At 41.7% G+C, this 57,671-nt stretch carries 47 protein-coding genes and 1 pseudogene; 23 read left to right on the top strand and 25 right to left on the bottom strand.

Translation table 11 applies throughout. The annotated features are described in order from the left end of the window. Positions 1-139 precede the first annotated feature (139 nt). A complete protein-coding gene (locus UYC_RS0129565) occupies positions 140-2,509 on the top strand; it encodes an acyl-CoA dehydrogenase (RefSeq protein ID WP_016877756.1) in 2,370 nt (789 codons plus the stop codon). A 57-nt stretch (positions 2,510-2,566) separates the two neighbouring features. Here UYC_RS0129565 and UYC_RS38310 read toward each other — a convergent pair whose 3' ends face one another. Further along, positions 2,567-2,746: a hypothetical protein gene (locus UYC_RS38310; protein WP_127011402.1), complete on the bottom strand. Its 180-nt coding sequence runs from the start codon at positions 2,744-2,746 to the stop codon at positions 2,567-2,569. Between UYC_RS38310 and UYC_RS0129560 the strand changes: the two genes are divergently transcribed. After that, positions 2,740-3,381, top strand: a complete 642-nt coding sequence (locus UYC_RS0129560) for a type I restriction endonuclease (RefSeq protein ID WP_016879775.1) — start codon at positions 2,740-2,742, stop codon at positions 3,379-3,381. The two genes, UYC_RS38310 and UYC_RS0129560, sit on opposite strands and share 7 nt — an antisense overlap. A gap of 20 nt (positions 3,382-3,401) precedes the next feature. On the opposite strand, the gene UYC_RS0129555 is transcribed toward UYC_RS0129560, so the two are convergent. Further along, positions 3,402-3,974, bottom strand: coding sequence for a GNAT family N-acetyltransferase (locus UYC_RS0129555; RefSeq protein WP_016877753.1), 573 nt, complete (start codon positions 3,972-3,974; stop codon positions 3,402-3,404). A gap of 153 nt (positions 3,975-4,127) precedes the next feature. Beyond that, positions 4,128-4,322, bottom strand: a complete 195-nt coding sequence (locus UYC_RS39660) for a hypothetical protein (RefSeq protein WP_321164286.1) — start codon at positions 4,320-4,322, stop codon at positions 4,128-4,130. Between the two features lie 269 nt (positions 4,323-4,591). Between UYC_RS39660 and UYC_RS0129550 the strand changes: the two genes are divergently transcribed. The 3 genes from UYC_RS0129550 (at position 4,592) to UYC_RS0129540 (ending at position 9,385) form a co-directional block, all read left to right on the top strand. Further along, a complete protein-coding gene (locus UYC_RS0129550) occupies positions 4,592-7,111 on the top strand; it encodes a dynamin family protein (RefSeq protein WP_016877752.1) in 2,520 nt (839 codons plus the stop codon). A gap of 64 nt (positions 7,112-7,175) precedes the next feature. Continuing rightward, positions 7,176-8,081: a hypothetical protein gene (locus tag UYC_RS0129545; protein WP_016877751.1), complete on the top strand. Its 906-nt coding sequence runs from the start codon at positions 7,176-7,178 to the stop codon at positions 8,079-8,081. 14 nt (positions 8,082-8,095) lie between these two features. After that, positions 8,096-9,385 (top strand): hypothetical protein, encoded by a 1,290-nt coding sequence (locus UYC_RS0129540; RefSeq protein WP_016877750.1) that lies wholly within the window; start codon positions 8,096-8,098, stop codon positions 9,383-9,385. 294 nt (positions 9,386-9,679) lie between these two features. Here the strand turns inward: UYC_RS0129540 and UYC_RS0129535 are convergent, their stop codons facing one another. Then, positions 9,680-11,038, bottom strand: coding sequence for a UDP-N-acetylmuramoyl-tripeptide--D-alanyl-D-alanine ligase (locus UYC_RS0129535; protein WP_016877749.1), 1,359 nt, complete (start codon positions 11,036-11,038; stop codon positions 9,680-9,682). A 428-nt stretch (positions 11,039-11,466) separates the two neighbouring features. On the opposite strand from UYC_RS0129535, the gene UYC_RS0129530 reads away from it, so the two are divergent. Continuing rightward, positions 11,467-13,953, top strand: a complete 2,487-nt coding sequence (locus tag UYC_RS0129530) for an O-linked N-acetylglucosamine transferase family protein (protein ID WP_016877748.1) — start codon at positions 11,467-11,469, stop codon at positions 13,951-13,953. Positions 13,954-14,030: 77 nt separating this feature from the next. Here the strand turns inward: UYC_RS0129530 and UYC_RS0129525 are convergent, their stop codons facing one another. The 3 genes from UYC_RS0129525 to UYC_RS0129515 all read right to left on the bottom strand — a co-directional run bounded on the left by UYC_RS0129525 (position 14,031) and on the right by UYC_RS0129515 (position 17,502). Then, the gene (locus UYC_RS0129525; RefSeq protein WP_016877747.1) at positions 14,031-16,439 is read right to left on the bottom strand and encodes a tetratricopeptide repeat protein; all 2,409 of its coding nucleotides are present in this window, start codon (positions 16,437-16,439) and stop codon (positions 14,031-14,033) included. 186 nt (positions 16,440-16,625) lie between these two features. Then, a complete protein-coding gene (locus UYC_RS0129520) occupies positions 16,626-17,000 on the bottom strand; it encodes a hypothetical protein (RefSeq protein WP_016877746.1) in 375 nt (124 codons plus the stop codon). 7 nt (positions 17,001-17,007) lie between these two features. Then, a complete protein-coding gene (locus UYC_RS0129515; RefSeq protein WP_016877745.1) occupies positions 17,008-17,502 on the bottom strand; it encodes a hypothetical protein in 495 nt (164 codons plus the stop codon). A 533-nt stretch (positions 17,503-18,035) separates the two neighbouring features. Between UYC_RS0129515 and UYC_RS0129510 the strand changes: the two genes are divergently transcribed. Next, on the top strand, positions 18,036-18,992 hold the full coding sequence (locus UYC_RS0129510) for a hypothetical protein (protein WP_016877744.1): 957 nt from the start codon (positions 18,036-18,038) through the stop codon (positions 18,990-18,992). Here UYC_RS0129510 and UYC_RS39145 read toward each other — a convergent pair. Further along, the gene (locus UYC_RS39145) at positions 18,978-19,202 is read right to left on the bottom strand and encodes a hypothetical protein (RefSeq protein ID WP_200862406.1); all 225 of its coding nucleotides are present in this window, start codon (positions 19,200-19,202) and stop codon (positions 18,978-18,980) included. The genes UYC_RS0129510 and UYC_RS39145 overlap by 15 nt on opposite strands. A gap of 198 nt (positions 19,203-19,400) precedes the next feature. On the opposite strand from UYC_RS39145, the gene UYC_RS0129500 reads away from it, so the two are divergent. After that, on the top strand, positions 19,401-20,162 hold the full coding sequence (locus UYC_RS0129500) for an isoprenyl transferase (RefSeq protein ID WP_016877742.1): 762 nt from the start codon (positions 19,401-19,403) through the stop codon (positions 20,160-20,162). Positions 20,163-20,199: 37 nt separating this feature from the next. On the opposite strand, the gene UYC_RS0129495 is transcribed toward UYC_RS0129500, so the two are convergent. Then, on the bottom strand, positions 20,200-21,549 hold the full coding sequence (locus UYC_RS0129495) for a glutamine synthetase family protein (protein ID WP_016877741.1): 1,350 nt from the start codon (positions 21,547-21,549) through the stop codon (positions 20,200-20,202). A 230-nt stretch (positions 21,550-21,779) separates the two neighbouring features. On the opposite strand from UYC_RS0129495, the gene UYC_RS0129490 reads away from it, so the two are divergent. The 3 genes from UYC_RS0129490 to UYC_RS0129480 all read left to right on the top strand — a co-directional run bounded on the left by UYC_RS0129490 (position 21,780) and on the right by UYC_RS0129480 (position 27,402). Continuing rightward, entirely contained in the window at positions 21,780-24,575 is a 2,796-nt protein-coding gene (locus UYC_RS0129490) for a hybrid sensor histidine kinase/response regulator (protein ID WP_016877740.1), read from the top strand. Between the two features lie 6 nt (positions 24,576-24,581). Continuing rightward, complete coding sequence (locus tag UYC_RS0129485) at positions 24,582-26,069, top strand: hybrid sensor histidine kinase/response regulator (RefSeq protein ID WP_016877739.1); 1,488 nt, start codon at positions 24,582-24,584, stop codon at positions 26,067-26,069. A gap of 109 nt (positions 26,070-26,178) precedes the next feature. Next, positions 26,179-27,402 carry a damage-control phosphatase ARMT1 family protein gene (locus UYC_RS0129480; protein ID WP_016877738.1) on the top strand — a complete coding sequence of 408 codons (1,224 nt, stop codon included), beginning with the start codon at positions 26,179-26,181 and terminating at the stop codon, positions 27,400-27,402. A 61-nt stretch (positions 27,403-27,463) separates the two neighbouring features. On the opposite strand, the gene UYC_RS0129475 is transcribed toward UYC_RS0129480, so the two are convergent. Both UYC_RS0129475 and UYC_RS0129470 read right to left on the bottom strand, forming a co-directional pair. Next, the gene (locus tag UYC_RS0129475) at positions 27,464-28,411 is read right to left on the bottom strand and encodes a zinc-binding dehydrogenase (RefSeq protein ID WP_016877737.1); all 948 of its coding nucleotides are present in this window, start codon (positions 28,409-28,411) and stop codon (positions 27,464-27,466) included. Between the two features lie 55 nt (positions 28,412-28,466). Further along, a complete protein-coding gene (locus tag UYC_RS0129470; protein WP_235083065.1) occupies positions 28,467-29,771 on the bottom strand; it encodes an RNA-guided endonuclease InsQ/TnpB family protein in 1,305 nt (434 codons plus the stop codon). Between UYC_RS0129470 and tnpA the strand changes: the two genes are divergently transcribed. The 3 genes from tnpA (at position 29,751) to UYC_RS0129460 (ending at position 31,221) form a co-directional block, all read left to right on the top strand. Then, positions 29,751-30,158, top strand: a complete 408-nt coding sequence (gene tnpA, locus UYC_RS0129465) for an IS200/IS605 family transposase (RefSeq protein WP_016877735.1) — start codon at positions 29,751-29,753, stop codon at positions 30,156-30,158. The two genes, UYC_RS0129470 and tnpA, sit on opposite strands and share 21 nt — an antisense overlap. Continuing rightward, positions 30,151-30,294: a hypothetical protein gene (locus tag UYC_RS38300; protein WP_158630203.1), complete on the top strand. Its 144-nt coding sequence runs from the start codon at positions 30,151-30,153 to the stop codon at positions 30,292-30,294. The genes tnpA and UYC_RS38300 overlap by 8 nt, the downstream gene beginning before the upstream one ends. A gap of 96 nt (positions 30,295-30,390) precedes the next feature. After that, on the top strand, positions 30,391-31,221 hold the full coding sequence (locus tag UYC_RS0129460) for a dienelactone hydrolase family protein (RefSeq protein WP_016877734.1): 831 nt from the start codon (positions 30,391-30,393) through the stop codon (positions 31,219-31,221). Between the two features lie 371 nt (positions 31,222-31,592). Here UYC_RS0129460 and UYC_RS0129455 read toward each other — a convergent pair whose 3' ends face one another. Next, positions 31,593-31,946, bottom strand: coding sequence for an MGMT family protein (locus UYC_RS0129455; protein ID WP_016877733.1), 354 nt, complete (start codon positions 31,944-31,946; stop codon positions 31,593-31,595). Between the two features lie 75 nt (positions 31,947-32,021). Between UYC_RS0129455 and UYC_RS0129450 the strand changes: the two genes are divergently transcribed. The 4 genes and pseudogenes from UYC_RS0129450 to UYC_RS35825 all read left to right on the top strand — a co-directional run. Continuing rightward, on the top strand, positions 32,022-33,896 hold the full coding sequence (locus UYC_RS0129450; RefSeq protein WP_016877732.1) for a tetratricopeptide repeat protein: 1,875 nt from the start codon (positions 32,022-32,024) through the stop codon (positions 33,894-33,896). A 60-nt stretch (positions 33,897-33,956) separates the two neighbouring features. Continuing rightward, entirely contained in the window at positions 33,957-34,232 is a 276-nt protein-coding gene (locus tag UYC_RS0129445; RefSeq protein WP_016877731.1) for a hypothetical protein, read from the top strand. Continuing rightward, positions 34,229-34,681, top strand: a complete 453-nt coding sequence (locus UYC_RS0129440; RefSeq protein ID WP_016877730.1) for a type II toxin-antitoxin system VapC family toxin — start codon at positions 34,229-34,231, stop codon at positions 34,679-34,681. The genes UYC_RS0129445 and UYC_RS0129440 overlap by 4 nt, the downstream gene beginning before the upstream one ends. Before the next feature lie 45 nt (positions 34,682-34,726). After that, positions 34,727-34,963, top strand: a pseudogene (locus UYC_RS35825) (Uma2 family endonuclease); the annotation flags it as partial. 73 nt (positions 34,964-35,036) lie between these two features. On the opposite strand, the gene UYC_RS0129430 reads toward UYC_RS35825, so the two are convergent. Both UYC_RS0129430 and msrB read right to left on the bottom strand, forming a co-directional pair. After that, on the bottom strand, positions 35,037-35,687 hold the full coding sequence (locus tag UYC_RS0129430; RefSeq protein WP_016877728.1) for a hypothetical protein: 651 nt from the start codon (positions 35,685-35,687) through the stop codon (positions 35,037-35,039). A 395-nt stretch (positions 35,688-36,082) separates the two neighbouring features. Then, a complete protein-coding gene (gene msrB, locus UYC_RS0129425) occupies positions 36,083-36,583 on the bottom strand; it encodes a peptide-methionine (R)-S-oxide reductase MsrB (protein ID WP_272898086.1) in 501 nt (166 codons plus the stop codon). 227 nt (positions 36,584-36,810) lie between these two features. Between msrB and UYC_RS0129420 the strand changes: the two genes are divergently transcribed. The 4 genes from UYC_RS0129420 (at position 36,811) to UYC_RS0129405 (ending at position 39,962) form a co-directional block, all read left to right on the top strand. After that, a complete protein-coding gene (locus tag UYC_RS0129420; protein WP_016877726.1) occupies positions 36,811-37,557 on the top strand; it encodes an ATP-binding cassette domain-containing protein in 747 nt (248 codons plus the stop codon). Beyond that, positions 37,554-38,189, top strand: a complete 636-nt coding sequence (locus UYC_RS0129415) for an ABC transporter permease (protein ID WP_016879772.1) — start codon at positions 37,554-37,556, stop codon at positions 38,187-38,189. The genes UYC_RS0129420 and UYC_RS0129415 overlap by 4 nt, the downstream gene beginning before the upstream one ends. Before the next feature lie 104 nt (positions 38,190-38,293). Then, on the top strand, positions 38,294-39,193 hold the full coding sequence (locus UYC_RS0129410) for a glycine betaine ABC transporter substrate-binding protein (protein ID WP_016877724.1): 900 nt from the start codon (positions 38,294-38,296) through the stop codon (positions 39,191-39,193). A gap of 31 nt (positions 39,194-39,224) precedes the next feature. Continuing rightward, positions 39,225-39,962, top strand: a complete 738-nt coding sequence (locus UYC_RS0129405; RefSeq protein ID WP_016877723.1) for a phytochelatin synthase family protein — start codon at positions 39,225-39,227, stop codon at positions 39,960-39,962. A 245-nt stretch (positions 39,963-40,207) separates the two neighbouring features. On the opposite strand, the gene UYC_RS0129400 is transcribed toward UYC_RS0129405, so the two are convergent. From UYC_RS0129400 to UYC_RS0129375, 6 genes are all read right to left on the bottom strand, one after another. After that, positions 40,208-41,614 carry a pyridoxal phosphate-dependent decarboxylase family protein gene (locus UYC_RS0129400; RefSeq protein WP_016877722.1) on the bottom strand — a complete coding sequence of 469 codons (1,407 nt, stop codon included), beginning with the start codon at positions 41,612-41,614 and terminating at the stop codon, positions 40,208-40,210. A 315-nt stretch (positions 41,615-41,929) separates the two neighbouring features. After that, positions 41,930-42,391 (bottom strand): SET domain-containing protein-lysine N-methyltransferase, encoded by a 462-nt coding sequence (locus tag UYC_RS0129395; protein WP_016877721.1) that lies wholly within the window; start codon positions 42,389-42,391, stop codon positions 41,930-41,932. Positions 42,392-42,484: 93 nt separating this feature from the next. Beyond that, on the bottom strand, positions 42,485-43,447 hold the full coding sequence (locus UYC_RS0129390; RefSeq protein ID WP_016877720.1) for a fatty acid desaturase: 963 nt from the start codon (positions 43,445-43,447) through the stop codon (positions 42,485-42,487). Between the two features lie 1,171 nt (positions 43,448-44,618). Beyond that, positions 44,619-47,273 (bottom strand): family 10 glycosylhydrolase, encoded by a 2,655-nt coding sequence (locus UYC_RS0129385; RefSeq protein WP_016877719.1) that lies wholly within the window; start codon positions 47,271-47,273, stop codon positions 44,619-44,621. A gap of 100 nt (positions 47,274-47,373) precedes the next feature. Next, positions 47,374-48,702 carry a TIGR03279 family radical SAM protein gene (locus UYC_RS0129380; protein ID WP_016877718.1) on the bottom strand — a complete coding sequence of 443 codons (1,329 nt, stop codon included), beginning with the start codon at positions 48,700-48,702 and terminating at the stop codon, positions 47,374-47,376. A gap of 106 nt (positions 48,703-48,808) precedes the next feature. Beyond that, the gene (locus tag UYC_RS0129375; protein WP_016877717.1) at positions 48,809-49,759 is read right to left on the bottom strand and encodes an undecaprenyl-diphosphate phosphatase; all 951 of its coding nucleotides are present in this window, start codon (positions 49,757-49,759) and stop codon (positions 48,809-48,811) included. 551 nt (positions 49,760-50,310) lie between these two features. Here UYC_RS0129375 and UYC_RS0129370 point away from each other — a divergent pair. Further along, positions 50,311-51,096 carry a DUF3120 domain-containing protein gene (locus tag UYC_RS0129370; protein ID WP_016877716.1) on the top strand — a complete coding sequence of 262 codons (786 nt, stop codon included), beginning with the start codon at positions 50,311-50,313 and terminating at the stop codon, positions 51,094-51,096. A 130-nt stretch (positions 51,097-51,226) separates the two neighbouring features. On the opposite strand, the gene fahA is transcribed toward UYC_RS0129370, so the two are convergent. From fahA to UYC_RS0129345, 5 genes are all read right to left on the bottom strand, one after another. Then, positions 51,227-52,543 carry a fumarylacetoacetase gene (gene fahA / locus UYC_RS0129365; RefSeq protein WP_016877715.1) on the bottom strand — a complete coding sequence of 439 codons (1,317 nt, stop codon included), beginning with the start codon at positions 52,541-52,543 and terminating at the stop codon, positions 51,227-51,229. A gap of 30 nt (positions 52,544-52,573) precedes the next feature. Next, on the bottom strand, positions 52,574-53,452 hold the full coding sequence (locus tag UYC_RS0129360) for a hypothetical protein (RefSeq protein WP_016877714.1): 879 nt from the start codon (positions 53,450-53,452) through the stop codon (positions 52,574-52,576). Between the two features lie 137 nt (positions 53,453-53,589). After that, on the bottom strand, positions 53,590-53,793 hold the full coding sequence (locus tag UYC_RS0129355; RefSeq protein ID WP_016877713.1) for a hypothetical protein: 204 nt from the start codon (positions 53,791-53,793) through the stop codon (positions 53,590-53,592). Positions 53,794-53,941: 148 nt separating this feature from the next. Further along, positions 53,942-55,729, bottom strand: coding sequence for an ABC transporter ATP-binding protein (locus UYC_RS0129350; RefSeq protein WP_016877712.1), 1,788 nt, complete (start codon positions 55,727-55,729; stop codon positions 53,942-53,944). Beyond that, a complete protein-coding gene (locus UYC_RS0129345; protein ID WP_016877711.1) occupies positions 55,726-57,504 on the bottom strand; it encodes an ABC transporter ATP-binding protein in 1,779 nt (592 codons plus the stop codon). Before UYC_RS0129345 ends, UYC_RS0129350 begins: the two co-directional genes overlap by 4 nt. Positions 57,505-57,671 lie beyond the last annotated feature (167 nt).

Below are 57,671 nucleotides of genomic sequence, written 5' to 3'. Positions count from 1 at the left end.
CGAAACGAGTTGGGATAAAGCTATGATTCTTCTTTTCCTTGTACCAGATTACCTACAATCCTTCCCCGCGTCTTTGTTTCTCCGCGTCACCGCGTCTATTTTATTACTTTTACTGGGCTACATCGGTGTTCCGTTGTGGATGTGGTCGCTCTATTTTGCGGTAGTGTTGGCAGCATGGCAAGCACCTGTTTGGGTTTGGGTATTGTTTGGTGTAGTAATTGCGATTTTGAATGTGCCAATTCTGAGGCGATCGCTCCTCACATCTCCATTAATTCAAGGTATAAAAGCATTCAATATATTACCGAAAATTTCTGATACTGAGCGGGCAGCAATTGAAGCGGGAAATGTTTGGGTGGATGGCGAGTTCTTTTCTGGTAAGCCTGATTTCCAAAGAATTAGAAGCGAACCCTATCCTCAAATTACACCAGAATTACAAGCATTTCTGGATGGGCCGGTTGAACAAGTTTGTCAGATGGTAAGCGATTGGGAAATTTATCGCCGCAAGGATTTACCACCTGAAGTTTGGGACTATCTCAAACAAGAGCGCTTCTTGGGAATGATGATTCCGAAAGAGTACGGTGGTTTGGGCTTTTCCAACTTCGCCTACAGTAATGTGATGACAAAGTTGGCATCCCGTTCTTTTACTCATATCGCTACCGTTGGTGTAACAAACTCCTTGGGGCCTGCTAAATTATTATTGCGTTACGGTACACCCGAACAGAAAAATCATTATTTGCCACGCCTAGCTAGGGGAGAAGAAATTCCCTGTTTTGCCTTGACTGAACCGAATGCGGGTTCGGATGCGGCAAGTATCAAGTCTGAAGGGGTGGTGTTTAAGAGTGAAGATGGCAAGCTTTATCTGCGATTGAACTGGAAAAAAAGATACATTACTTTGGGTGCGATCGCTACTCTGTTGGGGCTGGCTTTTAGACTGCGAGATCCCAACAATCTTTTAGGTAAGGGGGAAGATGTAGGTATTACCTGCGCCTTAATTCATACTGATACGCCTGGTGTTGTTCTCGGAAAGCGTCACGATCCGATGGGTGTGCCTTTTTACAATTCACCTACAGAAGGACATGATGTAGTCATTCCTATAGACCAAATTATTGGCGGTGTGGAACAGGCAGGACAGGGCTGGAAGATGCTCATGCAATCCTTGGCAGCAGGTCGAGGCATCAGCTTCCCGGCTAGCTGTGCAGGAGTTGCCAAACTAGTAGCAAGGGTGACAGGCGCTCATTCAGTAGTGCGGCAACAGTTTGGTTTACCGATTGGTCGTTTTGAAGGCGTAGAAGAACCTTTAGCGCGGATTGGCGGTTTAACATATCTGATGGAAGCGGCTCGCACCTATACCTGTGGTGCGGTAGACAAAGGCGAACAGCCAGCAGTAATTTCGGCGATCGCCAAGTATAACCTAACAGAACTGTCTCGCAAAATTATCAATGACGGCATGGACATTCAAGGAGGCGCGGGAATTTGTCGCGGGCCGAGAAATCTATTGGCAAATATTTATACAGCAACACCAATTTCTATTACCGTCGAAGGAGCAAATATCCTCACCCGCACAATGATGATTTTCGGTCAGGGAGCGATTCGCTGTCACCCCTATGTATATTCAGAAATTACCGCTCTCAATCAGTCTGATGTAAATGCTTTTGACCAAGTATTCTGGAATCACATCGGGCTAACTATACGTAATGCTTTTCGTGCTGTTCTCCTCAGTATTTCCCGTGGATATTTGGCTAGTTCTCCCGTCAAAGGAGCGACAGCTAAATATTACCGCAAACTAGAGTGGGCATCTGCTACCTTTGCTTTCCTCACTGATGTTGCCTTGTTCTGTTTTGGTGGCACGCTGAAGCGGCGAGAAAAGCTGACTGGAAGGTTTGCTGATATTCTGTCGTGGATGTATTTAGGAACAGCAACCCTGCGTCGGTTCGAGGCGGAAGGTTCGTTATCAGAAGACTTGCCCTTTGTTGACTGGGCAATGCAATATACCTTTGCTCAAATTCAGCAGGGATTCGAGGGTATTTTCAATAATATGCCCATACCTGTACTCGGTAGCTTATTCCAAGGGCCGATTAGTTGGTGGTGGCGACTAAATCCCATTGGCACCATGCCCTCCGATCAACTTGGCAGTGAAGTTGCCCGCAGCCTTCAGACTATAGGGCAGCGCCGCGATAGGCTCACCGCAGGTATATATATTCCTACCTCTGTGGATGAAGCATTGGGACGTTTGGAACACGCTTTTATGTTGTCATCCCAAGCCGAGTCAATTCTCAAAACCATCAAAGCAGCCAGCCATGCTGGTAAGCTACCGCAGCAAAAACCCGAACGCCTAATTGCAGCAGCACTAGAGGCGGGAGTAATTAGTTCCCAAGAGGCTGAACTTTTGCGTGAGGCAGAGATTGCTCGCAATGATGCTATTCAGGTAGATGCGTTTACGCTGGAGGAATATCAGCAAGGAAAATCGGATATTTCCGCACAAGAGATGCTTAAACCTGTGTTGGTTTAGAGAGTTGTGTGATTTACATCGTTACAATTTTTGGGGAGAAAAGTTATTCTGCCTATCTTAAACCTTAGATGCGATCGCCTCACCCGCGATCGCTTGGTTGTCTGGTAAAACTACGATCGCCCCTTGCAGTTGTGTCATGATTATATTGACCTCGTAAGAGGTTGACGTTAGCCGTTGCGATTCTTCCTGAAAAAGTAACGGGCAAAAAGAAACAGGAAGGTAAAGACGCGATGACACAGGCAGCAGCAATTACAGAAGCGATTACCAGTTTAACGGATGCCGAAACCCGATTTGGTCTAGTTCGGATTGAAGACGAGCAATTTTTTACAGAATGGTTTGAAGATTTACCGGAAATTACGGAAGCTGAAAAAGCTTCTTTAGATGTTCTGCGGCGCAGGTATCTCTATCACCGTGGCGAAGGTGATTTATTAGAAGGGACTGTGATGTTGTTAGTAGTATCTCCCTTGCTAGCACTGGCAGGATTTTACGATCCTCCTTTTAGAATCAAGGCGGAATCATCGGTAGATCTGGTGCTGAATGATGGAGAGGAGGTACTGCGCGGACGGATTGACGTATTGGTGCTGCAAAATCAGTTTTGGGTTATGGTATTGGAGTCCAAAAAAACGACGCTTTCAGTTTGGACGGCTTTACCACAAGCACTAGCTTATTTGATGGCTAACCCTAACTCCGATAAACCTGTGTTTGGCATGGTGACTAATGGCGATGATGTTTTATTTATTAAATTGACACAAACAGAAACTCCTCAATACGACTTGTCAAGGGTTTTTGCACTGTTTACATCAAAAAGAGAACTATACGAAATTTTACAAATTCTGAAGCGTATTGGTCAGGCGATCGCACCTACTAATTAAACTACTTTTCTGCAACCAACTTACGCAATACTAAGAAATTGTATCTGCATCAATTCCCGCTCCAAAATGGCAAATAATAAAGCATCTCGCCATTGACCTTTAATTAATTCATACTCTCGCAGATATCCTTCTTGACGCATACAAATTTTTATTAAAACTCTCATCGAGGCTTTGTTTTGCGGATCGCAGATTGCAAAAATTCGATGTAAATTTAATTGCTTAAAGCCAAATTCTAGAAGCTTGCTTCCCAATTCGGTTGCATATCCTTTTCCCCAGAATTCCTTAGCCAAGCAGAATCCGATCGAGGCTTCTCGCTTGTCTAGGTTGGTGATGGAAATGCGACAGGAGCCAATGACTTGTTTGTTTGCTTTTAAAGTAACTGCAAAAGCAAAATGCTGACGCAATTTTTTTCGTCGCATTTTTACCTCTGCTTGCAAAAAATTTTTGGTATCTTCTTCTGTATTGGGGCCAAATGGTAGATAACGTACAACAGCTGGATCGGAGGCGTAGATATGCACTGCCTGCCAATCTGACTCTACAAACTCTCGGAGAATGAGACGTTCGGTTTCTAAGGGTGGATAAATACTGCTCATAAATTTAGTTTAAAAGTTAGGAGTTACAAGTTACAAATAAAACCCATCACTTCTAACTGATACCCCAAAATTTTCTTTTATTATTAAAATTCGCATATAAATGGCTGATAGCTCAATATCCTTTTGGCGATCGCCCGTTTGGAGAAATGGTTGCTATGACAAGGGCATACATGGGGCAGTCTGAATCAGCTGAATCAGATGCGATCGCATTTTCTCATCTGAAACGGTGTCTGCTTGGTAATTGATGACAATAGATGCAGATCTGGGGTTAACGCGGACATTTGTGATGTTAGGAGTGGATTTAAGCATTAATTTGAGTTTCTCGGCATACTCAGAATCTCTAGTCAGCCGAGGAATACGAAAGCGGATGCGCCCAGGAGTTGCATGGACAATGCGTCTCTATCACTGATGCAGCATTGTGTTTAGTTAGCAGAAGACAGGTTAAATACGAAATAATACGCAACCTGTTTAGTAAAATTTAGTCTATTTTATAACAATAGCATTGCCAACAAAGTAAAAATATTTGTGTGGTTATCGCCTTATTTACTACACCCAAAATTGTAGTGAGGTTTCCTAGCAACCTTATATAAAAAATTTGCAATTATAGAGCCAACTAAATGGAACTCAATATTGATTCTAAGTTAAATAACACACGTAAACTCTTACAAGAATTAGGTAACTCCGTCTCTAGCTTAATTAATTCATCTCCTGATATTTTTGAAGATCCAGGTATTAAATCTTGTTTAAAAGGATTTTTAACTGTTTATCAAGAAGCAACGCAACGATTAGAAAACCCTAGTTTTCGCATTGCTACCATTGGCACAACCTCCTCTGGAAAGTCAACAATTGTTAATGCGCTAATCGGTCGAAAAATTGCGCCTATTGAAGCAGGAGAAATGAGCGGTGGAGTTTTAAGTCTAAAACACTCTCAGGAACAAAAATTATTCATTGCAGAAACAGAGGATGCTGTTTGGGATACTGGTGAATGGACAGGATTAAGTGATGAAGACTTATATCAACGCATTCGCACAGTGATGCACTCATATCACGATGCACGTAAAAAGCGAGAATATGTTGCACCACAAGTAACAGCTTATGTTCCTCTTTTACCTGCTTGTGATTCTTCCTTACTAGGCTTACCTCAAGGGATAGGGATAGAATTAATTGATTTACCTGGACTTAAATCAGTTCAAGATAGAACTAATTTGGCAACTATTCAACAGCAAGTTAATAAAGCCTTTAGTTTAGTTGCTTTAGATTATATGCAAGTGGATGATGACCACAGGAAACGCCTATTAGAAGAATTAAAGAAAGTTGTTGAATATCTACAGGGACGCACAGATTCAATGATTTTTATCTTGAATCGGGTTGATCAGAGAGGAACAGATGATTTACCCCTAGAAGTGCGAATTAATAAGTTAAGAGAAGAAATTAAAGACGTTTTATCACTTCCAGAACTTCCTGATGTTTTGCCTTTTAATGCTCGTCTTTTATATTATGCCCAATGTGCTTGGGGATCAGGAGCTTTTAACGAATTATCAAAAGTTGCTCAAAAGACACGGTTAAAATTTATCCAAGCAATGTTTCAAGATTGTGCTGGGGTAATTAAATTAAATACTAAAGAAAACCGACATTTAAAAAATTGGTTTCGTAATATTGAAGATGATATAGAAGATAATAAGCCCCTTGATGATGAAACTATGCGGCAAATTCTCCGCTATTGTTTAGAATGGAGCGGTGGTAGAGAACTTTGGGAACTCTTTCGGGTGCGGGTTCAAGAATCATTTGCCGAACTGGTAATACTTCCGGCTTTAGTGGATGTATTTGATAGCTACTCGACTTTATCACAATTTCTAGATGTCCTGATTCAAACAAGACAAATTTATCATCAAAAACAAGTTGAAGAAGAAAGAGAAAAATTAGATAAAATCACGCAGATTTTGCATAAAAATATTAAGAAAATAGGCAGAGAATTTAAAACGGAAATTGAGGATTTGATTGGAGGATTAAAAACTGATAATCCTCAAATTCGACTTAAGATTAAAAAAAATGCTGAAAAAAAAGGTCGTAATGGCTTTTCTCTAATTTTTGATGCTGTCAGCGAGGTAGAAGGAGACTTAACGGATGTTTTAATTGTTCCAGTTCGTGATGCTCTTAAAAATAATCAAGGAGCTTTTGAATTAAGAGATAAGCTACGGGAAGTTATATCACCTTCTTTAGCTGATGACATTGCTAAAACCTATGATAACGTGAGCCGAAGAATAAACCAATTTTCTCGTGAATCAGAATATTTAGTTAAGCGTGTACGTGTTGATGATGAGAAAGGGCAGAAAGAGCTTGAGCATGATGAACGCTATGTCCGTCTCTTATATCACACTATGAGAGCAGCTATATCAGCTAGAGCAGAGTTCTTTCTCCAAGGAAAAGCGAAACAATTTGAACAAGCTTTAGAATCATTAGTTGATGAACAAATTGAAAGATTGAAAATTTGTTTATCTGAAGACAACTTTGATTCTTCAATTGATTTTGAAAAAGCAGCAATAAGCGATCTACGCAAAAAAATATCTCAAAATTTGCCAGCTTTACCTGATAAATTTTTTGAACTTTCAGATACTATTAAGCAAAATCGTTCTAAAAAGACAGAAGTAATTGGTCAGAAAACTGAAAACGTAACACGTACAAAAACAGAAGATGAAACCTATATAGAATATTATCAAAGTGGTTCGTGTTTTCAAAGTACAAAAAGTAGAACTAAAACAAGACCTGTCACTCGTAGTTATACAGAATCGGTAACTCGTGATATTAAGGCAGATGTAGAGTATATTGAACTTTTCCTTCCATACCCAGATTTAATGGCAAAACAATGGTCAAGTGGAATTAAGAAAGGAAAAGAAAGTTTATGGGATATTCTACTAGACTGGATTCTCAAACGCTTAGATTATGTTAGTTGTATCTTTGAAGATTCTGTTAATGACCTCACTAATCTAGCTGAACGTGCTTTGGAAAAACAATTAAATATTATCGAGGATAATTTTGAACAGGAAAAACAGTTTTGGAAGGATTTTGAAATGAAAAAAAATAATGCAACAGCCATTTGCCAGATGTTAGAAGAAAACTCCCGCCAAACTTATATCTAATTTAATTATGGTTATTACTGTCTGATTTACAATGCAAAAAAATATTATTAAATGATAAAGCGTCATGAGTTTTGTTGAAATTGTAGAAAGAATTTCTTACAAAGTTGGCTATGAACTTGAAAGGAAATATGCTCGTCCATCTGGAAATATTTCTTTTCCTATAAAGCTACGTTATGCTATTGAATTATGGTGTAGTGAATTAGAAATTTCTAACAATATAAGCAGCTATATTCTTCAAGGGTGCCAACTATCTGCTGTAACAGAATTGACAGAATTTATCTGGCAAGAAGCCATACAGGAGAATAAAACCTGCAAAATAACAACACCAGTTAGTGAATTTCCAACATTATTTACAACTAAAAATCCATTCTCTCAATGCATAAAATTTTTTTTAAATAGAATGAACATAAAGAGTGAAAATATGAGACTTATAGCAATGATTGCCTTCAGTGTGACAGCAGTTGGTTATTGGCTTTATAAAACCAATTACCAAAAACAACCTCAACAAACAAAACAAACTACTTTTAAACAAGAATCTGGACAAAATGAATGTGTTTATAATTATCCATCACCTCTAGTACACACAATTAATAAGCAGTTTTTAGTTCTAGTAATTTCTGCCTCACAAGCAGATTTTCTTGAATCATTGAAAGCTAAGAGATCCATTGATATTAATGACGCAGAAAAACTTTATAAATTTACAAAATATTTATGGTTAGGTTCTGAAAGTGGCTTTACTCAAAAACAAGCCAATCTCAAAAATTATTCAGTGACAGCAAGAGAATCAGAATATGATATTAACTTAATTTATATTGAGCTAAAACAAAGTGAAGAAGGATTTAAATCTAATGTTAATCAACTTGATAGATATGACGCTTTTCGTAAATTACCTGAGTTAATTATTAATTTCACTATATCCAATAGGCTGCAAATGGAAGCATACGAAAATTTTGATGTTTATAATCGCTAGAAGTGAGAATATAAATGCTAATAGATACTACTCTTTTAGTGAATAATCCAGAAATTATTAAAGGTTTATTAGATGGCTCAATGAAACGCTATGGTAGCGTTATTCGCTGGGCTGCTGGTACAGAAAATGCAGGTCAAATTGTCCGCCATTTAGTAGAAGCACCCGGAGTGACTAATACACTAATTAACGGAGCTAAGGTTATTGGTGAAGGTGCTAATTATTATAAATTATTAGGTATTGAAAGAACTTTATCCTCTGTAATGGGTTTAACTCAAATAGCTGCTGGTGCAAGTGTTTTAAATCTTGGTGTCAGTATTGCTGGTTTCGCCTATATGGGCTATAAATTGCACCAAATTCAAAAGCAATTAGGTCATCTTCAACAGTCTATGGAAGAAGGTTTTGACCGAATTGAAGCTGGTTTATATCGTATTGACAGTAGCATAAAAGAAGGTTTTAGCCAAGTTGGAGCTAGTTTAAATCGTGTTGAAAATCGTTTAGATATTATCTCTGGGCAACTTGGCTATCTTTATTTATTAGTAGAAGATAACCGACAAAAACAACAAAGTTTTGCAAAAGCAATCTCTCATCTTCATCAAGCAATGCTAATTAAAGAGATTGCTGCTTTAAATGCTGAACTTAACGATCGCAAACGCTTTCCTAATGAATCATCTAGAGAATCTCTAAAGGTTGCTGCTAGAGTTCGTTTATTTTTAGCTAACCAAGCTTTACAAGTTACTCCAGAATTAGATGCAGAATTAATGCTTAATGCTGATGTGTCTATTCAAGGTTGGGCGGTGGCTACAGCAACAGAAGTGCATCTTCTATTAGAAATTGGTCAATATCAAGAAGCAAGAGAATTACTAGCTCTCGAAGTACCAAAATTTAAACAAGTAGCGCAAAATTGGGGCAATGAATTAATCATTGATGAAAACTCTTATTTATCTACAGCTTATCGCTTTACTCATCCTCGCTTTCAAGAATATATTTCTCAAGAAAGAGTAGAAAGAATTATAGAAATTTCTCCAAGCGATCGCATCTTATCTCCTGAGCAAATTAGCCGCAAGAAAACCGATGTGGATGTAGAGTTTGAAATGTCCTATAGCTCTAAGTTTGATGAAGTATGGACACATCGCCAAATTGCCATAGCTGAATATTTAGATGCTCACAGCGAACTTTCCGCAAGATTAGATAGTTTACAATCTTTTGCGGCTTTATGCGAAAGCAGAAATGTTAGGAGCAGCCGAGATATCTTACCTGACGCTGATACTGAAACAGGCTTGTATCTTTTACCTCCAAATGAGTAATCACTGTCATTGATATAAATAAAGGATAAATAAAGGCGAATAAACCTCTTGTACACATGATGTATAAACCTAAGCCAGTCAACACAAAAGGCACTGCTATCTTATCGTCGCGACTTCAGATATAGGCTTCTGTATTGACTTAATATTTAGTCAGCGCTTCAGCTAAGACAGCCCTAACTGCGAACTAATAGGGGTGTTAACTCTGACTCAGTACTATGCGATCGCGGAAATACTGGCAATCGCAGCCACCATAAAGATATTTCAGACAATTGTGGGGGTAAACCTTTCCAACTTCTAAGAGTTGGCAAATTCCGCACGCAACTGACTGACAACCCGATCGAGTCCCACGGAATGGGCTGCTTTGAAAAGAATACGATCGCCTTCTCTCATAAAACTCTTCAACCTTGCAGCCAAATCTGCATGAGTCGTAAAACACTCTGAGGGAATACCTTGGGCACTTTGAGCTATTACTTCGGCGTCTTGTCCGTCTACCAAAACCAACAAAGCATCCAGGTTCAATTTTCGTACTGTTTCACCAACTCGCTGATGTAACTGGTGCGATCGCTCTCCCAATTCTTTCATTGCACCTAATACAGCAATTCGTCGTTTTCCTGGTGTGTCTGCCAGCAAATTTAACGCCGCTAGCATAGCTTCTGGTGCAGCATTGTAAGTCTCATCTAATATTACTACATCATTGGGCAATTCTAACCGCTGCGATCGCCCTTTTGGCATATCCACCTCAATGCCAGATTTCAAAGCTGACCAATCAATGCCCAAAACCTGCGCTACTGCCAAAGCTGCCATGTAATTAGCACCAATGTGACGCCCTGGCATGGGTAGGGGTAATTGCATACCTGCTACTTCTAAAGTTTCGCTATCTATCAACTTGCCCTGAATATCTCCGCCATCAAAGCCAAAAGACACTACTTTGCCTTGCCAAACCTTCGCTGCCATCTCCATTAATAGGGGATTGTCGTGGTTGAGAATCGCCACACCATCCTTGGGCATCTCTGCTAATAACTCACACTTAGCAGAGGCGATCGCTATCTCAGAACCAAGTAACTCTATATGTGCTGTCCCGACATTAGTAATGACGCCAATTGTCGGACGGGCTATTTGCGTGAGTTCGGCAATTTGTCCCTTACCCCGCATCGCCATTTCAATCACAGCAAAATCCTGTTCTGCACTTAGTTCTAGGAGAGTTTTTGGAACGCCAATTTCGTTATTAAAGTTGGCATGAGTTTTGTGAACGCTTCCCTGGGTTGCTAAAACGGCGGCGATTAATTCTTTGGTAGTGGTTTTACCCACAGAACCGGTTACCCCAATCACTGGGATCTCAAAGCGATCGCGCCACCATCTGCCGATTTTTTGATATGCCTTGAGGGTGTCTTCTACCTGCAACACGGGAAATTGAGGATTTTGGTATTCAAAATCCACAATTGCTGCTAAGGCTCCTTTGGCGATCGCGGTTTGTACAAAGTCATGCCCATCAAACTTTTCGCCACGTAAAGCCAAAAAAACTTCACCTGGTTGGAGGATACGCGTGTCAGTTTGTATACCGCTACTTAATTGTGCTAATGCTGCATCTGATAAATTTGCAGGTTTGGCAACGAGAATGTCAATCAGTTGATTTAGGGTGGCAGAACAAGCCATAATTCGAGATTTGGGATTCTAAAAAAGTTGTTTGTGAAAAGCAAAAGCTGCAAGGACAAAAGCCTTTAAATCCTATAATTATTTTGTGGATACTATAAAGTATCGAAGCTAACATTTTTACAAATAACTGTCAAAAAAGAGGCAGAGGGGCAGGGGGAAAGAATTAAAGACTAATCATTTGTATCAGGTATATTCCTTCACTGTTCCAGCGAGCGGCAATTGCAAGTTTCACTATCATCGGTGTTAACCGGGATACCACAGCTTGGAGCAATGTTAGCGATCGCTTCAGCATCGCTTCAGCTTGCTCTACTAAAATAGTCTAAATTTATTGTGCTTCTTAAGGTGTAGAATGAGCTTCATGAGCACACTTGTACAATAACCAAAGGCTCAGGGGAAAAGGGGTTAGGTGCTATAAGGAGTTTTAAACTATGGTAGCTAGTGAATTCTCTCCTAAAAAAGTCTCTGAGTCAAGCCAAGAGAGTTCGCGACGTTCAGCTAGAGAAATTATTCCTCTACTTCTAGAGTTAATCTTGCCGCATAGTGTGGTTGATGTGGGTTGTGGTACAGGAATTTGGCTATCTGTTTTCAAAGAATTTGGGATTGAGGATTGCTTAGGAATAGATGGCGATTATATAGACACAGAAAATTTACAAATTTCTCTAACAGAATTTTTGTCATTTGACCTCCAAAAACCGCTGCAAATAAATAGAAAGTTTGATTTAGTTATATCCCTAGAATTTGCTCAAAATTTCCCTATTGACTGTGCCAAGTTGTTTATCGATTCTCTCACAAATCTTGGAGATGTTATTCTTTTTTCGGCGGCTATACCTTCTCAAGGAGGAACATATAGCTTAAACGAACAATGGCCAGATTATTGGGTGCAACACTTTCAAAAAAATGGGTATGTAGTAATTGACTACCTAAGAAAGAAGATATGGAATCATGAAAATGTAGAACCTTGCTACGCTCAAAATCTCTTACTTTTTGTTAATTATAATTGTATAGAAAAATATCCTTCACTCCACCGGGAATTCAAAAATAACAGTATTTCTCAATTGGCGATCGTTCATCCACAGATTTATTTAAAAAGCTTTTCCATAGCAGAAAAAAAACTCCAAAGTATCAACCTTAGCTCTTTCATTTCATTAATTCCTAAGAAGCTAGTTGAGCAAGCACCATCAGTAGTTCCTACTATCCGCGAAATTAGACAACAACTCGCTGAATTTTTACTTACAATACCAACAGAAAGTATTGAAAGCATCTACTTAAGTAGTGTGGGTAAAGCACATCAAATGCTACTAGATAGCGGCATTAAGGGTGAACAGCTAATAGAAGCAGAGCAGCAGTTTGTAGATTCGCTGGTGGCAAACATTGCTAGAGGATTTGATGAGCCAAGGGCAATTCAATATCTACTAGTAGCTATGCTCTATCGTCAGGCTTACCACTTACCATTGACGTATGATTTTACTCGCGTTCCGCTTTGGTTTCTAAAAGAATATCTAAATTTTATCCTTTACTATCCAGGTTATTTTCAAGAGATAAAAGAGGTAGAGCAGTACTACCACCATATCCAAAAACTAGTCAATTACGTCAACGTTAGCCTCTTCAACAATCAAAACTCAAAATTTTGGCAAAATGTTGCTTCATTTGTTGTCAAAAGTATTAATGTCACACCTCTATATTTTAGTACTGAAAATCTGCGGGTTATTTTTACGAAAGGTGCTGAACTTGCAGAGTTAGTATTGACAGCTAAAGACTATAAGATTGATTATACTTTTCCGGAACGACCTGCGAACCTCAAAAAAATTCGCCTGGGAGTGCTTAAAAATCATTTTCTTCCGCACCCCGAAACTTACAACACGCTTCCTGTTTTTGAGTATTTAGATAGAGATAAATTTGAAATTATTTTATATGTTATCGAAGTACACGACCACCCTTTGGAGCAGTATTGTCAGAGCCGTGCAGATCGGTTAACTAAATTACCTAATGACACACATAGTCAAGTGCAAATTATCCGTGCTGATAATTTAGATATCTTATTTATCGCCACAACCTTCTTGGGTTCATTAGTTTTACATCGACTGGCACGTATACAGACTACCTATTTCGTTTCTCCTGCAACAACAGGAACGCGAAATATTGACTATTATATTTCTGGGAATTTGACAGAGCCTTTGGAAGCGCAAGCCCACTATCGCGAGCAGTTAGTGACTATTAATGGCACTGGCTTTTGTTTCGATTTTACTAAAGAAGTAGACGCTCCTACAATTCAACTTAACAGACAAATACTAGGGATACCAGATGAATCTGTTGTGTTCATTTCTGGCGCTAGCTTTTTCAAGATTATTCCGGAGTTAAGGGTAACTTGGGCAAAAATTATGGCTGCTGTGCCTAAAGCTGTCTTAGTTTTATATCCATTCAGCCCTATTTGGGACACACAGTATTCTAAACAATTTCTTTATAGTAATATAACTACTTTTTTTGCCAAGTATGGCATCGAAAAAAATCGTCTAATTCTTTTAGATATTCAAGGTCGCTCTAATGTGAAAGAATGTTTAAAACTAGGTGACATCTATTTGGATTCCTACCCCTACTCCGGAGCTACTACAACTGTTGAGGCATTGGAAGTTGGGCTACCCTCTGTTGTTATGGAAGGTAATGCTCTACGCTCTAGAACAGCAGCAGCCCTGCTACGAGAACTCCAAATGCCTGATTTAATTGCTAACAGTGAAGAGGCTTACGTGCAGTTAGCGATCGCACTTGCTCAAGATTCAAATCTGCGCCAACAAAAGAGTGCCGAAATCAAGCAAAAAATGCAGCAACCCCCCAGATTTATGGATAGTCGTTCCTACTCCAAGCAAATGGAATCGCTATTTCAAGAACTTTGCAGGCAGAAGTTTAACTCAGGGAAATGAGATTATAGATCCCCGACTTTTTAAAAAAGTCGGGGAGCTGAACACCTGCGACTTATCAAAATCAATGGGGTGGAGTACTAGCTTACTCTTCTCGAATACCCTACTACTTTTTCTATTTGTTTTGTTGCCTTCATTTCAGTAAAAAGCTGAATAGCTTGCTCAAAATTAACTTTACTTTTTATGGGTTTTTCCATCTCTTGATAAGTTAAAGCCAAATTAAAATAAGCAATAGCTAAGTCACATTTAGCGCCTATCTTATCCAAAAGTTTAATTGCTTCTGCATGATTGGCAAGAGCTAATTCAAAATTTTTTTGCTGCCGATAAATTTCTGCTAAACCATTCAACGTTTTTGCTTTGACTTGCATATAATGACTTTCTTCAGCAAAGGCTAAAGCTTTTTGGAACATTTCTTTAGCTTTGGTAAAATCTCCTAAATTAACGTATGTTTGACCTAGTATTTGAATGAAATAAGCAAATCTCCCAGCTTGTTCTACGATTTGCTCTGTAATAATATTGTGATAGATTACATCTGCTAACGCGCAAGATGCCTCACACAAACCTAAATGGGAATTGACTAAGGCTAAACACACAGAAGCTTTTTCTGCCCAGCGATGGTGTTCGGTATTTTGAGCCAGGTAAATAACTTGCTGAAATAATTGGGCAGCTGCTTCTAGTTCCCACAAATCAATATTGTAAAGTCCAATACTTAAGAGAGAATCTACCTCCAGCATTCGCAAATAATATACTGTATGTTTATTTTCTTGCTTGGGAATGAGTGATTTTAGTGCTTGAGTAGCAAGATGAATTGTTTTTTCTTGGCATTCAACTGCTAGATAAATTTTGCCTGTAATCCAGTACAAATCACCTAAAATATTATATAGTTCGCTGATATTTTGATTATCATTAACATTGTTAAGAACTTGAGTAATGGCAGCGATTAAAGGCTGAAGCCATCCCATGCGATACAGTGTGCTACCCAGTGGTAAAAACTGCCGCCATTGATTATCTCTACTTTTAAGTATGACTTTTCCTGCGAATTCAAATTCATTTATTTCTATGTAGTGATAATAGGCTTCCAGGGCTTGCAAAGCATCTTGAAAGGTGGCAATCTGTTGTATGTTGTTTGTCCAGAATTCTGCCGCTTTGTGATTGGTAGTTTCCCACTCATCACTGTTACGCAAACGAGCGATCGCTTCGGTACGAATTACCGGATGCAGCCAGTATTCGCCCTGATGAGACTCCACTAAAGAGCGATTTCTCAAAGAGACTATAATTTGGCGATGTTGCGAAGCCGGGACATCCCACAGTAAATTTAATAACCCTTGAGTTGGAATTCGGGATACATCTTGATAGCGATAACAACCCAGACGGCAAAGCAGGCGATAAGCTTGAGGATCGAGGGCTTGCAGGCGATTAATTTGACTAACTGCCAAATTTTTTAAATCTGTTGCAGACAGAGGATCGGCATGATTTTCTTGCCAATAAACAGCCATATCACCGTCAAAATCCTCCTGAATTGAACCGCACAAAATCCCCATTGCTTTGGCATTACCTCCGTAGGCACGGTGCATATTTTGCAGGGTGATTAAATCAATTGCTAATCCTCGATTGATAAAAAACTGCTGCCATGTAGTTATATCCAAACCAGGAAGACGATAGTGGGATGCATTTACACCAGGTTCGCAGAGGCGATCGCGACTCGTAATCAGAGTCACAGACTGCACCCTTGCATCAGCCAAAACGCACAATAGTTCTACATAATTGCGGTGGGGAGTAATAAATCTGCCTTGCCCATCGAGTGCAGGTTCTAGGTTATCAATCAAAATACCAATTCTGCGAGTGTGCAGTTGTCGCTTCAACCGCCCCAGCGTTACTCCAAATTCCACCCCAGGTTCTTCATCAAAATCCTGTTTCAACCACTCTTCCACCACGTGTTCCACAGCAGTGATATTTTGAGTTTCCTTAGCCATCAACAGTTCCAAGACTAAATCGAATCCCTGAGTTTGTAGATATTGTTGAGCTAGAGTGGTTTTACCTACGCCGCCTTCACCTTGAATGACGATAACTTTAATACCTTGATTTACTAAGTTGTTGAGGTGGGCGATCGCTTCTGCTCGTCCCAGAAAATTGGCATTTAATCCCTCATTCGCACCATCTGTGTTTGCAAGCGGGATAGTATGAGGTGAAAATTGCGAGTTACATATAAAACTTGAAATAGCAGTAGTTTTTCTGAGAATACGCTCTAAAGTGGCACGGCAATTATTTTTGTTAATCTTCTCTTTCAATACTTCGGAAAGCAGTTTCCACAACTGAGAGCCTACATCTTTAGCGTGTCCCTCTGTACAACCGTAATAATTAGCAATTTCTAAATATCTTCGACCGTGCCAAACTTGCTGAAGAATAACTTTTTGCAGATCGCTCAACCGTTCTCCGGTATGAGTAGGAATTACGGTGTCTAACCATGCCAATACTGCTTCAGCGTCCATTGTATAACGGCGAGAATATTTAATTGCAAGCTTGAGGGCCAGTTATTGATAGTTTACAGTTCCCATGCTGTCTTTTCGGATAAGTTTCTGTAAATCCGACTTTTTTGCCGACTTTTCCTACAGAGAGTCTCTTGAAGTTAAATTTTATTCTTTCCTAGCGATTAAAAATCACGCGCTAGTTGCTACTTACGGTATGGGTGCAGGGGAAGGATGTTTCCCTGCATAGTAAACAACTACTTTCAATTGTTCAAGGTCAGGAACGTAAAATACTCTGTCCCCTTTTGTCACCTCGTATTCCCATGCCCCCTTATAGAGTTTACCCTTCAAAGGGAAAACACGTCCTGGCTGTCTAGTGGTTGGTGCAGTACATAAATCCTCATAACAGCGAAGAGTGTTTTCTGGATGGCGCTGCATTAAAGCTTCCCAATCCCGATTCACACGACGATTTTTGGCTACCACTAACCAAGTGCTTTCTATCTCAAATAATTTAGGAGCCGTCAGTTTAACTTCTGGCGGCTCCAAATTCTCTACTATTGGATTTTCTTCTTGGTTGTCTGACATACACACATTAGACAGCACTATGAGCAGATGGTTTGGTTAATGGTACTTCATCAGTTTCGGCACTAAAAGCTGCTGCCAGTTCAGGACTAGCGATCGCAATGCCGCTTTCATGCCATTCATGAATGATTGCGTCAATCATCTCCCATGCTGTAATTGAGGAATCTATCAACCGAAAAGCCTCACTTAGCTCCTTGATAAACTCTTGCAGATCATCCGTGTCAAATACGCTCAACCATCCATAAGGATGTTCAAAACCGATTTCTTTCCCTAGTAATAGAGAAAAAGCGACGGTTAATGCTTCAAAAACAGCTTTACTTTGAGTAGCTGCCTTCACCAGAGAAGTTACTTCCTCCCGGCGCAACAACGCAAAAGACTGATCGTTGCGAGTAATTGTCACTGGACGTTCCAAAGCTTTGTCCAGAACTCGCCCAGGCTGACGATTTAACTCAGTGGCTGTAATTAGCTCATCTGAGTAGATATTGCCGAAAGTGCCGATAGACATAAGTTATGCGTTTTAGTTAACGCCGATTTCATCAAATCAAGATTTATCTACGTATAATTGTACGTACTATTTATCAGGGGTCAATAGGGATTAAAACTCGCTTGCGCTGAAACTATCTCTCTTAAAGCATGAGAGATTTTTAGACTAGTTGAGCAAGGACGCTTCATTTATTAGATATAATCTTGTAGCCACTGTCTATGTTGTGCAGTCAGTCGTGAATCTTTTTGTACCCACCAAACCCAGATATGAGTTGCCATCCCGCTAGAGAATCAATTCTCACACCTAATAGCTAAAGTCTACTGAAGTAGACTCGCTGCATATTTCATACTAATTCCGGTTGCTCAATCCTTTGTTGGTGTAGCCCAAAGCTTCCAGCCTGTAGGGCAAAAAAGCAGAATCTTGCATCCATCCGACTTTTTCCCCGACTCTTACACTGATAATGCAAGTAAAATTTCCTACTTTGCCCTACTGACAAACTATTCTGGGATAGCTTAAATTATTTGGCAAGGAGATAAAAATATAAGTAAAAAATTATGCTTGTTGCCCCTAGCCCAACCCCAGAAGATTTAGCAGAGCAAATAGATTCTAATCCCCATTACTTCCAGATTCAGCGCCGCATCCGTTCTTTGATAGAGCGTTATCTTGCCAACGAAAAATTGTGCGATCGCCTACTCGATTTACCAATTCAATTTCAAAATCCTCAACCACGTCCTTGGAAACCGATTGACTGGCAAGCTATAGATCGTGAGCAAATTATCGGTGTAAAACCAGAAGTATTTTTATCTATTCTTGTGGGGGCAATGGACACAGAAGCACCCATCAGAGGCTATACCCAAACTAGCCGACAATATTTGGAAAAGTTACATCCTCAGATGGCTCGTTTTGTCGGCGGAACAGTTAATGACAATGGAGAGTTAATAGAACCTGGTTTGTGGGAAAAAGAAGAACGTCAGCACACCCCGGCTTTGCTCAAGATTTATTACCAATTAACAGGTGAAAAAATTACCCCTAAGCTTCGCACTGTCAGAGGTTATCTTCCTACTAACGATGCCTATGAAGACTTGTATCGCCACGGCTTACACCGTGTTGCTACCGAATACGGCGCAACCTGTCTTTATATCTGGCTGATGGCTCATTCTACGGGAGTACTTCAGGATGTTTTAGAGGAACTAGTGCAGGACGAAATTAACCACATGACCAAATTTTGGGGCTTTGGGGTATGGGCTTTTCCTGATACATCTCTTGTGCGGGTGGGACGAACACTGATGAAAACGCGCCATCAGAACTACAAGCGCAACAACCTACTCCGTACTTTGAAACGCATGATGGGGACACTGAAATGGAATGATTGGTCTTTGAGCAATCAGGCAAGTCTCATTTTCACATTCATCTATGCAATGCGTCGTCTATGGATTTGGCATAATAGCCTGACACCAGAGTATTTGCAAGAGTTATTTGGAGAGAGTTGCTTGTGCCTAGTGAAGGAATGAATTAGCCTCACGCAGAGGAGCCAGTGCGTTGCGGAGCCAGTGCGGTGGTGAGGCAGCGCGTTGGGCGGCTTTGCCGACTTGTAGGCGCGAAGCGACTTCCGAAGGTAGCGACTGCCGTAGACACGAAGTGGCTTCTGAAAGTAAGGGTTCCCCGGCATAAAGGAGCCACTGCGGTGGACGGGTTCCCCGGCATAAAGCAAGTGGCGTCACCTGGCGTCGGGTTAAGCGCGTTGTAGCAACTGGCGTTCGCAGAGTCGCAGAGAATAAGAGTTTGAGATATCGAATTTTTGAATTTTATACTCACATTCAGCAAGGCTCAAGATTTTAAGTACTCAGACAGAATTAATTACACACATTGTTTTCCTATTTCTTGTCTCCACGAATAAATTTAATTTTGCCGAACTACTTATGACTTCTAAACTTTTCTCAAAACTACCCGCAGATTTAGATCCGCATCGGTTACCCCAGCACGTAGCTGTAATCATGGATGGTAACGGTCGATGGGCAACTAGTAAAGGACTGCCGCGTATTGCTGGACATCGTCAAGGAGCAAAGACGCTCAAAGAACTATTGCGATGCTGTAAGGATTGGGGAATTAAAGCGCTAACAGTCTACGCTTTCTCTACGGAAAATTGGCGACGCCCGACTCAAGAAGTGGATTTTCTGATGCGTTTGTTTGAACAAATGTTGAAGCGAGAGTTAGCCCAAATGCACCGAGAAGGAGTGCGGATCTCATTTATTGGGGATTTATCGATTCTACCCAAGTCTTTACAAGTGGAAATGCAGCATTCGATGACACAGACGTTGCAGAATCAGGCAATTCATTTTACCGTGGCAGTCAACTATGGCAGCCGTAATGAAATCACCAAAGCCTGTCATCAGATAGCGGAATTGGTGGAAAGAGGAGAACTCAATTCCCAACAGGTAAATGAAAATTTAGTTGCACAATACCTTGACACAGCAGGAACTTCTGAACCAGATCTGCTGATTCGTACCAGTGGAGAGGTGCGATTGAGTAATTTTCTGTTGTGGCAACTTGCGTATACAGAGATGTACTTTACTGATATTCTCTGGCCGGATTTTGACCGTATGGCGTTCTATCAGGCTTTATTGAGCTACCAAAAACGCGATCGCCGCTTTGGTAAACTTAATGCTTCCCTTTCTGCTTAGTTGCAGGATTCCTTCTGCCATCTGCCATCTGCCTTCACTAATACCGCTCCAGTAAAACTTTCACCTCTGCTTCTAATTCCCAATCTTTCATTGCTTCCCACTCAGCTTCACGCACAGCTAAAAAGGCTGTTGACAACTGCGAATTTAGAGCATTGAGAAGAATATTGTCTTGTTTAAGTTGCGCGATCGCTTCCCCTAAAGTTTTCGGTAAAGGATCAATCTTTCCGGCTGTGCGCTCATCCTCTGATAAATATCCAGGATCTACAGCTACTGGCTGTTCTATTTCTAAACCTTGTTGCACGCCGTCTAAGCCAGCTGCTATTACCGCACCTAAAGCTAAGTAAGGATTGGCTGTGGCATCTACGGTTTTCAATTCAAAGTGTGTAGGTTTATCAAAGGCAACAGCACTAGGTACTCTCACTGCTGCCTCGCGGTTATCTAACCCCCAACAACGGAAAGCACCACTCCAAGAATGAGGACGAATGCGACGGTAAGAATTAATACTAGGAGTCGTCAATGCCATCAGTGCTGGTAGATGATGCAATATGCCAGCAATAAATGCTCTTGCCACTTGCGATAGACCATTGATACCTTGCGCATCAGGTAGAAGATTTTGCCCATCTCGCCACAGACTCATATGGATGTGACAACCGCTACCAGCAGCTTCTGGGAAAATTTTAGGTAAGAAAGAAGCTTTGAGATTGTAGTGTCTTGCAACAGCCCGTACTGTTTCTCTAAAGGCAATTTGCCTATCAGCAGCACCTAAAGCGTCGGTATATTGCATGGAAATTTCTTGTTGACCGGGGCCTGATTCTGGATAATATTGCTCTACAGGGATACCCTGGGCTATCAGCGCTTCAGCAATGTCATTAATTACTTCACAATTGATATCCATTGCTTGGGTAGAGGCGAAGAGTGTAGAGTCTGCGGGTAAAATTCCGTCAGCAGTTTGCCGCAGCAGGTAAAATTCATTCTCAAATGCTGCTTTAATTTCCAACCCTTGACTTCTTGCCGCCTCGATCATTCGTACCAAGAAATGACGCGGACACAGCCCCCACGGCTTTCCATAAAGCATCATATTCCCCATAACACGAGCATTTTTGGGAGAATAAGGCAAAGCTGTAAGGCTAGTCCAATCAGGTACCAAGCTCACTTCACCAACTGGCCCTAGACCTGTCTGAAGGACAACACCATCATACATTACCGGGACTCCCTGTTGTCCTGCAGATATGCCAACACCATCCTCAAAGTAGTGGCGCAGCATTTCTACGTGCACAGCCTTACCACGAATAATGTTAGCGTTATCACACCAAAGAATACGAACAAACCTAGTATCAGCTTCTTTTAAAGCTTTTTTTACCTTCTTAAATAGGAGATTTTCAGCCATCGCAGTTGGGGAGGGGAAAGTGGGACACGGAGACAAGGGGACACGGAGACAAGGGGACACGGGGAATGTTTTTGATAGATTCTCCGCATCTCCCCCTGTCCTCTGTTTGTCCCTAGCCCCTAGTTCCTTTTAACACCCATCAACAAAATTGCGCGAGAACCTGAAATTTTTGACTCTTGATGGGAACTATAAATATACATCTTATGTTATGTTGAAAGCTTCTTATTACCATGCTATTTAAGCCTATAATTCATGCGGTTTCTAAAGTATCTGATAAAGTTCCCCTACGAATTGTTTTAGTTGTTCCGTTCATTCTACAAATCTTTGCAGCAGTAGGACTGACTGGATACCTTTCTCTACGAAACGGGCAAAAAGCAATCAACGAAATGGTTGTAAACTTGCAGACTGAAGTAGGCGATCGCATCGATCAACATCTTGACAGTTATGCCGCAGCTACTCGTTATCTAACTCAAATTAATGGAGAGCAAATCGATTTAGGATTGCTGAATCCAGAAAATCCAGATCGTTTAGCTCAGTTCTTATTTAAGCAAGTCAAAACCTATAATGTTGGCTATATCCTTTACGGTTCTAAAACAGGAAACTTTATTGCTTCTGGATACTACCGCGAGTCTACAATTCCAAATCACGGCAACCCAGATATCAGTTTGGTGTTGCTTAATCGTTATGGCAATCGTGATTTGTACAACTACACAACTGATACTCAAGGCAAGCCAGTAAAATTATTTGAAATTACCAAAAATTACCAATTTCAGAAGGAAGGCTGGTACACCAAGAGCGTTGAAACTGGCAAACCAGGATGGAGCGAAATTTATCAATGGGAAACTAATAACTATCCCTTGGCACTCGCCACTAGCCGACCTATTTATGATCAGCAAGGAAATCTGATCGGTAGTATTGGTGTAGAACAGCGCCTTTCACAAATCAGTGATTTTCTGCGTCAAATTAAAGTCAGCCAATCAAGTAAGATTTTCATTCTGGAACGCACTGGCTTTTTGGTGGCTAGCTCCAGCGATACTCCAGTATTTTCAGTGGTTTCTCAAAAACCACAGCGATTACAAGGCACTCAAATTAAAGATACCTTAATTCAAGCGACATCGAATTATCTGACTGAGAAATTTGGCGATCTAAAAACTATTAAAATTAGCCAGCAGCTAGATTTCATAGTGAATGGACAGCGCCAGTTTGTCCAAGTTTCTCCCTGGCAAGACGAATGGGGGCTAGATTGGTTAGTTGTTGTCGCCATGCCCGAATCAGACTTCATGGGACAAATTAATGCAAACACTCTCAACACCATTTGGTTGTGTATCATTGCACTGGTACTAGCAACTGTTTTGGGCATTTATACCTCTCGCTGGATTGCTCGACCTATTTTACGTTTGAGTCGGGCTTCGGAGGCGATCGCACAAGGAGAGTTAGATCAAGAAGTTGAAACTTCAGGCGTGAAAGAACTGGGTGTGCTTGCTCAATCTTTTAACCGCATGGCACAACAGTTACGAGACTCTTTCACTGCTCTGGAAAAAACCAATCAAGAACTTGAACTGCGGGTAGAACAACGCACCGCAGAATTGAAATACGCCAAAGAAGCGGCAGACAATGCCAGTAAAGCCAAAAGCGACTTCCTCGCTAATATGAGCCATGAGTTACGCACGCCCCTAAACGGCATTCTTGGTTACGCTCAAATTCTCCTGCGCTCAGAACCAATGACTGATAAGGGGCGCAAAGGTATCAACATTATTCACCAATGCGGCTCTCACCTGTTGATGCTAATCAACGATATTCTTGACTTAGCTAAAATTGAGGCACAGAAAATGGAACTTAGTCCCAGTGATTTCCATTTTCCGTCATTTCTACAAGGTATTGCCGAAATTTGTCGGATTCGTGCCGAGCAAAAAGGAATTGCTTTCGTTTATCAACCCGATGCAGACTTGCCCACGGGTGTTCGAGGTGATGAGAAGCGTTTACGCCAAGTGATTATTAATTTGTTAGGAAATGCCATTAAATTCACCGAGCAAGGTAGTGTCACCTTCAAGGTAGGCACGATAGAAAAATCACCTCAAAACTCTTACAAAACTCGCTTCCAGATTCAGGATACTGGTGTTGGCATGAAACCAGAGGAATTAGAGAAAATTTTTATGCCGTTTGAGCAAGTGGGAAATACTAAAACACAAGCCGAAGGAACTGGGCTTGGCTTGGCAATTAGTCAAAAAATTGCTTTGCTGATGGGCAGTATGCTGGAGGTGCAAAGCGAATTAGGTCAAGGCAGCACGTTCTGGTTTGATGTAGAATTGCCCGAAGCCCAAAACTGGGCACATTCCTCTAGATCTGTTCGGCAGGGCACGATCGTCGGCTATCAAGGAGTAATCCGTAAGGTGCTGGTTGTTGACGATCGCTGGGAGAACCGCTCTGTTTTAAATAGTTTACTGGAACCAATCGGTTTTGAAGTAGTAGAAGCCATCAACGGGCAAGAAGGGTTAGACAAAGCGGTGACGGAGAATCCTGACTTGATCGTTACTGATTTAGTGATGCCGATCGTGGATGGCTTTGAGATGCTTAGACATCTGCGTCAGTTATCTCAGTTCAAAGATACGCCTGTGATTGCTTCTTCCGCGAGTGTGTTTGAAGCGGATCAGTTCAAAAGTGTGGATGCAGGTGCGAATGAATTTTTACCAAAACCAATCGAGGCTGAGAGCCTACTTCTGTTGATTCAACGTTACCTCAAATTAGAGTGGGTTTATGACACCAAAACTGAACCTGTCGCTACAGCAGCCAACATTACTGATGACATGACTTCAGAAACTATCAAAGCACCTTCGATAGAAGATTTGCAGCATCTGAATCAGTTAATCGAAATGGGAGACTTGGATGAACTTGTAGAGGCTGTTGAAAAACTTAAAGCAGCAGATCCTCAATTGGCAGTCTTTGCTCAAAAAATCTCAAACCTTGCAGAAGACTGTGAATTAAATGCACTCACAACGTTTCTTCAATCTTTAGTCAACAACTTTTGACAAATTATGCATCACTCAGCGACCGGATTTATTTTAATTGTGGATGATAACTCAACTAACTTGTCTGTGCTATCTCAAGCGCTCAAACAAGTGGGGTTAAAAATTCGTATGGCGATGGATGGAGCTAGTGCCATCAATATTGTCCAGCAGCAATTTCCTGAATTGATTTTGTTAGATGTGCAAATGCCGGGGATGGATGGTTTTGAAACTTGTACCCGTTTAAAAGCCAATCCAGCAACTCAAACCATTCCAATTATTTTTACAACGGCGCTGGCAGATACAGATAGCAAAGTAAAAGGGCTGTCGTTGGGTGCAGTAGATTACATCACCAAACCCTTTGAAGAACAAGAAGTTCTTGCTAGAGTCAATGTTCACTTACAACTGCGACATTTGACTAAAACGCTGGAAGAGAAGAACACACAACTACAGCAAGGGAATGAAATTCTTGAACAGCGCGTAAGTGAGCGAACATCTGAACTCTCTCAAGCCTTGCAGGAGTTACAGCGATCGCAGCTGCATTTGGTTCAAAATGAGAAGATGTCAGCTTTGGGGCAACTAGTTGCTGGTATCGCCCATGAACTTAACAATCCAATTGGATGTCTTGTAAGCAACCTCGCGCCAGCGTTTGAGTATGTATCCGATTTAACGCAGATAATTGAGTTTTATCAGCAGTCTTATCCGGAAGCAGCACTGAAGCTAGAACAAACGCTAGGAGAATTTGATATTGAATTTATACTACAAGATTTGCTCAAACTACTGAAATCAATGAAATTAAGTACAGAGCGAATTAAAGACATCTCGATTTCTCTGCGAAATTTCTCGCGTTCTGATGCCACAGCCAAAGTGCAGGTAAATGTTCATGATGGATTGGAGAGTACGCTAACTATTTTGGGACATCGCTTGAAAGCTGTAGGCGATCGCCCTGCAATTGAAGTGATTAAGAACTACGGGGAATTGCCTAAATTGGAGTGTTATCCAGGACTGCTCAATCAGGTGTTTATGAACATTCTGGCAAATGCGATCGATGCTCTAGAAGAGGGACTAGGGACTAGGGACTGGGGACTAGGAAGAGCTTTTCCCGATACCCAATCACCAGTACCCAATCCCCCTTCGGGTACTCTACGAGAAGCCGCCCACTCTCCGAGAAGCCAGGCTACGCCTGTCTACCGGGCGTCTATGCCAGTCGCTACAACGGAGGAAACCTCCGCAACGTGCTGGACTCACCAGTACCCAACCCCACAGATTCGGATTCAAACAGCTGTGGCGGATGAATATGTTGTAATTCGGATTGCAGATAACGGTATTGGTATACCGCCAGAAGTTCAACAGAAGATGTTTGATTACCTTTTTACAACCAAAGCGGTTGGCAAGGGCACAGGAATGGGATTATCGATTTCTCGTCAAATTATAGAGGAAAAACACGGCGGACAACTCAGTTTTATGTCTCAAGCAGGGCAAGGAACTGAATTTGCGATCGCTTTACCGCTTCGGTGACATTCTCCCCAAGTTTCCTCTTAAGGATTCCTGCTTCTGGTCATCAAACTGCTTATACTTCACTTATCCTGTTTGTTGACCTGAATCTTTACAAGAGAAAATTTTGGTGATGAAATCACAAATTCCCAAATTACCCCTGCCAGAACCCCTGTTAGGCTCAGAACGCGGCACTTTCACTGAGTTTACAGTCACTCAAAGAATGCCTGGAATTGCTCGCCGAGTTATTGCTGAAAATAATTTTTCACCTCACATCAATGCAAGTTTAGAAAACTTAGCCAATGAACTGCCATCGGGTTATTTATTACCTTTGATAAATGATACTAATGTAGATTTTGCAGCTTGGGATAAATATCTAGAACCATACAAGGGGCAACGTTGGGTAGATATTCCTTGGTTCTTTGCCGAAACTTATTTTTATCGGCTCATTCTCAACATTACTAATTATTTTCTTCCCGGTGAATGGCAAGGTGTAGATCCGTTTCAATTGCAAAAAACTCAAGGTTTAAACACATCTCTAGATGCAATTATCGCTCTGGGCACTCAAGTAACAAATTGGTTAGAAGAATCCCAAAAACATAGTCAGATTAACCAGATTGCTTTGACTGCACTAATATATTTTGCACTTTGGGGTAATCGAGTTGACTTGAGTTTATGGTCAGCATTTGAGGCAAATCGCAGTCGTTTTGACATCGAAAGCCAAGAAGCTCATATTTTAGTAAATGATGTGTCTAAAGTCACGGAGCTATTACTTAATAATCCAGGTAAGCGAATTGATTTTATCGTCGATAATGCTGGGTTTGAACTTGTTTGTGACTTATGTTTAGTAGAGTTTCTATTAGGTAGTGGTATTGCTAGTCAAGTTAAGCTGCACTTGAAACCTCACCCTACTTTTGTTTCTGATGCCATGATTAAAGATGTAAACGATACAGCAGAGTTTTTAGCAACATCTGGCTATGAAAAAGTTTCAGTTGTTGGTGAAAGGTTGCAATCATATATGACAGCAGGGCAATTAGTTCTAGGCGATGATTATTTTTGGACATCGCCTTTAGCATTTTGGGAAATACCAGATTCACTCAAAAATGAGTTAGCAAATGCAAGTTTGCTGATTATCAAAGGTGACGCAAATTATCGCAGATTGTTGGGAGATAGGCACTGGGATTATACGACTAATTTTGCAGATATAGTGTCATATTTACCTGTTCCAATAGTAGCTCTACGTACTCTCAAATCAGAAGTAGCAGCAGGTATTCCACCTGAAGTTGTTGAGCAAGTGCCAAAATCCGATCCTGATTGGTTAACGAATGGACAATGGGGTGTGGTGCAATTTGTCTAAAAAAAGTAGCGATTGCTCGTGCGGGAATAGCGATCGCTCTAATTTTAGATGCCCTATGTGTCTAATCCGCGATATGCAATATCGCCTTTCCAGGAAAACTTCTGTCGAGCAGTTTTTGTGCTACATCAGCAACTTCTATCCAAGAAGCTTCTAAATCGATATGTGGATGCAACTTACCTGCTGCTACCAAATTCACAAGCCTTGTTAATCCAATTGCTGCTGATTCTCGTTGTAGTTCGTGAAACAATATTAAGCCGTATAAACTCGCACCACCTGTCGCAAAAAAGCGTTGTGCATCGAATGTTACCTCTGCTCCCCCAGAAACACCAAGTAGCACTGTCACTCCATTTTCTGCCAACAAGCCTAAAGCTGTTCCTAAAGTCTTGCCACCTACTGATTCGACAATCAAATGATAAGGGCCATACTTACTAGCTGGTGAGAGTTCTTCACCAATGACAACAGAATCCGCTCCGGCATTTTTAACAAAAGACTCATATTCTGGAGTGCGAATATGTGCTATTACTTGGGCACCACTAAGACGTGCTAGTTGAATGGCGAAGTTACCAACACCACCAGATGCACCTGTGACTAATACGGGGCGAGCCAAAAGCAAACCACCTTTGAGTAGAGCATGGTAAGCTGTTAAACCAGCTACAGGCAAAGTAGCAGCCTGAGCAAAGGATACTGATGGTGGTAATTCTGCTAGCGAGTGGGTTGGTACTGCTACTAATTCTGCCCAAGCTCCAGAACGAAGTAAACCGACAACCCGCGTTCCTTTACCGAACCCAGAACCATCAGCAGCAGGGGTTTCTACTGTTCCCGCCAAATCCCACCCCGGATGCCAACCAGCCTCAGCAGTGGTGGAACGCTTCACCTCACCTCGGTTGAGAGAAATTGCCGCTACCCGGATCGTTGCTTCGTTAGCAGCAGGCGTGGGTGCATCCACATCACGCAGTACTAAACGCCCCTGCACATTAGGATCGACAACGACAGCACGTATTTTACTCATATTGAAGATGTCCTCAATTATGATACCTCTTGAGACATTGTGACAACCCTCGCCGCTAACTGCAAGCAGTGTAGCGGGAGCATCTCAGATTCACAAATGAGACTTTCTGCTTCACAGGCTGACTAATGTCTAAGCCTCCACAGACAGGAATCGGTAGTCCAACCGACCCATGTTTTAAAAGATTAACTGCGCTGTTCCAGTCGCGGTCAATAGTTAAACCACAAGAACAGCTATGAACACGAACCGCCAAGGTTTTCTCAACTCTTGCACCACAACCAGAACAATTAATACTTGTCCCTCTGGGGTCAACACCAAGGCAGTGCTTGCCGCGTCTTACCGCTACTGCTTGCATAGTTTGGAGGAATGCACCCCAAGCAACATCAAGTATCGACTTAGCCAGTCGTGTTCTAGCTAATCCTTTAATGTTCAGGTTCTCAAAAACAATTAAGTCATAGGATTTAACCAACCAGTGAGCAACTTGATAGTGAAACTCTTTCCTTTGTCTTGCAACGTGCAAATGAAGTTTTGCAACCTTGTTAGACTGTTTTTGATAGTTTTTAGACCCCTTTGTTTTACGCGCAAGCTTTCGCTGTTGACGAACTAAAACTGACTGCGCTTTGCGGTAATACTGAGGCACTTCAACGCTTTGTCCGTCAGCAGTAGTCAAAAACTTCTCTAGCCCAACATCTATGCCAGTAGCAGTTTTAATTTCATCAACAGGTATTGGTTCGGGTACGGTTTTATCTAAGAGCGAAAAACTGACATACCAACCATCAGCTTTCTTGAGAATAGTTGCTTGTTTAATCTCAAAACCGTCGGGGATTGGTCGGTGCAAAATCACCTCAATCTCACCAATTTTAGACAACTTGAGGATATTACGTACCAAGTGCGCCCCTGCTTTGGCGCAGTTAACACGAGGGAAAGTGAAGGAGCAGATATCACCACGCTTTTTAAACCGTGGTCGTCCTCCTCGCTTCCCATTTTTATCTGACATCAACCACTGTTTCCAAGCCTTGTCTAATCTCACCAGGTTTTGTTGTTGGCAGTCGGCGTAGATGTTTTTGTATTCGGGAAACAGTTCTTTAGTCTGCTTGAGGTCGGATGCTTGTGTATAGTAGTCAACTTTTTGTGGCACCTCACCAATTGGTTCCGAAATCAAGCTACAACGGTCAATTTGTGACCTTGTGCGGTTTAACCAATCCAGTCTTTGCCCTAGCGCATAGTTGTAGTGACGGCGTAGCAACTCACCCCAGGTTTCCATCGTGACAACCTGCTGTGGTGTGGGGTTGAGTTTGTACTGGTAAGTGAGTAACATATACTGATAATACCATTTAGTGGAATGAGTTACAACGTAAGCCATAGGGCTGTTTATAGCTTAAATATTCATTTAGTGTTAGTGACAAGATATCGTAGAAAAGTAATCAACCAGTCAATGCTTAATCGGCTGAAAGAGATATTTGAAAGCACTTGTGCTAAGTGGAGAAGCAAAGTTACAGAGTTTAACGGAGAGTCAGACCATGTTCACTTGGTTATCAGTTACCCACCAGATGTTGAAGTTAGCAAGCTGGTTAACAACCTTAAGACGGTTTCAAGCCGCTTAATTCGCAAGGAGTTCAATGAACAAGTCAATCAATTTTATAAAAAACCAGTCTTTTGGACGGGTGCGTATTTTGTCGCATCCTGCGGTGGTGTCACCCTTGAACAACTTAAATCTTATGTTGAGAAGCAAAGCAATCCTGATGATTGAAGGGGTATCGTTCCCCGAAGGGGTTCTCGTTCGCCCTTGGCGTTCCCGAAGGGTAGAGTACACCTCCAATCATCCCGCAATTCCCCATCACCGCCAACCGTTCCGGTGTGGCGGGAGTACCCTTGCGGAGGCTTAGATGGGGATACGGTGAAATCGAATGATGTTCTTGCCCCTTGTCTTCCCTTCTCCTTATCCAAGTCTTCCCTTCTGCCTACTGCCCTCTGCCTTATTTATGAAAGAAATAACGCGCCGTCAATTTATTGCCACTGCCACCCTGGCAACGGGTTTCGCTCTAGCAGTGCAACCAATTTCTGCCAAAGTCATCACCACCGATGCCAAAGGATTAATCGCGGGTGAAGTGAAAATTCCTGTCAAAGATGGCAAAATTCCTGCCTATAGAGCTATGCCTGCTACAGGCAAGAATTTTCCGATTGTGTTGGTGATTCAGGAAATATTTGGTGTACACGAGCACATTCAAGATATCTGCCGTCGCTTTGCCAAGTTGGGATACCTAGCGATCGCTCCGGAAATGTTTGTACGTCAAGGCGATGTTTCTAAGTTAAACAGCATAGAAGAAATTCGCCCAATAGTAGCGAAAGTACCTGATGCTCAGGTAATGTCCGATCTCGATGCTACGGTAGGTTGGGCTGTAAAGTCTGCTAAAGGTAATGGCGATCGCTTAGGAATTACAGGCTTCTGTTGGGGTGGACGTATTACCTGGCTATACGCCGCTTACAATCCTAAGGTTAAGGCTGGTGTGGCATGGTACGGGCGATTGGTGGGTGACACCACAAAATTAACGCCCAAGCATCCCGTTGATATTGCGTCTGAGTTAAAAGTCCCTGTTCTTGGACTTTATGGTGGCAAAGATACAGGCATACCCCTCGATACAGTCGAAAAGATGCGCGATCGCCTGAAGTTAAGCAGCAGTAAATCAGAAATTGTTGTCTATCCGGATGCACCTCATGCCTTTTTTGCTGATTATCGCCCCTCCTACCGTGAAAAAGAAGCCAAAGACGGTTGGCAACGCCTGCAAGCATGGTTTAAGCAGCATGGAGTCTAGATGAGGTAACAGGGGATAGGGAACAGGGAACAGGGAACAGGGGACAGGGGACAGGGAACAGGGGATAGGGAACAGGGGACAGGGAACAGGGAACAGGGGATAGGGGATAGGGAACAGGGAACAGGGAACAGGGGACAGGGGACAGGGAACAGGGAACAAGGGACAGGAGACAGGGAACAAGGGACAAGGGAACAGGGGACAGGGGATAGGGAAGGAGTACAGTGTTTTTCTTTAGAGGGGAGATTTGGAGAGGGGTTTTATTCTTCCGTAACTAGTGCTTAAGTTCTAACAACTTTAAAAATGTTTCGACAGATGGATTTACCTAACCCGAACACAAAAGGCGATTTTCAATTCCATTTTCCAAAATAGTATTAAGGTTGCCATTTATACTCACGCAAGTTCACTCTTCCTTCAGGGCTAAATATTATTCCTTCTTGTTCAAGAAGATAACGCTGTCTATAATCTCCGCCATGTCGCAAAGGTGAATAAGATATCTCTCCTTTAGAATTAATGACTCGATGCCACGGTATATCTGATAAGCGTTCATCAACTTGATAAAGAGCGTATCCCACTAAACGCGCTTTCCCATAAAGGTGAGCTAAATCCGCTACCTGTCCATATGTTGCTACTCGACCTTTTGGGATCTGGCGCACGATCGCGTATATATTGTCATAAGTAGACATTAAAATTTCTCCACGTCTTTGTGTCCCCGCGTCTGCTTTCATAATAAGTCTCTAAGCAAACATAATATTTAGTCCTTGTTGCTTGAGTTGCTCTGCATTGTCCAGACAAGAATTAGAATGGAACATAGTGTGTTCTTGGTTTGGAAAGTGTCTGAGTCTGTCTCCCTTCGCGATCGCTACCTTGCCCTGATCGATGAAATTGTCGAAGCCACCCTCAAAGGCAAGATTAGTTCTGTTGAGCAAGTGTATCAAATGCTGCTCAAGAGTGTGACGGTGGGGACGGGAGAAATTTTTGAGTTGGCGTTGAGCGATCGCCTCAATAGCATCCAGCAGCAAGTAGACACTGAAAAAGATGAACTCAAAAAAGCAAAAGCCACCCGTACTTTAAGAGCAATTAAGACAATCCAAAGTCAATGGCAACGTGCTGAAGAACAAAATAAAGCTACAGAAGCTACAGCCGCTGCCATTAAAGAGATTACTACAGCTCCAACAGGAGAGCGCCTTGCTGCGTTTTTGCGAGTTACCGATTCCAACCGCAAGCATCCCCTGACTTTACAACAAATTCAACAGTTGTCAAAATCTTTACAACAATTTGCTCAAGCAGATGAAGATTTTCAGTATATCGCCGATGGCATAACTCGTGGTGTCGCCGCTTGGCAACGACTGCAAGAACATCTCGTCAGTTGGATGTACGAACAAAGTCAGGATTCCTTAGGATTTGGTGGCATACCAGGAGAAAGCGGCCCTTGGGCAACTTGGGCAAAGCAAACCAATAGTGAGTTACCCAAAGCACTACTTCGCACTTTAGCGATGGAGGAATCTATAGTTGCATTTGCCGAACAGCAACGCAATGTCAATCTCAGTGACTGGGTGGAAATAACATTAATACTACAATACTTGCAACGGGGATTAGTTCACTGGTTTGACCAACAACCATACAACGTTAAAGCTGGATCAAAGCTATCAATTTCCACTTTTTTGACTTTTGCTGTGATTTGGAGTCAACTGGCAGATGGTTTTGGTTTGAGTACAATTTACGGTAATGCTGCTTCGCAGGTAATGTTACAAATTTTGCGAACCTTTTCCCAACGGCAGTATTTTCCCTTATATGGTGGTATTTTTGCCTCCTTTGCTGGTAGCTACTTGCGGGATGCGCTAAATTACCTCGATGAACCTTTACGTCGTGTCGAGGGAACCCAAGAGAAAGCGCGGATATTAACGCTTTTAGGATATTCGCAACGAGCATTGGGGCAATACGATCGCTCTATTAATTTTCATCAGCAAGCATTGGAGATTGCGCGCAATGCAGGCGATCGCCCTTGTGAAATTGCCAATCTCAACCATCTGAGCCGTACTTGTGTTGCCCAACAAAATTACTCGGAAGCCATAGATTACAGTCAAAGGGCATTAATTCTGAGTAGGCAATCAGGCAACAGAACCGGAGAAGCTTATGCTTTGGTTAACTTGGGCTATAGCGAAGTGATGCAGGCACAGCAGTTGCAAGAGTTAGAACCAGAAACTTATGAGATGGCTATTAACTATTTGCAACAAGGCTTAAGGTTATCAGAGCAATTAGGCGATGTGCAAAGTAAAGCTTTATGTTTGAGTAGTTTAGGCATTGCATATTTAATAATTAAACAACCAGAAAATGCGATTAAAAATTTAGAAGAAGGTTTTAGGACAGCACAAGTTGCTGGTGATTTGTATCTACAAGGATTGAATTTAGCAACTTTAGCTGAAGCAAATTACAATCTGGCAAATTTTGAAAGAGCAATTTACACTGGCTGTTTGGGAATGTATTTGTTAAACCAAATAGCTTCACAGGAGTGGCGAAAACCTGCGGGATTACTGACAATTTTGCAAGGACAATTAGGTACAGAAGCATTTCAAAATACATTGCAACAAAATCGTCAGAGAATTATTGCTGTGATTGGTGTAGATGGATATGATTACATTCCGCAATTGTTAGAAGAATATAGGCGGGAAATGTAAGGATAGATTTTTGTTTATGATGGAAATAATCAAGTATTGAAATCTGATGTAGGAATTTATATGTTGAATCTAAATTTAGATGATGAAACTGAGAAGTATTTAGTAGAAATTCTCGCGCAGGAGAAAACGACAAGTGGTGAATTAGTTAAACGGTTGTTGCGCCAACATTGGGAAAGCTTACAGCCGAGAAAAACTGTTTTAGAGAAGATGGGTGGTTATCCGGAGCATTTACTAAACGGCCCTGGTAATTTATCTGATAGGGATGCACGGTATAAGTATCTGGCGGAGTATTTCCAGAAACGTTATGAACAAAGCCAGCAAAAGCAAGAAGCATGACATATCACCCTGTTATTCTTGTTGATAGTTCCTTACTAATAGCTTTTTACAATTCAACAGATAATTATCACACCCAAGTTCGAGATTTTTTCACCAGTTGTACTAGTGATTTAATCACTACAGTTGCATGTGTTACTGAGGTAATGTACTTTCTTGCTCCTAATCGGCAGGTACAGAATGTATTTTTATTACATTTAACAAATCTAGTATATAAATGTGAATCGCTGCTACCAGAAGATTTTGCAAGAATAGCTGAACTCAACACTCAATATGCTAGTTTGCCTGGAGATTTTGCAGATTTGTCCCTAGTTGCTATTTCCGAGCGTTTAAATATCTGTGCGATCGCAACATTAGATAAGGATTTTGATATTTATCGCCGCTATCGTTGTCAACCTTTTGAACGTGTATTTCGAGCACAGTCAGATGAGAGACATCTCAGCAAAGTATAGAGTAAAAAATTAATATTCTTGCAGACAAATGTTATTTTTCTATGATGTCCAGATTTTGTGGTTGAGTTGCGTTCTGCTTCTGACAGTATGGAAACTTTGCAGTCAAAAATGCGGGAATATATAACAAATGGGGCTAGTTCGGGATGGTTGATTGACCGAAAAAATATAACAGTGGAGATATATCGGCAAGGACAAGATGTAGAAATATTAGAAAATCCCACTACTTTATCAGGAGAAGATATACTGCCGGGATTTAATTTGGATTTAAAAGAAGTTTCGTAGCGAAGTATTATTTATGTTGAAATATCAAAAATCCTCTCGGATTAAGAGAGGATTTCTTAGCAGCTAATATCTATTACTGAGATGAATTATTTTGATTGCTGTTCTCAGTAGTAGAAGAATTATTATTAGGTGTTAAATCTGGAGAAGGTGTAGCTGTAGTACCAGTCTCTGGATTGGAATTTGATGGTGATGCTGGAGTAGTTTGTCTAGCCGCAGGTGGTTCGGGTGGAACGGTGATGTTGATATTAGGTGGAGTAGGAGCGGTTGTTGATGAAGTATTTTGTTGGGGAACAGGAATCGGAACAGGTACTTCCGTGGTTCTTTCAATAATTGTAGTTTGGGGTTGAGGTGTTGTTGTTGGTGTGACAGTCACAGTTGGTGTGACAGTCACAGTTGGTGTAACAGTATTCTCAACTGCTTCATCGCGTTGGGTGAAATACCAGATGGCAATGCCTGTTAACCCTGCTAGCAAGGCAAGCAACAAGCCTAAGAATAACCCACGAGCAGTGTTGTCATCATCTCGTTGTCCTAATCTCTCTTCTTGGTAATCGCGCTCAGATACACGCCCGTGTACATAACCGCTTTGATAGGAGTTAGGATCTACTCCTCTATTGCCAACTGTTTCAGTGGTTCGCGTTACATTAGTGTGGATATTTCCGTTACTGTCGGTGTAACTGTCTTGCTGAACTTCTCGGTAGCTTTTGTTATCGTTTGGATTAGTCATAGGTGTTGTCTTAAATTTCCAAGTCAAGTAAAAAATGTAGAGCTAAATAGCATTAAAGGTTTTCTAAGTAATAAACCAGTGATTATATTCTCTGGTGTTATTTAAAACTTTTCTCTGGTGTATTATCAAAATAACTTTTTTAGCTGCTTTAACGTTTCTATCTAAAGAAGTGATATCTACTTCCCCCAAAAGAAAGATTGTTTGATTGTAATTTAATTAATATCAGGATATTAAGCATCAAATAATCACAGTCAAAGTATGAAGAGAAAGGGTGCTACCTGATTTTTTAAAGTTAATATAAATTAGGAGTGATTAAGTTAAATAATAAAAAGCGATCGCCTCTTTTGTACAAGCCCAAATCAAGCGATCGCTTTTCTATTTAAGACACGTCAAGATTACGCTTGAGGAGTAAATTCCATCGCGACACCGTTCATGCAGTAGCGCTTTCCAGTCGGTGCAGGGCCATCATTAAACACATGACCGAGATGTCCTCCGCAGCGGCTACAATGGACTTCAACCCTAGTCATAAAAAATGACTTATCTACGGATGTGGCAATAGCCCCTTCAATGGGTGCATAAAAACTCGGCCAGCCAGTACCGCTGTTAAATTTGGTTTCTGAGGTGAACAGTGGCTGTCCACAACCAGCGCACACGTAAGTACCTTTGGCATAATTTTTATCTAGTGGACTAGTACCAGCCCGTTCTGTGCCGTGTTTCCGCAGGACACGAAACTGTTCTGGTGTCAAAGTTTGACGCCATTCTTCCTCGGTTTTATTGACTTCAAATTTCTCAGTATTAGAAGTTGCCATAACCTGTGTTCTCCTAGTTAAATAGCTTGATAACCCTACTGCACTCACTGTGGCAGCAGCAGTTGTTAAAAGATGTCTTCTTTTCATCTTCTATTATTTATTAAGTTTTATAAAGGTAACAATTAAGCAAGCCGTATAAATTGATAGGGATTGCCTCACTTAATCAATACTGTGAATGCTGAAGCTGATATTAGGCTGAGAGTTGCATGAAACTTCGTTAAGATTATGCGATCGCCTAAGTGACAGAACTTCTTTCATGACTCACAAAATCAGCACATAATTTACTAAAACCAACCTCCACGGAAACTTAACTTATGCCCCAGGAGATTGCTGTCGAATTTCGTAATGTCACCTTTAGCCGCAACCATCGCCCTTTGGTATCGAATCTCAATTTCAGCATTAGCCAAGGAGAAGCGCTAGTATTAGTTGGACGTAGTGGTAGCGGCAAAACCACGACAATGAAGTTAATCAATCGCCTGCTTACACCCACTCAAGGCGAAGTTGTATTTGATGGCATTCCGACAACTCAGTGGAATGAAATTCAACTGCGGCGCAAAATTGGTTATGTTATTCAAGAAACTGGTTTATTTCCCCATTTCACTGTTGAACGCAATGTAGGTTTAGTACCTTCTCTGGAAAGGTGGAAACCCAAACAAATTAGAAGCCGCGTATATGAACTTCTGCATTTGGTTGGTTTAGAACCAGAAAAATTTGCCCAAAGATATCCCCATGAACTTTCGGGAGGGCAAAGGCAACGAGTTGGTGTGGCTAGGGCGCTAGCAGCAGATCCACCTGTATTGCTGATGGATGAACCCTTCGGCGCACTCGATCCGATTACTAGGCTAGAATTGCAACAAGAATTTTTAAAGTTACAGCAGGAATTAGGCAAGACTGTTGTCTTTGTGACGCACGATATTCAAGAAGCGTTTATTTTGGCATCGAGAATAGGTTTAATGCATGGAGGAGAATTAGTGGTGTTGGAAACGCCAGAAGAATTTATGCGCTCGCAAAATCCAGAAGCTCTTGCTTTTATGGAATGCTTAAAATCTTTTTTCCTATGAATATCACCGATTTTTTCTTAATCAAATATGCCCCAGAAATCCTCGATCGCACACTCGAACATTTAGTGCTAGTTGTAGTTGCTATTGGCATCGCCATTTTGATAGGCATACCTTTGGGCATACTCATTACTCGTCAAAAATCTCTGCGTCAACCGATTTTGGGGATTGCTAATATTTTTCAAACTATTCCTAGTTTAGCACTGTTTGGCTTACTTATTCCCGTGCCTATAATTGGCGGGATTGGCGCTACTCCTGCAATTGTTGCCCTGGCTCTATATTCTTTATTACCCATAATTCGCAACACTTACACTGGTATTGCTGGCGTAGATTCGGCAATTCGCGAGGCTGGGCGCGGTATGGGGATGACAGATCGACAATTGCTCTTACAAGTAGAAATTCCTTTAGCGATGGGGGTGATTTTAGCGGGAGTGCGAGTGGCGACAGTGATAGCGATCGGTGTTGCTACTATCGCTGCTGCTATTGGTGCGGGTGGTTTGGGAGAGTTAATTTTTCGTGGGATCTCGACAGTCAACGATCAATTAATATTAGCTGGCGCGATTCCAGCAGCAGTAATTGCTTTAGTTGCTGATTTGGGAATTGGTTTGATAGAAAAAAATTTGAAGATTAGGTAGATAGGTATAAATAAATGAATTTTTCTTTAAGACTGATAGTGGTTAGTGGCAAACAACCAACTACTAACTACTATCTACTATCTATTAACTACTAACTACCCTCCATGAAAAGATTTTTTATATTTTTCCTTTTAACTTTTACCTTGGCATTTGCAATTGCTAGCTGTCAACCTAGTAATAATAGTGGAGGCAGTGGTGATATTGTTGTTGCTTCTAAAGGTTTCACCGAACAAGATATTTTAAGCGAACTTTTAGCACAGCAAATTGAAGCTAACACAAATTTAAAAGTTGGGCGTCTGCGCTTTACTAGTGCTTTAGTTACTCATCAAGCTCTTGTGGCTGGCAAAATTGATGCTTATATAGAATATACAGGCACAGCTTTTGTTGGTATTTTGAAACAACAAGGAGTTAAAGATCCAAAAGTTGTTTACGAAAAATTAAAACAAACTTACGCCCAAAAATTTAATTTAGAAGTAATGAAACCTTTGGGTTTTGAAAATACATTTGCCATGATTATACGTGGTGAAGATGCAAGGCGCTATCAACTTCAAACTCTTTCTGAAGCTGCTCAATATACGCCTCAGTGGCGCGGCGGTTTTGGTTATGAATTTATAGAGCGAGAAGACGGTTTTCCAGGATTGGCTAAAACTTATGATTTACGCTTTGCCCAATCTCCCCGCGTCATGGATTTAGGTTTAATATACCGAGCGCTGCTGCAAAAACAAGTAGATATGATTAATGGTAATTCTACTGATGGGCAAATTTCCCGCTTGGATTTGGTCATATTAAAAGATAATCAGCAATATTTTCCTCCTTATCAAGCAGTACCAATTGTGCGTAAACAAACGTTACAAAAGTATCCAGAGTTAAGAAAAGCTATATCCCAACTTGACGAACGTATTACCGCCCAAGAAATGCAACAATTAAATTATTTAGTTGAGGGAGAATTACGTGATATTAAAGAAGTCGTGTTTGAGTTTCGTAAATCTAAAGGTTTAGCATGATATTTTTATAATATTTGAGCAGAGATAATTTATGAAAAAATATCTACTAAATACTATTAAATTTCCCATCAATAGTTTAATTTTAGGTATGTGTTTTACTATTGGTGGTACCTGTGCTCAGACACAAACTTTATCAGCAAATTTAATTGATTTTACTTCATCACAAGGGGAAAAATTACTAATAGAAAGCCGTTCGCGACAAGATTTCTTTCCTCTCAGTACGCAATTTATCACGCAAAACAATCAAGCATACTGTGGAGTGGCTAGTATTGTGATGGTGCTAAATGCTTTGAAAATTCCTGCACCAGAAGCACCCGAATATAAGCCTTACCGCATATTTACTCAAGAAAATCTTTTTCACAACGAAGCAACCCGAAAAGTCATAGCTCCTGAAGTAGTTGCTCGCATGGGAATGACATTAGAACAGTTGGGTAAATTATTAGCAAGCTATCAAGTCAAAACACAGGTTTATCACGCTGGTAATACTACCATAGAAGAATTTCGCAAACGTGCAGCAGAAAATTTAAAACAACCAGGAAATTTTCTTGTCATCAACTATTTACGTAAAAAAATTGGACAAGAAAAAGGTGGGCATATTTCACCAATAGCAGCATATAACGAACATACAGATAGATTTTTAATTTTGGATGTTTCTCGTTACAAATATCCACCTGTTTGGGTAAAAACAGCAGATTTATGGAACGCAATGAATACTATTGATTTAGTATCTGGTAAAACACGAGGATTTGTATTTGTCAGCAAAAATTAAACAATAATACCAATTCTTAAAATTGGAGCTACACATAGTTTGTAGTAAGCACAAAGCGTGCTTACTACAAGCAAATAAAATTGCTGTTAACTGATACGACAATAGGGAGCATCCCGTTTTTGCAAAAAGCCCTGCACCCTAGAAGGGTGAGGCTATACAAACTAAGCCCGCCTACGCGGGCTGAAATATTTTAGCCCACGAAGGTGGGCTTTGTCTTTGTAGCGATACCCTTCTAGGGTATTGCGTCAAAATTGGGATGCTCCCCGGCAATATTTCTCCGCAACTCGTAGCATGACTTCCAAACTGCGTTCCACATCGGCATCAGTTGTTGACCAACACGAGACACTAATTCGCATGGCTGTTTGCCCTTGCCAAACCGTGACTCCACACCAACAAGTCCCCTCGGATTGCAGTTCGGCGATAATCTGAAGGGTTGTTTCTGCGCTCCCAAAGGATACCAAAACTTGATTTAAGACCACATCGTTCAGAATTTGATATCCAGCAGCTTGCAATTCTTTGGCAAATTGTCGGGCATAGCAACAGGTTCGCTCAATTAAATCTGCTAATCCAGAACGTCCAAGCGATCGCAACGCAGCCCACACTTCCACACCCCGCGCGCGCCTAGAAAATTCAGGTGTATAGTCTGATGGATTGCGCTGGTTGGTGACAGTAGGTAGAAAATCGGCAGTAATCGCCATTGCCGCTCGCAAAGCATTGCCATCGCGAACAAATGCCAATCCACTGTCATAGGGCACATTCAACCATTTGTGGGCATCTGTCGCCCAAGAGTCTGCATTTTCTATCCCTGCGGTGAGGTGCGCCAACGATGGAGCCGCTCCTGCCCAGAGTCCGAATGCGCCGTCTATATGCACCCAGGCTCCCAATTCTCGCGCACGTTCGCAAATCGCTGCCACTGGATCGCACGCACCTGTATTCACATTTCCGACTTGAGCGCAGATGATTGCAGGAAGAGTTAAGGTGGGAATAGCTTCCGGGCGCATCCGCCCCTGAGTGTCTACCGGGACTTTGACGACTCGATTTCGACCTAGCCCCAGCAATCCTAAGGCTTTCAAGACACTTGGGTGTACCTCCTCACCGACTGCAACTGTTATGGGTGGGGCACCAAACAAACCATCTGCATCTACGTTCCAACCTTCTCGTTTGAGTACGGCGTGGCGAGCAGCAGCCAGAGCTGTAAAGCTAGCCATGGTTGCTCCCGTGACGAATGCACCAGCACAATCTGGGGGTAAACGCAGTACATCTAAGAGCCAGCGCAGAGCCACTTGTTCTAATAAGGCGGTAGCAGGAGTGATTTTATAGAGTCCGCAATCTTGATCCCATGCTGTTGCTAACCAATTAGCTGCTATGGTTACAGGCAGAGAACCACCGTTGACAAACCCAAAGAAACGAGGCCCTGCTATTGCCATTGTTGCAGGTGAAATGATTTTATCAAGCTTGTGCAAGACGAGTTCAGGATCGACAGGCTCATAAGACAGGGGTTCATCTAACTGGGTGAGGTTTGTGATCGCATCTTGTGCAGGAATAACTTTACGAGTGTCTAAGTCTCTAAGATAGCGAATTGCATACTCAGCCGTTGTTTGCAAGATGTTTTTTATGTTTTGGTTCTTCCGCGTATCAAGATCGGCAATCATTATGGCACTCCACTATTTGATATCGTGTCTGGTTAAAGACTTGTTATCTCTCAAGAAGAGCTAGAGGCTCTAGTTCTCGTTACCAGGTTGAACCTGGTAACGAGGGTATAACGAGGGTTTGCGATCGCCCCACCACACCCTGACGGTAAGCCGCTACTCTGCGAGTTGTATAGTTGCGATCGCTTCTTGAGTTAACTCACGCAATTTAGATACAAATGCAGTAAGTTACCACTTCATCTAAATAAGTGCAGTCTTTCCTAGTCCCTAGTCCCTATTTTCAAGACAGAGATATTTAGTATTTCTAGAGGGTATCGCTCATCTTTTTTTATAGATACTTTCTAGAATACTTTGCTTAATGTGCGAATTTATTTCGTATTTCTTGAGTAAACTAATTGGCAAATCTTCTGCCCCAGATACTTTACCGATACAGTTTGGAGAACCACATTTACACTGAAATGGTCTTACCATAATCCATTCCGTTGAAGGGTAGAAAAATGTTATTTCCTCTCCCGGAGCGATATCCCGTTCTGCAATAATCTGTTTTTTGGCAAGGTTTACGAAAGCAGTTGGTGAACAAGAATGGTTCATGGCTGCCAATAATTCATCTAAAATGTGTTTGTCAAAACCAGCTTGAACTGTTAAAAAGTTTTGAGGGCTAAAAACAAAGTTTATATTTTTGATGACTTGACCTTTCTTAATCTTAACTGTAGCTACTGCCTTGCGATCGCAATCTTGATTGCCAACAAACCGATAAAAATCTATTAGTTGCTGAGTCATAATTATTTGAAAACTCTAGTAGATGATGAAGTGGAAAGATAGAAAAGAAAATAATGAGGTTGTAACTAATTACTGAATTGATACTCCACTGTGCTAGTAGTTAATCTCTGTCGGAGCTTTTTCTGCTAACCATGCTTCTGGAACAAAAACTTGTTCGCGGAAAATATTCTGCACAAACTTTGTATAAAATGACCAGTAAGAGGAATCTAAATATCGAATCTTTGGCTTTATGTAACTGTGTAGTTCTGCAAGTCTATCACCGGGTATATTAGGAAGCCAATGATGCTCGACATGATAATTATTACCATCGGTAAACCATACTGCTAATTTACTAGCTGTAATTGTTCGTGTGTTTACAGAAACATCTGTCATGCTTCGCTCGCATCCTATATGTTCAGGCAGTTCAATCAAAGCATAAGTTGGAGAGGCAAATAGTAAGGGTATTAGCCAAACTTTCAAAAAAACTGTTGTTTGCAGCCCGATAGTAATAACTAAGATGGAAACTAGAAAAATTGCCATCAAACGGTATTCATTGCGAATTTTTACTTTTGCATTCGGGATGGTATTCAAAACTTCCAAATCTTGTCCTTTAATTGTTTTATACAGTCTTAGAGCTACATGACGATAGTGAGGTAACAGCAGAAGAGGAATTAAGATTTTTGGCGATTTGAGCGAGCCGCAATCATAACTAAAAAATTCTTTATCTTCTGGGCTTCCAAGTAATTTATGATGTCTGAGATGGCTATCTTGATAGTCGGAAAAGGATACTAGCATAGGTAAACCTAATAAGAATCCTGCGATTCGATTCCATCGTTTACTGTGAAAAGCAGTATTATGAACGCATCGATGTTCTAACACTGCTGCATGAGCATACATCAGCCCTAAAAATAACATTGCGAGCAAGGAAATTATTCCTTTAAACCCTAAAATTAGAGTTATTGAAACTGCACTCAGACAAGCATATACTAAGATTTTTACTAAGAAAAATCCTTGTCTTATCTCTGTCAGATTACCCAATTCAAGACCAGTAAAATCATTTATTTTCAGCGTAGTCATAATGTATATTCTTTCAAACCTCAGACGATGAAGAATTGGATATCTGTGAATGATTTCGGCAATCACTCTTTTTACAAGTAGCGAACAGAACTTGTAGCAATTTGCAGATAGTTAACAAATTACTGACTTCGATTTTGATGTTTCTATTCTGTGAACAGCACAGACATCATTTCAATTTTTCGCAAGAGATAAAAGCATACCAATGAAAGTAAGTCAACTGTTGAAATTTTCTCCTTTGTTGGTTACTTTCACTTATTTAAAACTCAAAAGCAAGTGTTTCGATATCTCTCTGCTTGGAAGTGATTATTAAGAAAAACTTAAGTCTTGACTTGTGGAAATACTACATCCTTCTAAGTCATAAATGTTGAAGTCAGATACAAAACTTTACATAGTTCACTGAATATGAAAAAAATGTGAGGCTTTATTACATTTTGCAAAATAATGGGTTAGTAAGTGTTCACACAAATGTAGCTTTTCTGCAACTATTGCTAATAGCAATGGATGAATTTGATTGAGAGCAATTTTTTGCTGCACGCCAATAATATTTATTTTTTTAAATAGTCAGGTGACACTTAAATTAGATAGGTGTAATTGCAGTAATGCCAGGGAATGAGCAGATAATTAATTGATTTACTGTGCACTGCAAGTGAGGTAAAAAAAACTAATTATGGCGGAATGTTATACCATTTTACGAAATACCTGATACAAATGATTAGTCTCTAAATTCTTTCCCCTTGCTCCCTGCCCCCTGCTGCCTATGTGTATCAGTCTTAAAGTGAAACGGTATTACTCCTTTCCCGCTTGAAGAATACATAATCGAACTGGGAAGGTTTTTTAACGTAGACGCGTCAGCGGCTTGCCGCAGGCTACCGCAAAGAACACAAAGAAATAAATTTTTTGATGATTTTATTTTGGTTATTGTGATTGCTAAAACCAAGCTTATGACTTATTCTAAGAAACCATATTTATTGGAGGGCGATCGCCTGCTGCCCTTTCCAGATTAACAATCGCTACCCCGTGCTGAACTTTACGCACTAGTCACGGAAAAATAAAACCACAGAGGTACGGAGAGCACGGAGGAATAAGCATGAGAGGTTATAGATCCCCGACTTGTTTAAAAAAGTCGGGGATCTGAACACTAGCTACTAACTTTATATTCCCTCCTGCCTTCTCACCTTTCCGCTGTTCGCTCACCATAACGCAACAGCCTTTCGATAGTTGCAAGGCGATTTTCCCAAACTCTGACTTGATAGGGATTATCTAAGGCTTGTAGACGCATCCATGTCCGAAATTGAGATTGGAAGCGAACTATAGAGGCTTTTGCTGCTTGCAATTTACTGGTATTTGGCTTGGCAGCGAGTTGATTCAAAGCATCTTGCAAAACTTCTGCTTGGGTATTAAATTCCGAGATTACTGTGGCTGGTAATCGCAGTTGACGATTTTGCCTGACAAACTTCCATTCGCCCAACAAAACTGCGTAACGAGCGGCAGCGGTTTGAAAAGGTTGGCGCAAAGGTGTTGGTTCTATGGGCGTGGCTTTCTCTCTACCTTGGGTGCGACTAAAAACTTTTTGTAAGTCGTTGTGAAAGTTTTCTGCGGCAAATAGGGCATAACCGCTGATTGGCAAGTCTCTAACCAATTGGATTTGATCGAATGTTCCAATAGTGGGTAAAGAAAGCAGACGAATTCCTGGTACTAAGAGGGCAGAACCTATTTTTGATGAAGCAATCCAAGGTTGCGCGAGTCGTTCAAAGCTAAAGGTATCTTGGGCATAAGTCATAGGAATGATTAAATCTACATCACCGCGCTTTGCCCAAACTTCCCAATGCTGCTGAATTTTTTGAATCCGCTCTTGTTCTTTGAGGGGAAATACTGCTGCCGACAAAATTAAGTTCGATCGCTTGGAGCGCAATTGCTGTGATACTTGCGCAACAAAGCTATTGACTTGCTCGGTACGAAATTGAGTCCACTTTTGCCAAAGTTCCTTTTGACTGGGAGAAATATTGACTGGATCTACACCTGTCAGTTGCTGGAATTGTCTCCTAGCTGCTTGCCCGTAACCGTAAGTTCTTCCTGCTGCCTCGTCTTGGAAGGGGTAACGAATGTAGTCTAACTGCAAGCCATCAACTTTGTAACGGGTGACTATTTCTTCATATAACCGGAGTAAGTACTGCCGTGCCTGAGGATTGGCTGGATCTAAGAAAGGCTTGCCTTGCCCTAGTGGGATCATTTGCCCGCGTTGATCGTAGCCTGCCCAATCAGGAAAAGCATCTAGGATTGGCCCTGGGTAATCAGGTTTAATGTTTAAAATTTGATTGTGACGTTGATTGCCAGCCGCAAAAGTCCAAACCCAGGCGTGTAATTCCATGTTTCGCTCGTGGGCTAATTTTACTGCTGCTGCCAGTGGATCCCAACCGCGAATTAAAGGATTTTGCTGTGGTGCAACGTGACTGGGATAAATGGTGTAACCAGCGTTGACGGTTTCAAAAAATACTGTGTTGATTCCTGCTTGTGCTAGGCGATCGAAAATTTGAGCGAGTCCCTTTTCACTTCTAGCACGGACAATTGTACCTCGATCTAGCCAGATCGCTCTGATTTCTGGTTGAGCTAATCTTCGATCTAGGGGAAACAGTTGCCACAAAGCAGCTTTTGCTTGCAGCCAGGAGGAGCGAGCTTGAGCATATTGTTTATTTGCTATCAACTGTGGCAGGTTTTTCGCTGTTGCTCGTACTTGGGTGAGGCTCTGGTTGAGATCCAAGAGTGCAGTATTGGTTTTGGTGGAGGCTAACTGTGCCTGCCGTTCTTTTGTAGCTTGGAAGTCACCATTGTAGGCAGCAGCAGCTAAATTGGCACTTTCGACTCGATTGATCAGATTTTCTAGCTGTTGCTGGAGAGCGATCGCTTCATTGTGGCTAATGGGTGCATTCGAGTTGGGTTCGACTTTTAAATTTACTGCTTGTTGAAGTTGATCGATAGCTTCGTCTGAGGGTTGGAAGGTGTTAGCAGGAGCAGTGGCGGTGTTGTCTCTATCTTTAGAAGCTGCCTCCACCGAGGTATAACAATTTGGAGAACCTCCTGCTACTTTAGCGATGTAACCAGAAGATATATCCGCATGACGATTGAGAGCAGCTTGTAACCAAGCAGCATCTATCTTGGATGGCGAAACAGTATCTACCCCCCAACGCCAACCCAACAAGGTAGAACGTTCTGTCGTTAACACTGCTGCTGGGCGATCTTTGGCATCCCAAACGGCAACTGCTCGCGCCGCAACATTATTGGGAACCACAACACCACCGTGTACTTTACCAATTAAGCTATTTTGACTTACCCATGCTTGTGTCTTTGCTGGTGCTAGTTGCAGATTTTGGGGAGACTCAAGGCTAAATCCCCAATAACCTCCTAAAAGTGTTTGTAGTAATTGACGTACTCCTGGCGTTGACAAACTTCCTACTGCTCCACTGGCAATTAAGCGCCCACCCTTACTCATCCATTCTTCTAGAGCGATCGCAACTGTTGGTGTTAAATTTTCGACGTTGGGCAAAAATACTACTGGGCGATCGCCTAAATCTGCTGCACTTTTAATGTTATCTAGAGAAATTACACAATACTTCACTCCTGTTGCTTGCAAACGATTGGTAATTCCTGTCCACTGATTAGCGTTTGTTTGAGTATAGATGATGCTTAATACAGGTTCAGAAGTCGTGGCTTTTACAGGTAAAATTTTTAATGAACAAAACAATAATAATTTAACTTGTAAAATCAATAATCCTATTTTTTTTAGCTTGTTTACTTTGCTCTTTTTGATAGATTTACCCTGATGTTTCACTCTCTGCTCCTCACAAAATTAGTCATTAGTCAATAGTCAATAGTCATTTGTTTTGAACTATAACTATTGACGACTATGAACTATAAACTTTTAACTCAACTCAAGCCTGAATACAAGTCTTGATTAATTCTTCTACTCCCGCCACAGGAAAGATTTTTGTCTTTAATTGGCGAGCTACTTCTTCAATACTTATATCATCCAAGAATACAGATTCGCCATGTTTTAGCATAACTGTTGGCAACAAAATTCCTGCTCCTAAATCTTGTTTTTGTAAATTTAACAGTAAATCATGCCCGGTTAACAAGCCAGTTACAGTAATATTTTGCCCCCAATAATCGCTATTTAAAGCGTGCATTTTAACTTCTAGCCCTTCAGTTGAATTCAAGCGCTGGAGGATAGGTTGAAATGCTTTTTCAACTGCGTTACCAACAACCCAATGCAATCTGCGCTGGGGTTTTACTTTTGGCGGTAACAATTTTTCAGCTGCTTGGGTAAATTTTTTCAGAAATAAGCGAATTGAACCAACACCATTATCTATTTGGGGATAATCTTCATATTCAGATTCGGATGGTAAATCTTCCCCTGCAATTAAAAACCATTCATCTGCTAACCAGGCAAATGTTGAATCGAATTTTTGACGAAACTCCTGCTGGAGCGATCGCACTTGCTTAATTACTTCTATTGCTTTTTCTCTAGTTACGGGTGTAAGTTCATCTTGCTCTGGGCGAAACTTTGTTAACCCTACTGGCACTACTGCCACCGAAGCAACTGCTGGCACTTCCCCAGTGTGAAATGACGCTAAATCGCGCAAAGTTTGTTCTAAATGCACGCCATCATTTATACCAGGACAGACTACTACTTGAGCGTGAATTTGCAACCGTCTTTTTTGGAACCACTTAATTTGCTGCAAAATTTGTCCGGCACGGGGATTTTTTAGCAGTCTAATTCTAACTTCGGGTTCGGTGGCATGAACGGAAACATATAAAGGAGATAGCCGCATTTTGTCAATCCGCTGCCATTCCCGTTCAGTCAAATTGGTTAAGGTGAGGTAGGAGCCGTACAAAAAGCTCAAACGATAATCATCATCTTTGAGGTACAAGCTTGAGCGTTTGCCTGGTGGCTGTTGATCGATAAAGCAAAACGGACAGCGATTATTGCACTGGATTAAATTATCAAATAATGCTGTCTCAAATTCTAGCCCCAGGTCTTCATCATAGTCTTTTTCAATTTCAATATTATGGATTTTTCCAGTGGCGTCCAAAACTTCCAGTTCTAGCACTTCATCAGCGCACAAAAACCGATAATCAATTAAATCGCGGGGGTGCGTGCCGTTAATACTGACGATCGCATCCCCAGTTTCAAATCCAATTTCTGCTGCAATGGAATCAGGTAGTACTTTGGTAATTAGAGCTGGGCGAATAGTAGTCATTGCTAAAGAGTCATTAGTCGTTAGTCATTAGTCATTAGTCATTAGTCAATTGTGAACAGGTGAACCAACCAAGCACAAAGGACAAAGGACAAATAACTAAGGACTATTAACTATTGTTCAACACTCCAGCACCAATTGCCGCCAGTATTACTACGCCAAATATGAGCCGATACCAAATAAACACCCAACTGCTGTGGGTTTTGAGAAAGCGCAGCAAACCAGCGATCGCCAGATAAGAAAATACCGCCGATGAAATTAAACCAACTACTAAGGAGACAATTCCTGTGTCTCCTGCCAAAACATCCTTTAACTCGACTAATCCAGCTAGGGTGATGGCGGGAATACCCAACAAAAAGGAAAAGCGCGCGGCAGTCGCCCTTTGTAATCCTACAAATAATCCAGCAGTGAGGGTGGAGCCAGAACGAGAAACACCAGGAATTAAAGACAATGCTTGAGCTAACCCCATAAATAGCCCATCTTGCATCTTCAATTGTTCAAAATCGCGTTGCCGCTTGCCAACAAATTCTGCTATTCCCAGCAAGATAGACATCACAATCGAAGAAAATGCAATTGCTCCCACACTCCGCACAGGAGAATTATCATAATCTGGGACTAGTATTTTAATCAAAATCCCGAAAAATACAATTGGTACTGTTCCCAACACAATTCCTAAACCAAGGCGGAAGTCGTAATTGTTGTAGTCTTTGTGTGCAAGAGCTTTTACGGCTCCCTTAAACAGTCGCGCTAAATCCCCCCAAAAATACCAAATTACTGCTGCAACACTCCCCAGTTGAATTACGGCGGTAAATGCTACCCCCGGATCGCCCCAACCAAGTGCTACTGGTATGACTTTTAGATGTGCTGTGCTACTAATGGGCAGAAATTCTGTTATCCCTTGCACAAAACCTAAAAAAAATGATTGAAAGATATTCATTTGTTGTACCCCAGTTACAGGCTGAGGCTGGGTACCAAGCACTTTGATCGGGAATATCACCACTGACATCAAGGCAGATATGGTACTGAAAAGTAAAAATGATTGACGTTTTGATAGAGTCATTAGTATACCTGCGTCACTTTAATTACAAACAGTTACACAAACAGATACTCAGTGAAATTTTTAGGAAATAAGAACCAAGAAGCTTTGTTACGCGGTGACAACCATTTGTAAATCAATTTACTACTGACTACTTGCTAGAGCTGACTATGTTTCAAAAATGACCGATGATAGACCAGTTGCTTCAAATCATTCGTCAACTAACCATGAAGTGTAGCGTTTGTCAATAGGAAAATTTTGCTTGCTATTTACATTTGTTGCCATACTTTAGACTCCTACATTGCTTGCGTAATTTTATCTAAATTTTTTACTTTAAGCAGACAATATAGTATGTCTTTCCTTGCTTAAGGAACCGTAAGGTGGGCAGTTTTTACAACGTAAAAATAAGGGTTTGAGGAAAGTTAGACAGTGCCCACCCTACAAAAAATGTAATCAAGCAACTGGTGCAAGATTTTTATCAAGGAAATTCTGGTACAATCAATATGCCCCAGGGGGGGATTTATGTTGTGATATCTTAAATAAGATAAAGTTAAGTAAACTATATTAAAAAAACTTTGGTTAACAATACATTGTCTTCTTACACCACTTTTAACCCTACCAACACTGATACGGAGATACGGTTACAACCAGAGGCGAAGAGTAATGTTTCTTTCCCTCCCTCTCAAGGCACTACCCTGACTTTTCCTCTCTCTGTTGTCACATCTGCCCGCCAAATTTGGCTGGTGTTTGCGGCGGCGGTATTTTTGGTATCCGTGCCAGTGTTTATCGAAGCTCCCTTAGTGCGATCGCTACCGTGGCTAAGTTTATCCCTCACAGGTGGATGGGTGTGGCTGAGTTTCTTATTAATGTCACGTTCTGCAACATATCTGTGGGGCGATTTAATCTATGGGTTTAGTTGGAGTTGGTTAGCTGGTTCGATTTACTGGGGCTGGTTGCGTTGGGAACCATTGTGGCATTTGCCTGTAGAGTCTATTGGTTTGCCATTTGTCATCTGGTGTCTGCGGCGCAATTGGGGCAAGGTGGGTAACTGGTTTTACTTGGGTTCCTTGCTTGGTACAGTTTTGACTGACGTGTATTTTTATTTGGTAGATTTGATGCCTTACTGGCGGCAAATCATGCAGGCAGAACCAGAACAAGTATCACAAATTTTACGAAATGCAGTAGCGCAAATCCAAACTCCTTGGGGGCAAACTTGGGCGATCGCTCTTGCCTTAGTGCTGATGACGGTGGGAATTTTACCTTTACGTAAAAAGCAGTGGCACTGGTATGCCTTTGGTGGAGCAGTTTTGAGTACGATTTTGGTAGATAGTTTATTTTTGTTAGCTGCCGTTTTGGGATAGCGATCGCGCACGTTTTTGGGTGGGGACTGTTGAACTTCAATGGGCACTAATGGGGGTGAAGTTCAATGATGTCTCACTGTTGTTAGCACATATTGGTTGCGCGAGAGAAGTTCAACCTGTTGGAACAGTATTAGGCGGGTAAAATCGTACCTCGACATTCTCCAAAACCCACTCTGGCATAACCTTCTTTCTGACAATATCCCCGCAGGATCACCTCGTCTCCATCAGCCAAAAAACTTCTCAATTCACCCGTTGGCAGCGTCACGGGCTTGGAACCACGCTGAGTGATTTCGAGTAAGCAACCTTGTGAACCCTCCTCTGCACCAGAAACTGTACCACTTGCGATTAAATCCCCAGAACGCAAATTACAACCATTACTAGAGTGGTGGGCAAGCATCTGTGCTAATGTCCAGTACATCTGCCCAAAAGAACCACGACTCAAGCGAAAGGGGTGCATCTTTGCTTCACGCATCTGGGCTGAAACGATGCATACTTCGAGCATAATGTCAATACCGCCTGAACTTGCATCCAGTGGTGACGAGAGATAGGGTAGCGGCTGGGGATCTGCTTCGCTACGCACAAAAGCCGGACAACGGAAAGGTGCTAAAGCCTCCAAGGTTACTACCCAAGGAGAAATTGTTGTTGCAAAGCTTTTAGATAAAAAAGGGCCAAGAGGTTGATATTCCCACGCTTGGATATCTCGCCCTGACCAATCATTTACCAAACATAGCCCAAATATATGTTCTTCTGCCCTATCTATAGGTATGGGCTGTCCGAGTTCATTTCCCACACCTACGAAAAATCCAACTTCCAACTCATAGTCCAGCATTGCAGAGGAGCTGAAACTAGGAGCAGGATCTTCAGGTTTCTTTCTCTGCCCTTGGGGACGCTTGATAGAAGTGCCGCTAGATACAATCGAGGAGGCACGTCCGTGATAGGCGATGGGTACATACTTATAGTTGGGAAGTAAGGGATTATCCGGTCTAAATAACTTACCTACGTTTGTGGCGTGAAAAATCGAGGCATAAAAATCAGTGTAATCACCAGTACTGGCGGGTAGTAATAGTTCAGCGCTAGACATGGGTATGAGAATTTCTGTTGCCGAGGCAGGCTGTTGTCTGTCCGATCGCAACAACTCGCTCAAATGACGACGCAAAATCGATACAGATTCACTTCCCACTGACATCAATAAATTTAAGTTCGATGCTGTACACGCTGCTTGTAGTTGTTCTGGTAATTCCTGAAGCAAACCTACTTGGTAACACTTAGATAAATCTAGAATTTGATCTCCAATTGCCACTCCAATGCGTGCGGGTTCCGCGCTACCTAGAGCGCGAAACACCCCAAAAGGCAAATTTTGGATCGGAAAATCGGTATCTTTATGATTTGCTGATTCTACCCAGCTACGTAAATTGGGATCGTGGGTGGCGTCAGTGGTATGAGTCATAATTTCATGGGTAAAAGGCAGCAGGGCTGATTAACTCAATAGTTTGAGTTTCTTGAGATCGTCTATTGGCTCATCAAATGAGCAAGAACCGAAGGAACGAAAGAATTTCTGCCTGGTTTGTTCTATTTCTACTAAGTTTAGTTGGTAATCTTGCCAAGAAATGCTGTCTTGTGTAATTTGTAAAGCTTCAATAGATGATTCTTTCAATAACTCTAGCGCTTCTTCTCGTGTTATTTTTTGTTGATACATAAGTGCTGCCACAAGTGCAACATTCAAAAAGCCGTGCATTTCCGCGACGGGGCTGTCTGGTTCATTCGTTAAAGGGTGTTTGCCCAGTAATGGATGGTGCAATCCTGCGGTTGCTTTAAATGGAATCGGAGCTTTAGCAAACGCAAGCATACACTCATACAGTTGGGTGACGCTAGGAAAAGCATCAACCGTTACGCCGCCAGTACGAATTTTTGCTGATGCACCAGTATGACTTAGAACGGCTAGATATGCCTCTATGTCACTGTGCAGAGGAATTTCAAAGTATGAATCAACACCCTTGGGAAGATGAGAGAGTGCTTTTTTAATTTCTGTTGGCGGTAGTGGAGGAATTTCTAGGGATGTAACAGCGATCGCCTTGTTGTTGTCGAGCGATCGCACTTTTTTGATATCTGATTCTATATCCTGTGAGAGAATTACACTCAGCCTCCACTGCTGTGGTGTTGAAAATTTTGGTAGCAGTTCTGTAAATTCTCGCAAGCGGGATGCTGGTAAGACAAAGCGTCCTAACATCCAAGCATAGGCAGTTGTTTGATAGCAAGCATAATTTGCCATTGCTTGCTGTAAATCAAGCTTGGCTGGCGGAAAAAGCCCAGCGTAGTCCACAACTGACAAAAGAAGTGTTTTTATTGATGCAAGCATTGGACTCACCTGCTGTACTTAATTTAATGGTAGAAGGGATTAGGGGCTAGGGACTAGAGGCTAGGGGCTAGGAAGAGAGGGGAGAGTGGGAGAGAAATAATCTTCCTGTTCCCTGTTCCCTGTTCCCAGTACTTCACCTACTCCCGTTCAGATAGTGCCAGAATCAGCGCCAAGTAATCGAGTCTGTTGGGAACATTATCAAGTGTCAGGCGTTGGTAGTAAATATTTACTGGTTGTACTGCTTGTAATAAGGACGAAATTGTAGCAAACAAATCGAGAGCTAAAAGCAGTATAAAGGCGATCGCTACCAATTCTATTGTGTAGGTGAGAATCGATTGCATTGTTTTAGATGTAAAAAATTTTATATTATCAAGACTAAAAGCGATCGCATAGTTTGAATAAGAGCTTAAATGTAACGCAGACGCTCTAGTTCAGCAATTATCTTAACAACGCTTTCCTCTACACTTTCTTGCTTTGTGTAACAAATACTTAAACTTCCATTTTGTTAGCTGCACCTAGTTGGAGGGCATAGAGATTGGCATACACGCCTTGTTGTTGAATGAGTTCTGTATGGGTGCCTTGTTCTACAATTTGTCCCTGCTGAATCACTAAAACCTGATCGGCTTGAGTAACTGTACTGAGACGGTGGGCAATTACAAAACTGGTACGATCTTGTAACAAACGGGCGATCGCAGTTTGCACCAGTGCCTCGGTGCGGGTATCAATGCTGCTGGTTGCTTCATCGAGAATGAGAATGCGGGGGTTGATCAACACCGCACGGGCAATACTGATTAGTTGTCGCTGTCCTTGACTGAGGGGAGCGCCACGTTCACCCAATTGAGTTGTATAACCTTGTGGCAGTGAGGTGATGAACTCATGCACGTTCGCCATTTGGGCAGCCGCTTCAATATCGGCTTGGGTGGCGTAAGGAACACCAAAGGCAATATTTTCAGCCACAGTACCGCTAAATAGAATATTATCTTGCAAAACAATGCCAATCTGACGCCGCAGGCTTGCTTGCGTAACTTTACGTACATCAACACCATCAATTTTTACTGCACCACTAGATACATCGTAGAAACGCAAAATTAGGTTAATGATTGTAGTTTTGCCAGAGCCGGTTGGCCCGACTAACGCAACCATCTGTCCTGGGTAGGCGTGCAAATTCACCCCTTTGAGAACCAGTTGATCGGGATTGTAGCCAAACGTGACGTTCTCGAATGTAACTTCACCTTGAATAGGTGGCATTTGCATAGCATCAGGTGCATCTTGCAGTTGGAACGGTTCATCTAAGAGCAGGAAAATCCGCTCTAATCCGGCGAAGGCAGATTGAGCTTGAGTGTAAAATTGACTAAGGATTTGGATCGGGCGGAAAAACTGCTGGACATAAAGTAAAAAGGATGTGACTACACCCACTGTTGCTGCTCCTGTGACAGTGAGATAGCCCCCATATGCCAGGACACCTGCGATCGCCAGTGTATTGAGAAAATCTATTGACGGCAAAAAGGCGGCAGTAATTGCCACAGCTTGGACATTGGCATCGCGATTGGCAGCGTTGAGAATCTCAAATTCTTCGATGTTCATCTGGACACGATTAAATGCTTGTGCTTCTCGCACACTGCCAATATCTTCTTCCAACTTGGTGGAAAGCTCCCCAATAGTCTGACGTGTGGTGCGAAATTTAGCTCTTGCCCAACGTGCAAACAAACTTGTGGTAAAAATCATCAGGGGTACAACTAAATTGCTCAATAAGCCGAGTTGCAGGTTGATTGAGAGCATGGCAATGATAATACCGATGAGGCTAAAAATGTTACCTAGCATTTGGGCAATTGTCTGACCAAAGGTTTGATTAACTGTATTGACATCATTTAGCAGTCGGCTCATCAAATCACCCGCTTCGCTGCGATCAAAAAAACTGAGTGGCAAACTCTGAATTTTTGTGAAAATGTCTTGCCTCAATTGAGCCAGTAATCGCTGCATAATCCAACCAACTCTCAGAATTTGACCCCGGATTGCCCAAATTCCAAATCCGTAGATCAATGCCAGTAGACCTAATAGCAGGAACAGCCCCTGCAAATTTCCTTGGGCGATCAGGTGATCGATTGACCAGCCGAGTAAGAACGGCCCGATCGCCTGAGTTGCAGCTCCGATCAATACTAGTGTCAGGGCGATGGGAATTTCTTTGCGATAGGGTTGTAGGTATTGTAAAAAACGCCGCAGGGTGGAAAGTTGGTGAGTTGCCTTTTCTTCGGATGCAACAACTGGAGCTGCTCTCATTTGTTTTCCTTTTGCTTCACTTGAGATTCCAAAATCACCCCGTAGAGTGGGCTGGTTTGCATTAATTCCTCATGGGTGCCTTGTGCCACCAATCGTCCTTTATCCATGAGAAAAATGCGATCGGCGTTCTTGACGGTACTAATCCTTTGAGCGACAACAAAAGTTACACACGCTTTCTGGCGCATCAATTCATCTAGTTCGGCTTGAATCTGGGCAGCGGTTTTGGCATCTACCGCAGAGGTGCTGTCATCCAAAATCAGAATGCTGTAATCGGTTAGTAAGGTGCGGGCGATCGCAATCCGTTGTTTTTGTCCACCAGACAAGCCGATACCGCGTTCACCAACAATAGTTTCGTAGCCATCGGGCAGGCTGGCGATGAAATCATGAATTTGGGCTGTTTTTGCAACCTCAATCACTTGTTCTAGGGTTGCATTTGGTTTGGCATAGGCGATATTCTCGCGGATGGTGCCAGAGAACAACGTAGTTTCCTGGAATACAATGCCAATATGAGTTCTTAGACTTTCTAGTGTAAAATCCCGCACATCTTGTCCGTCAATGCGAATCGCTCCGGTTGTGACATCGTAGAAGCGTGCAATCAAATTCATAATCGTGCTTTTGCCGGAACCTGTCATCCCCAAAACAGCGATCAATTCCTTGGGTTTGGTTTCAAAGGAAACATTCTTGAGGGCTTCGGTTGTTGCACCGGGATAGCGAAAGGAAACATTCTCAAAGGTGATTCTACCACCGCAGATTTCAAATGGGACGGCACCGGGGCGATCGTGAATTTCTACCTCTGCATCCACCACTTCGTAAACGCGATCGGCAGAAGTCATTGCTTGGGCGATCGCAGGTGCAGCAAATCCAATCAACAAAATAGGTTGGAGAATCAGCACCAAGTAGGAGTTAAACGCCACTAATTCGCCAATGGAGAATCTATTCCCAATTACCTGCGCTCCCCCATAAGCAAAAACCGCTAGTGTTACCAAATTACTTAGTAAAAATATAAACGGAAAGGTATTGCGGATAGCGCGAATCGTCTTCATGTTTGCCTTCACCAAGGCATCATTCCGGGCGGTGTAACGCCTTGTTTCGGTTGATTCCCGCACGAAGGCTTTTACTACCCGTACCCCCAGCAAGTTCTCTTGCAATACAGCATTCAAGTCACTCAATTGTTCTTGTATTTGCCGGAACAATTTGCTATTGCGGGTAATGAATCGCGCCATCAACCATCCTGATATGGGCACTACTGTTAACGTAATGAACGCCAATTCCCAGTTCATGATTAGCAAAATCACCGCAATAGTTATCAATGTCACCACTGCACCAATCACCTGAATCAAGCTGGTGCCAATAAATGTGCGGATCTGCTCAATGTCACTAGTGACACGAGTTAGCAGTTGAGAAGTTTGTGCTTGATCGTGATAGCTGAAACTGAGATTTTGAATCTTGCTAAAAATTTGGTTTCGCAAATCATAAGCAACACCCTGAGAAGCTGCTTCTGCCAAATAGCTTTGTCCAAAGTTAAATACACCACGAGCAATGGCAGCAATTACCAACCATCCAGCACTATAGAACACTATTTGTAAGTTTTGTTTGACAATGCCTCGATCAATTCCCCACCGAAATAATTGGGGAGTAACTGCATTGGCAACCGTCAACAGCAGTAAGCTAACTAAGGCTCCTAGTGAAGTCCATCGGTAGGTACTTAAACTCCCCAGTACACGCTGGATTGGCTGGGGCGAAGTAGTTTCCTGGAGTTCTGGTTGCTGAACCAATAGATTTACCCCTGTGTCTTTAGAAAATTATCTCCCACTTATTAAGATTAGTGCTCAATGCTCTCTAGTACATCCTCTAGTATCCGAATTGCACTACACCATTAGTAATATTTTGATTTGCTACGCCCAACGGAAACCTGTTCAATGGCAGATTTGCTGATACCTTT

Origin of the sequence: Chlorogloeopsis fritschii PCC 6912, assembly GCF_000317285.1 — a bacterium.
GTDB lineage: Bacteria > Cyanobacteriota > Cyanobacteriia > Cyanobacteriales > Nostocaceae > Chlorogloeopsis > Chlorogloeopsis fritschii.
The sequence above is the reverse complement of the archived record's forward strand: the minus strand, read 5'-3'. Positions and strand labels throughout refer to the sequence as shown.

Bases quoted from the DNA above. Each gene is read 5' to 3' on its own strand.
- UYC_RS0129500 (WP_016877742.1), top strand. From the start codon at position 19,401: ATGACTTCTAAACTTTTCTCAAAACTACCCGCAGATTTAGATCCGCAT.
- UYC_RS0129375 (WP_016877717.1), bottom strand. From the start codon at position 49,759: ATGACTCTATCAAAACGTCAATCATTTTTACTTTTCAGTACCATATCT.
- UYC_RS38300 (WP_158630203.1), top strand. From the start codon at position 30,151: ATGATTGAAGGGGTATCGTTCCCCGAAGGGGTTCTCGTTCGCCCTTGG.
- UYC_RS0129535 (WP_016877749.1), bottom strand. From the start codon at position 11,038: ATGGCTTGTTCTGCCACCCTAAATCAACTGATTGACATTCTCGTTGCC.
- UYC_RS0129490 (WP_016877740.1), top strand. From the start codon at position 21,780: ATGCTATTTAAGCCTATAATTCATGCGGTTTCTAAAGTATCTGATAAA.
- UYC_RS0129560 (WP_016879775.1), top strand. From the start codon at position 2,740: ATGACACAGGCAGCAGCAATTACAGAAGCGATTACCAGTTTAACGGAT.
- UYC_RS0129350 (WP_016877712.1), bottom strand. From the start codon at position 55,729: ATGAGAGCAGCTCCAGTTGTTGCATCCGAAGAAAAGGCAACTCACCAA.
- UYC_RS0129445 (WP_016877731.1), top strand. From the start codon at position 33,957: ATGTTGAATCTAAATTTAGATGATGAAACTGAGAAGTATTTAGTAGAA.
- UYC_RS0129440 (WP_016877730.1), top strand. From the start codon at position 34,229: ATGACATATCACCCTGTTATTCTTGTTGATAGTTCCTTACTAATAGCT.
- UYC_RS0129485 (WP_016877739.1), top strand. From the start codon at position 24,582: ATGCATCACTCAGCGACCGGATTTATTTTAATTGTGGATGATAACTCA.
- UYC_RS0129515 (WP_016877745.1), bottom strand. From the start codon at position 17,502: ATGTCTATCGGCACTTTCGGCAATATCTACTCAGATGAGCTAATTACA.
- UYC_RS0129420 (WP_016877726.1), top strand. From the start codon at position 36,811: ATGCCCCAGGAGATTGCTGTCGAATTTCGTAATGTCACCTTTAGCCGC.
- UYC_RS0129410 (WP_016877724.1), top strand. From the start codon at position 38,294: ATGAAAAGATTTTTTATATTTTTCCTTTTAACTTTTACCTTGGCATTT.
- UYC_RS0129395 (WP_016877721.1), bottom strand. From the start codon at position 42,391: ATGACTCAGCAACTAATAGATTTTTATCGGTTTGTTGGCAATCAAGAT.
- UYC_RS0129430 (WP_016877728.1), bottom strand. From the start codon at position 35,687: ATGACTAATCCAAACGATAACAAAAGCTACCGAGAAGTTCAGCAAGAC.
- UYC_RS0129540 (WP_016877750.1), top strand. From the start codon at position 8,096: ATGCTAATAGATACTACTCTTTTAGTGAATAATCCAGAAATTATTAAA.
- fahA (WP_016877715.1), bottom strand. From the start codon at position 52,543: ATGACTCATACCACTGACGCCACCCACGATCCCAATTTACGTAGCTGG.
- UYC_RS0129450 (WP_016877732.1), top strand. From the start codon at position 32,022: ATGGAACATAGTGTGTTCTTGGTTTGGAAAGTGTCTGAGTCTGTCTCC.
- UYC_RS0129475 (WP_016877737.1), bottom strand. From the start codon at position 28,411: ATGAGTAAAATACGTGCTGTCGTTGTCGATCCTAATGTGCAGGGGCGT.
- UYC_RS0129360 (WP_016877714.1), bottom strand. From the start codon at position 53,452: ATGCTTGCATCAATAAAAACACTTCTTTTGTCAGTTGTGGACTACGCT.
- UYC_RS0129550 (WP_016877752.1), top strand. From the start codon at position 4,592: ATGGAACTCAATATTGATTCTAAGTTAAATAACACACGTAAACTCTTA.
- UYC_RS0129470 (WP_235083065.1), bottom strand. From the start codon at position 29,771: ATGGCTTACGTTGTAACTCATTCCACTAAATGGTATTATCAGTATATG.
- UYC_RS0129405 (WP_016877723.1), top strand. From the start codon at position 39,225: ATGAAAAAATATCTACTAAATACTATTAAATTTCCCATCAATAGTTTA.
- UYC_RS0129555 (WP_016877753.1), bottom strand. From the start codon at position 3,974: ATGAGCAGTATTTATCCACCCTTAGAAACCGAACGTCTCATTCTCCGA.
- msrB (WP_272898086.1), bottom strand. From the start codon at position 36,583: ATGAAAAGAAGACATCTTTTAACAACTGCTGCTGCCACAGTGAGTGCA.
- UYC_RS0129510 (WP_016877744.1), top strand. From the start codon at position 18,036: ATGCTTGTTGCCCCTAGCCCAACCCCAGAAGATTTAGCAGAGCAAATA.
- UYC_RS0129390 (WP_016877720.1), bottom strand. From the start codon at position 43,447: ATGACTACGCTGAAAATAAATGATTTTACTGGTCTTGAATTGGGTAAT.
- UYC_RS0129480 (WP_016877738.1), top strand. From the start codon at position 26,179: ATGAAATCACAAATTCCCAAATTACCCCTGCCAGAACCCCTGTTAGGC.
- UYC_RS0129520 (WP_016877746.1), bottom strand. From the start codon at position 17,000: ATGTCAGACAACCAAGAAGAAAATCCAATAGTAGAGAATTTGGAGCCG.
- tnpA (WP_016877735.1), top strand. From the start codon at position 29,751: ATGAGTTACAACGTAAGCCATAGGGCTGTTTATAGCTTAAATATTCAT.
- UYC_RS0129525 (WP_016877747.1), bottom strand. From the start codon at position 16,439: ATGGACGCTGAAGCAGTATTGGCATGGTTAGACACCGTAATTCCTACT.
- UYC_RS0129495 (WP_016877741.1), bottom strand. From the start codon at position 21,549: ATGGCTGAAAATCTCCTATTTAAGAAGGTAAAAAAAGCTTTAAAAGAA.
- UYC_RS0129545 (WP_016877751.1), top strand. From the start codon at position 7,176: ATGAGTTTTGTTGAAATTGTAGAAAGAATTTCTTACAAAGTTGGCTAT.
- UYC_RS0129455 (WP_016877733.1), bottom strand. From the start codon at position 31,946: ATGAAAGCAGACGCGGGGACACAAAGACGTGGAGAAATTTTAATGTCT.
- UYC_RS0129415 (WP_016879772.1), top strand. From the start codon at position 37,554: ATGAATATCACCGATTTTTTCTTAATCAAATATGCCCCAGAAATCCTC.
- UYC_RS0129460 (WP_016877734.1), top strand. From the start codon at position 30,391: ATGAAAGAAATAACGCGCCGTCAATTTATTGCCACTGCCACCCTGGCA.
- UYC_RS0129530 (WP_016877748.1), top strand. From the start codon at position 11,467: ATGGTAGCTAGTGAATTCTCTCCTAAAAAAGTCTCTGAGTCAAGCCAA.
- UYC_RS0129400 (WP_016877722.1), bottom strand. From the start codon at position 41,614: ATGATTGCCGATCTTGATACGCGGAAGAACCAAAACATAAAAAACATC.
- UYC_RS0129380 (WP_016877718.1), bottom strand. From the start codon at position 48,702: ATGACTACTATTCGCCCAGCTCTAATTACCAAAGTACTACCTGATTCC.
- UYC_RS0129355 (WP_016877713.1), bottom strand. From the start codon at position 53,793: ATGCAATCGATTCTCACCTACACAATAGAATTGGTAGCGATCGCCTTT.
- UYC_RS0129565 (WP_016877756.1), top strand. From the start codon at position 140: ATGTGGTCGCTCTATTTTGCGGTAGTGTTGGCAGCATGGCAAGCACCT.